Here is a 56,785-nt window from a genome sequence, read left to right as displayed (position 1 = left end):
CAAAGCTGCCACCAATTCAACTGTTGACCTGACGCTAACCGGAACAGCAGGAACCACCATCACAAATGGTTCGGTCAAAGACGCCAACGGCATTATCTGGAACCTGCCAGCCAGTGTGACAATCGAGCCAGGAGGTACCGTAATCGCAACAGCAATCTGTGCGAATTCTGGCGCTGTAGCGGCGGTGATTGGCTCTGTGAACCAAATTAATACACCGACGCGCGGCTGGACATCAGTCACTAACGCCAGCGCGGCCACTGTTGGTACCGCTGTCGAAAAGGATTCAGATTTGCGAATCCGTCAGGGGCAGAGCGTGGCGCTTCCATCACTGACGCCGTTCGAAGCAGTTGATGGGGCACTGGCAAACGTTGATGGCGTGACGCGGCACAAGCTTTATGAGAACGATACCGGCGCAGTTGATTTTAATGGACTTCCGGCACATTCCATCTCTGCGGTCGTCGACGGCGGTGATGCGACGATCATTGCACAAACAATACGCGGTAAGAAGGGGCAGGGCGTTTCTACCTACGGCACCACCTTAGTAACGGTGGCCGACACTTACGGTAATCCACACGTAATCAGCTTCTACCGTTCAACTGATGTGCCGATTTACGTCGCGATTTCGCTGAAGGTGTTCACCGGATATACCACGCAAATCGGAGAGCAAATCAAACAGGCGATCTCTGACTATATCAACGGGCTGCTTATCGGCGATGACGTCCTGCTAAGCAGGGTTTACTCCCCTGCAAACTTAGGGGTGGTGAGTGGTGGTAATGCCCGCTATTACGATATTGCTTCTCTGCAAATTGGTAAAAGTTCCGGGACTGTGGCGCCGGCCAATATTGTCATCGCCTTCAACGAATCAGCATCCTGCAGTACCGCCAACATAGCGCTGACGGTGACCTCATGAGCAAATACACCGAACTGATCACCAACTATCACGCAGGTAAACCGCGGTTCGTCGCTCATGTAGACCTTTCAACTCGCCCGCTTACCGATGCTTCAACTGCGATTCAGGGGCTGGTTACTGCCTTTGACATCGACAGCGCGGTTGGTGCGCAACTGGATATTCTCGGCGAGTGGATTGGGCGAACGCGCATCGTCAGCCAGCCTATCAGTGGCGTCTACTTTTCGTTTGATACGGATGGCCTCGGCTGGGATCAGGGCATATGGCAGGGGCCGTATGACCCTGATGCTGGTTATACCAGCCTTAGCGATGACACATACCGCATCGTGTTGAAGGCAAAAATAGCGATCAATAACTGGAACGGCCAAAACGACACGCTGCCGCCGATTCTGGAAACTGCACTGGAAGGCTCAGGCCTGAAAATGCAGATCGTCGACAATCAGGACATGACCATCTCTGTGTGGGTCTTTCCGGAAGAAGATATCAGCCAGGTTTCGCTCGAACTCATCGCTGCCATTCGGCAGGGATATCTAACCGTTAAAGCTGCCGGCGTCTGGGCTGGCGACATTCAGACACCTTCAATAGAAACACCATCTGTCGGAAACCGGTTTTTTGGTTTCGATATGGACAACGAATATATCGCCGGATTTGATGATGGCGCATGGGAGAAAACACTGTAATGGCTACTAATAACTTCAAGGCCTTTGGCATTGGTGCAGGGGCTAACGTGACCAGTCAGGCAGACTATGAAGCACTTGCTGCACTGCTGACCGGATTCCAAAGTGGAAAAGCATCGTCCGCACAGATCAATAAGGCACTTCGCCAGTCTTCAACTATGGCATATGTGCTGGCCCAATTTATCTCAGATTCTACATCTGTCGACGTTCTAGACAATGGAGTTCCTGCGACCATTCTGGCCAACCTAAAAGCTGCAATGACATCACTTACTCCGGGTCGATTGCTTAACATACAGGTGTTCACCTCCAGCGGGACCTATACCAAAACACCAGGTACCAAGAAGGCTCGAGTCAAATCACTTGGTGGTGGTGGTGCAGGTGGTGGAACGGAGGTGACAACTTCAGCCCAAATTGCAGCAGCGTGGGGTGGAAACTCTGGTGCTTATGCGGAAAGCTCTCTCATTGATGTTTCATCCGTAGCATCGGTAGCTGTGACTATTGGCGCGGCTGGCATACCTGCCACCGGTGCTGCTGGAGGCGCTGGAGGCCAAAGCTCCTTTGGTAGTTATTTAATTACCCCAGGTGGAGCTGGCGGATTGATTGGATCGGCAGGTTCCGGTGTAAGTGCAGGCGTTGATATGGACACTGGATCCAACCCTTCTGGTAGCGCTTTAGCCTTTGGAACCCCAGCATCAGTCGGGGTTGGACCATTATCGTTAAGTGCTACCGTTGGCCAGGCGACGATGAAGTCAGGAAGAGGGGCCGACAGTAAATTGGGGATTGGTGGCGGCGGCATCAGGGGCGCGAACACAGCAAAATCAGCCTTTGGTTATGGTGCGGGTGGAGGTGGCTCTGCAGTAGGCCCGTCAGCAGCGGCGACCACCGCGGGTGGCGTTGGAACAAGCGGGATTATCATTGTAGAGGAGTATGCATAATGAGTTCTTACGCTCTTATCAAGGACGGCCTGGTTGCAAATGTCGTGGTATGGGATGGTAATGATGGGGTTTTTGATGATTACACAACTCATGAACTAACAGGCGATGAAGTTGTTGGCCCTGGATTTTCTGCTGTCCAGGGCAGCGATAATGATTGGGTGTTTACTGCGCCGGTAATCGAGTTGTCACCAGAAGAGCAGACTGAAATTAATCTCGTAAATGCTCAATCAGGATACGAACAAGCATCATCAGAGATTCAATCTCTGAATGAACAGATTGAAGATGAAGATTATTCGATTCAGTCGGAAGATGAACTTAAATCATCGCTGGCATCATGGACAACATACCGTAAATCTTTAAGGGCTTACATCAATGCAGGTGATGGAAGTAAGACGCTACCATCACCTCCGGATGTAAAGGCATAAGCCCTACTCTCCAGTTAAATAGCCCCAATAATCATAAGGGGCTATCTTTCAGGTGAACAATGATGTGTATATTTTGCTTTTTCTGAAGGTGAAGCTGAAAATTAGTGATAGCAATGCCACTGTAAAAAATAGCAAGTATTCGCTTTGTATTTTATCTTTAAATATAAGATAAAACAGGAAGTGAACGAAGTACATGCTTGATGCTATAGTTTTAAAGTCTAAGGGTGTTTTGTAGTTAAATGATATGGAAGTTAAAAACAATGCAGAGGCGACTATCGGTGAAAAAAATAACATGTCATTGTTATACATTGCTAGCTTGTACCTTATCAGACTTTCAACGGCTAGCATGATCAGGGATGCCGCAAGGAGCAGCGAAAGTTTTCCATAACCCTGCGTAGTGAAAAGGTCGCGCCTGATAAAAGCACCTAACGCAATTAGCGGGAATCCAAATGTTATGAAGTTCCTGTAATATAGTATTGAATACTCACTCTGAGGCATGGTGTTTTGTATAACTACTCCGATGACATACAAAGTCAATGCCAATAAGTATACCCATTTATAATTCTTTAAATAAAAATAAAAAATCATCCCAAGAATCATTGCAGGCATGAACCACATGTGCCTCCACCCCTTTAGTAGCTGGTATATTGTGCTTGCTGCAGCTCCATATATTGAGTTGCTTGCATTGTAAATATCATTAACTATGAATGGGGAGTACAAAAGACACCAAGATAAGTACAGAATCAAAAGCCTTTTTGTTGCCTTGTATAACTCGGCCTTTCCATTTTTTGTTGAAATATAATACCCAGCTGCAATAAAGAAAAAGGGGACAGCTATTCTTGCTAGCCCCTGCGTCAGAAGATATTTAAACTCATCGCCAGGTGTTATTGTATGTATGGATATAACCAAAAAGGCCATTAACACTTTAACAGCATCTAGTGAATTGCTTCTTCCTTGATTAGACATGTGAAGCCCTAATTTGCAGTTGATGTGGTTATTATGCATAAATGGTTTTGATTCGAAAGGTTTTCATGGTTCAACATCAATACAACCCCAAAAAATCCCCTTCAACGCTAATCCCATGCATCAGGCATAAAAAAGCCCCGGCGACGGGGCAGAGGTATGCCGCGCCGATCTGAGCAGGCTACGGGGTGGGTTAGGTAAGGATAGTCGCAGGGAGCTGCAGGCACAAAAAACCCGGCGCGGTGGCCGGGTGGGGAATTTCCACATTACTCAGGTTAAAGGCTTGAAATATCAATATTGTAGATTGCCATCCATGCCTCAGCCGGGTAGGAGTTCAATGGGACGGATTGATAGTGCGGCGTCAGAATCTCAACAGAGAGTTGATGATAACTGCAATAGTTTGCCAGCATTTGCCAGCTATATTTTCCAGGAATTGCGCTTTTTACATGCGCTATGGTCGCGTGCCTGAAGCCTTCACCTTTACTGTGAACATATTTATTGTGCTGCATGACATGTTGACCATAGGCTCCGCGAACTGACTTGAACTGGCCATCTTTCTTTTCAAGCATCATCTGCGCGCGCTCTGTTGCTTCCGCTTGGTCGGCAAGCTGGCGTAGAGCCTCGGCATATGTTTGCGGAACCATGTTGTACCCGCCTGTTTTGCGGATCGATGGAAGCACCTCGGACGTAACCCACTTTTTGAAGTGTTTGGCTTCCGCCTTCTGTGATCCCATCACCGCATTATACAAACCAGACTCGTTTATAAGTGTTTGATTTGTATAGTTTCGTCCATTTTGCAGGGTGTGCTTTCTTTTTTCATCATCATCAAGCCTCTCTGTCATGTTGCTTGTTTCAGCGTAACCAAGAATGTCAGCCACATCCTTAGCGACGAACCAAACCTCTGATGCTTCGTCGGTGATCGTTCTGACTGCATTTCCGTTAAAATCAAACTCATTTAGCGCAATAGCTTTACTCATTTTTTCTCCTTTTCCCGAAGGCGCATTTCCCTGAAATGAATATTCGCTCAGCTCTTAGTCTGATGCGTTGGTTGAAATATCATCATACACATTAGGATTAATCTGATCTTCATAAAAATCTCCTTGCCCTGCTGAGGCTTTACAAAAACCTCAACCGCAGTGTCTTGATCATTTCTACCGATCGATATTACTGTACTTATATACAGTAACTATTGAGAGGATAAGAGCATGGGCCGTTACTCGGAAATTCAGGGCGCGTTCCGCGACAGCATCAAGCAGGAGCAGAGCGGGCGTCGCACCGTCACCACTTCGGACTTCATCGCCAATCTGGAGCAGATTAATTACATATGGACGCTGGACCAGGCTAACCGCTGGATAGAGCATCAGCAGTACTTCCGAGACATTACGCCTGACCACGGCAACAACCGCGTGTTCCAGCTGTTCAATCCGAACGGCCCTTACTGATGGGCTTCCCTTCACCGGCGAAGGATTACCTCGAGCACAACATCGACCTGAACGAGATTATGGTGTCGAGGCCGGCGGCTACCCTTTTCGTTCCAACGTGCGACGGCATGGTGCTGGTCGATAAGTCGCTGAAGCCAAATGTGGGAGATCTGATTTATTTCGAACTATATGGTACGTGCCAGCTTGGCCGGTTAGAGCGGAGTCACATCGCGTGCCCGGATGGCGAGACGCTGGAAGGCTAAGTGTTGAATGACGTGACTGTGATCGGCGTGCAGACGTGAGGAGTGATATCGGCGCGGGAGGATAACCGGCCGACGATTTAAGTGGGGCATACGTGGGGCAAAAAATTACCGCAAATCGATGTTACTACGTGCTGAGTAGCGAATCGACTTGCGGTAAGACTTTGACAAAAACCGTGATACCAGATTACTTCACACGACTACCGATTTGTTACCTTCTCTCGTCTGCAGAGCGAAGAGTGGCAGCGAACCGGCGATCTGCTGGGTTCAATTCTGCGCGACAGCACATCCACGCCGCGTCAGCGCTTGCATCAGCTGACCTGGGCGTTCCTCAACTCGGAGTGTGAAGAGGCGGCGATGCGCACCGCACTGAATGATGCCGCGCCGCTTTACCGGGATGCGCCGGAAGTGCAGGCCGCGCGCGCCAATGGCGAGAATGTGATGTGCGAATTTCTGCAACAGCTGCTGCCGCAGCGGGACGCGGCTGAGGTGGCGCGGGCGGCGGATTTAATCAACAGCACGCTGGGTGACGTCGGCAAGCATTTTTCCGAATCGCCGCGCAGCGCAGCAGAAATTCAGGCTTATGCGCGCGATATGGCAGACATGTTCTGTGCCTGGATCAGAGAAAAAGGGGCCGAATTGCAGTAAAAAATGGGCTGGAAATCTCTGAAAGCGGTTAACAAACTCATTATTCACATTCTCATTAATCCACACCGCGAGTAAGCTTGATAAAACCTTGGTTAAGCCGGATGGATTGACGGCACACAGAGACGGGAGAGCATGATGGCAGTAAAAATGATTGCGGTGGATATGGATGGGACATTTCTCGATGACAATAAGCAGTACAACGCGCAGCGTTTTGCGCGCCAGTACGCGCTGCTGAAGGAGAAAGGCATCCGTTTCGTGGTCGCCAGCGGCAATCAGTATTATCAGTTGCAGCACTATTTTCCCGCTATCAAAGATGAGATCGCCTTCGTGGCTGAAAACGGTGCCTGGGTGTCCGACAGCAACGAAGAAATTTTCTGCGGCGAGCTGGCGCCGGAACGTGTTCATCAGGTGCTGGATATTCTCGCCAAAGAACCGGAAATCAGCACCGTGGTGTGCGGTCGCAACGGCGCCTATGTGCACAAGTCAATGCCGGATGAGGTGGTCGCCATGCTGGCCAATCACTATCGCCGGCTGGAGAAGCGCGACAGCCTGTACGATATCGACGATACCATTTTCAAGTTTTCGCTGAATCTGGCACACGAAGGTGTCGAGGCGCTGCTGGCGCGTCTGCACAGCGAACTGAACGCGATTGAAAACATCATGCATCCGGTCTCAAGCGGATTTGGCTTTGTCGATTTAATCATTCCCGGCTGTCATAAGGCGCACGGCATCGCGCTGCTGCAGGAGAAGTGGGGCATTGATGATTGTGAAGTGCTGGCGATTGGCGACAGCGCCAACGACATCGAAATGCTGCGCCAGGCCTGTTACAGCTTTGCCATGGCCAACGCCGCTGCACCGGTGGCAGCCGTCGCGCGTTATCGGACGGAAAGTAATAACGACGAGGGCGCTCTCAACGTCATCGCCCGCCTGCTGGCACGCGAAACGCCGTTTGGTTAACGGTCACCGGATCGATCCACGAACCGCGGCGCTATTCAGTGTGGGATAAATCGCGCCGCGACGAACAGTATGCGACCCGCGCGTGGTTATTCACTGGCGGATGACGCTGCAGGGCGGGCGTTTTCCGCCGGCGTGCCGCCTGCCGCGCGAAGGTTAGCTTCCATCTCATCCAGTGCCGCCTGGTTTTCTAATCCCCACTGATACATCTGCTCAATCGGCCGGGCGAAGGTCATCCCCAGTGCGGTCAGCCGGTAATCCACTTTCGGTGGAATCACTTCGTAAACCTGACGCTCAATTAAGCCGCGCTGCTCCAGCTCTTTCAGTGTCTGAAACAGCATTTTTTTCGAAATCCCCTGCAGGCTACGCTGCAGTTCACCGGTTCGGGCGCGCTGTCCCGGCCAGTGATACAACGCGTGCAGCACCATCGTGCTCCATTTCACCGAAAACAGGTCCATCAGACGGCGCGGTGGCGAATCCGCATAGAAAAACAGTTTGCCATCAATCCAGACAGGCATCGCACTCTCCTTTATGGTCACCAAATGGTGACTACTATCAATTCTGCACCGCGTTGATTATAGTCTGCCGCCTTCATTCAGCCCACACCAGAATTTGAGGAAGGCACCATGAAAATTAACGCACTGGTGGCACAGGATGCAGCGCAACCGCTCGCTGCCGGCCAGATTACCTTGCGTCCGCTGCAGCAGCAGGACGTAAAAATTGAAATTCTTTACTGCGGCGTATGCCATTCCGATTTGCACATGGCACGCAATGAGTGGGCGGTCAGTCGTTATCCGCTGGTGCCGGGCCACGAGATCGTTGGACGCGTGCTGGAGACCGGAACTCAGGTTACGCGCTTCAAAGCCGGTGATGTGGTCGGTGTGGGCGTGATGGTGGATTCCTGCCGTGCCTGCCACTTCTGCCAGCAGCAGGAAGAGCAGTACTGCGAAGCGGGCTTCACCGCCACTTACAACGGCATCGATAAATACACCGGCGACAGCACCTGGGGCGGCTACGCGCAGAATGTGGTGGTCGATCAGCATTTTGTCGTGTCGATTCCGCACAATCTGGCGCTGGCGGGCGTGGCACCGCTGCTGTGTGCGGGCGTAACGGTGTGGTCACCGCTGCGCCATTTTGGCGTCAAAGCCGGCGATAACGTCGGGGTGGTGGGGCTGGGTGGTTTGGGCCACATGGCGGTAAAACTGGCCAGCGCATTGGGCGCCGAGGTAACCCTGTTTACTACCTCACCGGAAAAAGGCGCTGACGCACGTCGTCTTGGTGCGACGCGCGTGGTGGTGTCGCGTGATGTCGCGCAGATGGCGGCATGCCAGACCTCGCTTGATTTCATCATTGACTGCGTGGCGGCACCGCACGATCTCGATCCTTACCTCGCGACGCTGAAGACCAATGGCCGTCTGGTGCTGGTCGGCATTCCTGACCAACCGCATCAGTCGCCGAACGTCACGCCGCTGGTGTTTCGCCGTCTGAGCATCAGCGGTTCATCCATCGGTAGCATTAAAGAGACTCAGGAGATGCTGGATTTCTGCGGCGAGCATAACATCACGGCAGATATTGAGCTGATCGCCGGTGAAGAGATCGAAACGGCCTTCGCGTGTATGCTAAAGGGCGAGGTGAAGTACCGTTTCGTCATTGATATGCTGGCAACTCGCTGGTAATTGCCCACCATGGCTGGCGATTTCAGGCTGAAATCGCCGGCTTTGCTATGAATAGGCTACTCTGGCAGGACCGCTTTTATGACACAGCACATTTTCGCCCCGCAACAGTAAATAATTCCCGTTACGGTCCGATAACCCCTTCTGCAGACTCAACAAAAACAACAATGACAGGAGCGAGACATGGGACTGGTCTCCCGATTACGGAATGTGCGCATTACGCGCAAGCTGGCGGCGGGCTTCGGCATCGTCCTGCTGCTGGTGGCGCTGGCCACAGCGCTCAGCGTGCAACGATTCAACCAGATTCACGACATCTATCAGAAAACCAATCTGATTTATGACATCAACATTGAAGTCTTTCAGGCCAAAATCAATCGTCTTAAATATCTGTATGGCGAGGACAAAGCGGGCGACACCATGACGGATTACGTCACGCACGCTCAGCAACTGACGCAGCAGGCCCAGCAGTTGCCGTGGACGGCGGACGCCAGAGGGTTGCTCAACGATGTCGCCAGCCATCTTGCTCGTTTCCAGCACAGCATCACCGCCATGACACAGGCAACCCGACAGCTCAACGATCTGCGCAGCCAGCTGGACGCGCTGAGCCAGCAGGACATGACGTCGCGCTATACCGGGCTAATCCGGACACCCGTCAGCACACCCGAACTCACCAACCAGATATATCAGCTGCTGTTTGCCATCAGTAATGTGCGCGAAGAGGCCTGGGCGCTGCGCTTCAACGTCAGCGAGGCACTGCGCAATAAACTGGAACATGATTTTCAGCGCGCCGGGCAGGACCTGGACGCGCTACTGACTCAGCTGCCAGCGGAGCAGCAGGGCGGATTTAGTGCGCTATGGCAGGATACCGAACGTTTTAAAGATCTGAGCCTGCAGGCGGCAGCGATTTACGGCCAGCTGCGTGTCGCGGAAAACACCGTCAAAGTGGCGGGCGATAACAGCAGCGCGGCGATCAAACAGATCATCGCCTTGGTTAAGGCGCGTAACGATGAACTGGCTAACGGGTCAGCGGCGCTCTCGCTGCTGATTGGCAGCCTGGCGATAGTGCTGGGCGTGCTGGTGGCCTGGACCATCATCCGGCAGATTACGCGCCCGGTGTTTCACAACCTCGCGCTGGCGGAACGCATTGCCAGCGGCGACCTCAGCTCGCAGTTTGTCACTAATCGCCAGGATGAGCTCGGCCAGCTCACCTCTGCCATGGGACGCATGAATGCGCGATTGCGCGGTATGATTGGCGAGGTGCTGCACAGCGTCAGCAATGTGTCGCAGGCTGCCAGCACCATACATCAGGGCAACCTCGAGTTGTCGTCGCGCACCGCCCAGCAATCGGCTGCGGTGGTGGAAACCGCTGCCAGCATGGAGCAGCTGACCGCCACGGTGAAAAATAATGCCAGCAATGCGCGTCTCGCCAGCCAGATCGCGGCGGAAGCGACGCATAACGCCAGTCAGGGCGGTATTGCGGTGCACAACGTCGTCAGCACCATGGGCGAGATTTCTGATAGTTCTAAGAAAATTGCCGAGATTACTGCGGTGATCAACAGCATCGCCTTCCAGACCAACATCCTGGCGCTCAACGCGGCGGTTGAAGCCGCCCGCGCCGGCGAGCAGGGCCGAGGCTTTGCCGTGGTCGCCAGCGAAGTGCGTAATCTGGCCCAGCGCAGTGCCGGAGCCGCGAAAGATATTGAACGACTGATTGGCGAATCGGTGGGACGAATCAGCAACGGCCATCAGCAGGTGGCGCGCGCGGGTGAAACGATGGAGCAGATTGTCAGTAGCATCGCACGCGTAAATGAAATCATGGCGGAGATCTCGGCTGCTTCTGATGAGCAGAGCCGCGGCATTGAGCAAATCGCGCGCGCGGTAGGTGAGCTGGACGGTACTACCCAGCAAAATGCGTCGCTGGTCAGCGCGTCATCCCATTCCGCACAGGCGCTGGAAGAGCAGGCATTCATGCTGCAGCGGCTGGTCAGCCAGTTCCGTTTGCAAGGCGCTGTAAGCTAAAAACACGCACAGCGGCAGCGAACTTCACCCGCTGGCCGCTGCTGCTATTGGCGGCAAAGCGCTGTTATTTGCGTGTGCGCCAATGTGCAAGGTGAAAATTCTTAAAAAAAGTCGCCGCAGGGCGACTTTTTCCCGATACACTGCCATTTTTGTCGACCTGAATTTTCCCGTGAATGAATTACTACTCGCCTGATGAAAACCATTTGAAGCGCCGGTCAAAACGCTTCGTTCGTCGTATGTTCATCATGCGTCAGCTCGGCACGATCCTCTGTTTCTTTCCGATTCTCTCAGTGCTACTGGAAATGCAGCGCGGACTGGCATTCAGCGCGCTGCTGTTTGTGAACGCCTTTTTCTGGCCATGGCTGGCGTATCAGCGTGCGCTTCGTGCCGAAGACTCAACTGGTACCGAACGCCAGAATTTGACGCTGGATGCCGCTTTCGGCGGAATCTGGGTAGCGCTGATGGCGTTAAGCCCGATGCCCTCTTTTGTCATCATGGCGGTGCTGGCATCGGATCGCTATGCCGCTGGCGGCGGCGCGCAACTGATTGCCGCAATACAGGCATTTTTGTGCGGGTTTATTATGGTGTGGCTGCTGGATGGCACCAGCGTACATCTGGCGTTCAGCACGCAAACCGTCTGGCTGACGCTGCCGCTGGCCACCTGTTACATGCTGGTACTCAGCGTGGCTTCCTACAATCTCACCTGGCATTTACGCACCCGCAACCGTGAACTGGAGCGCATCGCGCTGATGGATCCCGGCCTGAAAATCCCTAATCGGCGCCTGTTTGAGCGGCGGCTGGAGAGTGAGTTTCTCAGCACGCGGCGCGGCGATAGCAGCGGCTATCTGCTGTTGCTGGATGTCGATCACTTCAAAGTGGTCAATGATAGCTGGGGTCATGAGGCGGGCGATTTTCTGCTGGCCGAGATCTCGGCGCTGCTGCGCAACTATGTCGGGCTGCAGGACATTCCGGCGCGTTTTGGCGGCGATGAGCTGGGTGTCATCGTGCATCAGGCCAGCGATGAATCGGTGGTGGAACTGGCCGAAAGGCTAAAAGAGAAGATTGCCCAGCTGCGCTTACCGGCCTCGGCAGAGTTTCGCTGCTCGGTCAGTATCGGTATTGCGCCTGCGGTTAGCGCCGAATCATTAAGCGACTGGCTGCGCCATGCGGATGAAGCGCTGTATGAAGTGAAGCGCGCCGGGCGCAACGGCGTGCGACTGTGGCAAACGCCGCTGGCCCGCGCATCATAATCAGAAAAACTCAGGATCGCAGTTTACCGGAAAATTCAGCGAGTTAGCGATGAAGCAGGCTTCGTGTGCCTTATGATGCAAGGCCCGCGCGCGATCGGCATCCGCTGGGTCGCGCAGTTTAATGCGCGGCTTCAGCGTGACATCGGTGAAGCGGCCACGCGCCCCCTCGACCATGTTCCCTTCGGCAGCATCTTCATACTCCTCCACCACAATGCCGGCATCGGCGCACAGGTGTAAATACCACAGCTTATGGCAGGCCGCCGCAGACGCCAGCAGCAATTCCTCAGGATTCCAGCGCGTTGTATCCCCACGAAATGCCGGATCGGCACTCAGCAAAATGGGCGGTTTACCGGGTGCCTGTAATTCACTGTCACGATCGTAAGCGGTATAAGAAGCTGTGCCATCGCCGCGATTGCCGCTCCAGCGAAGGTGAATCTGGTAATGGTGCTGCCGTGCTGCCATGGGAAATGTCCTGTTCAGTGAGATCACCTTAGCGGTTGTTATTCACAACGTTCGCTACGTTTTGGTGCAAATTAATAAGGTGCGCGTCGATGCGCATCTGAAACACCTTACAGTAAAACATCTACGTAATCAGCGTATCTCATTGACATACATAAAGTGTTCAGTGCTGAAACGGTGATGCGCAAGAATCACCGGCGTGGCGCTTTGATCAAATGAAACCTCATCGATCACCATCACCGCGTGCGGCAGAGCAAGTTCCAGCAGGCTGGCATCTTCTTCTGTAGCGAGCGTGGCGCTGATCTGCTCGCGTACCGCCGCAACACGCACATCGTACTGCTCAAACAGGTAGCGATACAGCAACTGCGGTAGCTGTTCCGCCGGCGGAAAGTCGGGCAGACGCGCGGCGGGCAGCACCAGCGTTTCATGCATGGCCGCAATGCCCTTCACCCGGCGCAGGCGTTTCAGGCGAATCACTGCGTCACCCGCTGCGATCTGCAGCTTATCGGCCTCGTCGGCGCTGGCGCGGCTGTGCTGATACTCCAGCAGTCGCGTTTCCGACTGCAGCAAACCGCCCGATTTGTCATGCAGACGAAAATAGTGAAAGAAATGGCTGAGGTTATGCAGCGGCGCCCAGCCGGTCACCACCGTGCCGGTTTTGCGCCGGCGCATCAGCATCCCTTCCGTCGTAAGCGCCGCCAGCGCTTTGCGCACCGTACCGACCGAGACACCGAACTTCGCCGCCAGACTGTTTTCACTGGGCAAAATGGTGCCTGCTGGCAGTTCGCCCTGCAGGATGGATTCACTGATATGGCGCTTCACTACTTCGTACAGCGGAGCGCCTTCGCCTTCGTTCAGGCGACTGAATTGAGGAACGTCGTGCGCGTCATAGTTTTTTTGCATGTTTCCGATTACCGATTGACCCCAGCTGTTCATTTGCATTATCTATAAACTATATAGAAATACAATAAGTGAACAGTTTATGCAGGAAAATTCATCACTACAGCGCGCTCTGACCCATATCGCCGACGATCAGGCGCAGATTCTTGACGATCTGCAACGCATGCTGGCGGTGGATACCTGCTTCCCGCCCGGACTGGGTTACGCAGCATTCGCCGACCTGCTGAGCACGATGCTGCAGCCGATGCATTTTGATTTGCAGCGCGTTTCGGTGCCCGACGCGCTGTGGCAGACGCCGGATGGCAGCGCGCAGGGCGAGCGGGTGAATCTGCTGGCCGCGCTGGATGCCGGCGCGGCTGAGAACTGCAACCTCTACTTCCACACCGATACGGTCCCGGCCGGCGATGGCTGGCGCTTTCCGCCGCTGGCACTCAGCGTGACGGACGACAAGCTGTTCGGACGCGGTGCGGCGGATATGAAAGGCACCATCGTGGCCGCGCTGGCTGCGGTGCGGGCCGCGCAGCGCTATCAGCTCAGGCTGCGCTATAACCCGGTATTTTTACTCTGTACCGACGAAGAGGGCGGTCTCTATCCCGGCATCCGCTATCTGGCCGAACAGCAGTTATTCCACGGCCACCTGCTGAGCTTTAACGGCGGCGCGGTGCCGCGCATCTGGGCCGGCTGTTTTGGCAGTATCGACATCAAAATTATCGTCAGCGGTCGCTCGGCGCACTCCGGCGATCCGCTGCAGGGTATTAACGCCATTGAGGCTGCGCTTCCGCTGATGAATGCGCTGTATCAGCTGAAAGGCGAGGTGGAACAGCGGGTTTCGGCAATGCCCGCGCCGCCGCACTATCAGGGCCAGCCGCTCACCGCTTTACTTACGCTGGCCGCCGCGCACGGCGGCAGTAAAGGCTCCACCATTCCGGAACGCTTCGAGCTGCTGGTTAATCGCCGTTATGCACCGGAAGAGCCGTTTGCCGACGTGTGGCAGGAGCTGACGCAGTGCGTGGATAAGGCGATGCAGGGCAGCGCCGCCAGCGACGTCACGCTGCAACTGATTGGCCATCTGGCGCCAGTCGCCGATCCCACCGGTCCGCACTGGCCGCGCTGGCAGGCGGCGCTCAGCCAGGGCTTCGGCTTCCCGCCAGCAGAATTCAAAGCCTGGGGATCCGCCACCAGCTCGGATATGGGCTGGGTACAGCAGGCCGGCATTCAGGAAATTCTGCTGGGCGGACTTGCCCGTCCCGATAACCGCATTCATGCCGCCGATGAATACACCACGATGGCAGATGTTATTGCACTTTCGCAGTCGATTCTGGCGTATCTCGCCAATGATTTTCAGCCAACCCAGGGTAATTAATAAACCAACGAGGAACAGAAGATGTGCGCCATGAAAGGGTTAAACCGCAGACAGTTTATCGCCAGTTCAACCGCCCTGACCGGAGCGGCGCTGCTGCCCTGGTCATTCAGTGCCTCGGCTGCCGCCGTTGCCAGCGCGACCCCGGGCGGCACGCCGCGTAAAGGTGGCGTATTGCGCATCAGCGTTGACCAGGCGGTCAGCGTGCTCAATCCCCATCAGGTGCGGGTTAATCCGGAATATCTGGTGGCAGAGTTGCTGTACAGCGGCTTAACCCGCCTGACGCAGGCGATGAAAGCGGAAGCCGATCTGGCGCAGTCCTGGCAGCCGAACGACGACTTAACCCAGTGGACCTTCACCCTGCGGCCCGATCTGCGCTTCAGCGACGGTTCGCCGCTCACCGCAGCGGATGTGGTCGCCAGCCTGCAGGCGCTGCTGGACCCGAAAAACGCCTCACCGGCGCTGCACAACATCGGCCCGATTAAAACGGTAAGCGCCAAAGACAACAACACCATCCTGATTGAGACCGAGGCGCCTTATGCCGATCTGCCGGTGATGCTGGCCTATCCGGATGCCAAAATCATCCCGGCGCATATCGCGCAGGGGCAGTACGACAAGCTGAGTAGCGCCTCGCTGGGGGCCGGGCCGTTCCAGCTGGTGTCTTACGATCCGGAACGCAAAATCGTGGTGAAACGCAACCCGCACTATTACGACGCCACGCGGCCATATCTGGATGGCGTGGAAGTAGTGGTGTATCCCGACGCTATCGCTGAAAGCTCCGCGCTGATTGCCGGCGATACCGATCTGATGCTGAGTGCGCAGTCGAGCGAGTTCGCCCGCTTAGCCAAATCGGCGGGCGTGCTGCCGCTGCGCGTGGCGTCCGGCCAGTTTCTTAACGTCAACATGGGCTGCGATCAAAAGCCGTTTAGTGATGTGCGCGTCCGCCAGGCGCTGGCGTTATGCGTGGACCGCCAGGCATCGGTGGATTTTGTCGCAGACGGGCTGGGATCGCCGGGTAACGACACGCCGATCAACGCCGCTTATCCGTATTACGCGCAGCTGACGCAAAAAGCGCTGGACTACAGCAAAGCCAAAGCACTGCTGGCGGAGGCCGGTTATCCGAATGGGCTGGATTTAACGCTCATCGCCTCGGACAAACCGTCAACCCGCACCCAGCTGGGAATTGCCCTGCGGGAGATGGCGAAACCGGGCGGTTTCCGTATCAATGTGCAGACCATGGCGCACAGCACCTATCTCGATCAGGTGTGGAAGAAGGGCAATTTCTACGTCGGCTTTTACAATATGCAGCCGACGCCAGATGCGGTGTTTTCTCTGCTCTATACCTCAACGGCGGCGTGGAACGAAACGCGCTGGAACAATGCGGCTTTCGACGGTGCGGTGATGGCGGCGCGTGAAACCAATGACGAAACGCTGCGCACCCAGCTGTACGGCAAAGCCCAGCAGCTGATGCACGACGAGGTGCCCTCGTTAATCCCGACCTTCTTTGATTTGCTGGCTGCCAGTCGTGAGCACGTGGCGGGCTATCATCTGCATCCGCGCGGTGCGGTGTTCCGCCTCGATCATGTCTGGCTGACCGCTAACGCGCCAAAGCGCAGCCTGTAAGGAGCGACCGTGACAGCAAGTTACCTGCTTAAACGCCTGCTGCTGATGATTTACACGCTGCTGGTGGTGTCGCTGCTGGTGTTCGGCATCACTCAACTGCTGCCCGCCGATGCCGCGGTCACGCTGCTGGGACAAAACGCCACGCCGGAAGCGCTGGCGGCGGTGCGGGCGCGGCTTGGGCTGGATGCGCCCGCCTGGCTGCAATACTGGCACTGGCTGACGCAGGCGTTGCAGGGCAACTTTGGCGTGTCGATGCGCAATGGCCTGGCGGTCGGGCCAACGCTGCTGACCGCGCTGTCGCGCTCGCTGCTGCTGGCGCTGTGCGCCCTGTTACTGATGCTGGTGATCGCCATTCCGCTCGGCATCTGGGCGGCCGTGCGGCGCGGTAAGACCGCCGATGTGCTGGTCAGCGTGATCTCGTATATGGGCATCTCGTTTCCGGAATTCGTCACCGCCACGCTGGTGCTGCTGCTGTTTGCCGATGTCTGGCAGATTCTGCCCGCCACCGGCTACGTGCCGCTCAGCGAAAATTTTATCAGCGGTATTCAGCACCTGATTCTGCCGTCGATCACCGTTGCGCTGATTCTGGTGGCACACGTTTCGCGCATGGTGCGCTCGGAAATGGTTGACGTGCTGCACACCGACTACGTTCGCGCCGCGTGGCTGAAAGGCCTGTCGCGCCGGCGCATCCTGTGGCGCCATGCGCTGCGCAATGGCCTGTTGCCCACCATCACCATTGTGGCGCTCGACGTCGGCTATCTGCTGGGCGGGATTGTGGTGGTGGAGGAGATTTTTGCCATTCCCGGTATTGGCCGGGAGCTGATTGTCGCGGTACAGGCGCGCGATCTGCCCACTATTCAGGCCGGCGTGATGATCCTCGCGGCAACCTATGCCGTGGTGAATTTCCTTGCGGATTTGGCCTACGTCATGCTCGATAAGCGGATTTCCTATGCCTGAAATACTGAAACGATTACTGCGCTCGCCGCAGGGTGCGGCGGGTGTGCTGATTCTGCTGCTGGCGCTGCTGATGGTAGCGGGCGGCGCGCACGTGGCACCGTTTGATCCGGAGTCGATTTCGATTCTGACGCGTTATCGCCCGCCCAGCGCGGAACACTGGTTCGGCACCGATCAGCTGGGGCGCGACATTTTCAGCCGGGTGCTGGTCGGCGCGCGGTCCACCATTTTGCTGTCGCTGCTGGCGACCGCGCTCGCGATGGTTATTGGCTCAGTACTGGGCACCGCCAGCGCCTACCTTGGTGGCAAAGTGGATGAATTCCTGATGCGCACCATGGATGCGGTGATGGCGATTCCCAGCCTGCTGTTTGCACTGCTGATTGTCAGCACCCTGGGGCAGAGCAGCATGAACGCCGTGCTGGCCATCACCATCGCCTTCGTGCCGGGCATGGTGCGCATTGCGCGCAGCGTGGCGCTGGCGGCGCGTCAGCAGGACTACATCAGCGCCGCCATCGCGCGCGGCGAAGCGGGTTACTACATCATTCTGCGCGAAATGCTGCCGAACATTCTCGCGCCGATCATCGTGGAAGCCACTATTCGCGTGGCATTCGCCATCATGCTGTTTGCCACGCTGAGCTTTCTCGGCCTCGGCGCGCAGCCGCCCGAGCCGGAGTGGGGGCTGATGGTGTCCGAAGCGCGCAGCTATTTCTTTAAAGCACCGTGGATGATGATGATCCCCGGTCTGGCTATCGCGCTGGTGGCGATTGGCTTCAACCTGCTGGGCGATGGCCTGCGTGATGTGTTAAATCCAGGGAGCCACAAATGAAGAGTCCGCACAACCCGGTGCTGTCGGTGGACAATTACAGCCTCGATTATGCGTTAGCGCGCGGCCATTCGCTGCCGGTACTACGCGATATCACCCTGCAGGTGATGCCGGGCGAAGTGCTGGGGCTGGTAGGGGAATCCGGCTCCGGCAAGACCACCCTCGGCTGGGCGATCATGCGCTGGCTGGCCAGTAACGCACGCGAGCAGGCGGGTGATATCCGGCTGAACGGCGAAAGCCTGCTGCAGTTGCCAGCGCACCAACTGATGGCGCTGCGCGGTAAAAAGCTTGGCATGATTTTTCAGGATCCCAGCGCGTCGCTGAACCCGACGCTGACGCTGGGTGAACAGGTCACCGAAGTGCTGCGCCGTCATCGTGGGCTGTCAGCGCGCGAAGCGCAGCAGCTGGGGGAATCGCTGCTGCGCGATGTCGAGCTAAAGCACCCGGCACGCATGATGCAGCGCTATCCGCATCAGGTTTCCGGCGGTGAGAAGCAGCGCATCCTGATCGCTACCGCCTTCGCCTGCCAGCCGGACTGCCTGATTTTTGATGAGCCGACCACGGCGCTGGACGTCATCAGCTCGGCGCAAATCCTCGATCTTTACGAGCGACTGCGCGCCGAGACCGGCGTCGCGTCGCTGTATATCTCACACGATCTGGCGCTGGTGGCGAAAGTGGCCGACCGCGTGTGCGTGCTGGAGCAGGGCCGCATCGTCGAGCAGGCCGCGACGCGCACGCTGTTCAGCGCACCCGCGCATGCGTATACGCGCAAACTGATTGCCGCGGTGCCGGACCCGCAGCATCGGCTGGTCGCGGATACGGCCGGCGGTCAGCCGCTGCTCAGCCTGCAGGCGCTGACGATTGATTATGGCCAGCACGGCGTGCTCGATCGGCTGCTGAAACGGGAGGCGAACACGACGCGGGCCGCCAATGCGGTTTCGCTGACGGTGCATCAGGGCGAAATTCTCGGCGTGGTCGGCGAGTCCGGTTCGGGTAAATCTTCACTCGGTAAGGCGATAACCGGCCTGGTGCCGTTCACTGGCAGCATCGACTTCTGCGGCTCGACGTTATTTGGCCGCGCGCAGATGGACCCGGCGTATCGCCGTCGCGTGCAGATGATTTTTCAGCATCCGGACGCGTCACTCAACCCGCGCATGACCGTCGGCGAGATCATTGCGCGTCCGCTGCGGCTGTATGGACTGCCACCGGGAGAAAGCGAGGCGCAGGCTGTGGCGCGTCTGCTGCAGGAAGTGCGGCTGCCCGCGGAATTTGCCAGCCGCTATCCACACGCGCTGTCGGGTGGGCAAAAGCAGCGCGTAGCGATTGCGCGCGCCTTCGCTAACCCGCCGGACCTGGTGATTTGCGATGAAATCACGGCGGCGCTGGATGTGTCGGTGCAGGCCACCATTATTGAGCTGCTGCTGGAGCTGCGCCGTCGCTACGGCACGGCGTATCTGTTCATCACCCACGATCTCAATCTCATCCGCCAGATCGCTCATCGCGTGGCGGTGATGTATCGCGGCGATGTGGTGGAAGTGCTGCCCGGCGAGAATATGCGGGCGCAGGCACAGCATCCTTACACCCGTGCACTGCTTGATGCCGTGCACATCCCTGATCTGACCCAATCCGTGGCATAACGAGAAGCGCATGAACCCTGAAGAGTTAATTCATCACATCGATCGTGAATACTGCCTCGCTTTCCTGGCAAAAATGGTGCAGCACAAAAGTTACAGTGCCACCGAGGGCGAGCGCGAATTAGCCCGCTATATGGCAGAACAGATGGCGCAGCTGGGGCTGGAGACGGAACTGCAGCCGGTGGCCGGCGATCGGCTGAACGCCATCGGGCGGCTGGCCGGCAGCGGAGGCGGCCACAGCCTGTTGTTCAACGGTCATCTTGATACTAACCCGGTCACCGAAGGCTGGACCGTCGATCCCTGGGCGGGAAAAATCGACGATCAGTTTATTTACGGTATCGGCGTTTCTAACATGAAAGCGGGCGATGCCGCCTATTTCTGCGCGCTGAAGACGTTGATTGATGCCGGCGTGAAGCTCAGGGGCGACGTGATCCTCACATACGTGGTCGGCGAGTTACAGGGCGGCATCGGTACGCTGGCGGCGATTGAGCAGGGCGTACGCGCCGACTATTTCATCAATGCCGAACCCACGGATTTACAGGCACTGACCATGCATGCCGGCTCGCTGATGTTCACCATTGAACTGACCGGCGATACGCGCCATCTGTCAAAGCGTGAGGAGGCGGTCGACGCGATTGCGGCGGCGGTCGAACTGATTCCGCAGATCAATAACATCACCTTCAGCGGAGCGAAAGGCGCAGAACACCGCAAAATTAACCGTGGCCATATTGGCACCGTACACGGTGCGCTGGGGCGTGATTTGCAGGAGTGGCGGCCGCCGCAGGTCGCAGATTTTGTCCGCCTGAAAGGTTCCGCCCGCTTTGCGCCGGGGCAAACGGTGGACGGCGTGCTGGCCGATCTACAGGCCCTGCTGGATGCACTGTGCCAGCGTTATCCGGGTCTGCAGGCGCAGCTGTTCGATGACGGCCTGCGCGATAAACCCACCATGCTGCCGTTTGAGGTGTCGCCGGAATCGCCAATCGTTAAAGCGGTCAATCGCGGCTGGCAGACTGTGCGCGGCACGCCGCAGCCCACCGGGGTGATCACGCCGCCCGCCTTCTACGGTACCGATGCGGCGCACCTGTATCAGCATGCGGGCATGGAGGGCATCGTGTGCGGTCCCGGCGGCAAGTACAACACCATGCCGGACGAGCGCGTCGAGATCAGTGAGTTTCTCGATATGGTGCGCATCTATTTGCTGGCCATCCTCGACATCTGCCAGCCGGTTGAACCGGCGTCATGATCGCCGACGCGCTGTCACGGCTGCGCAGCGCCATGCGCGCCGCCGACATCGAGGTGATGCTGATCGATCATGGCGAACTGCTGGCATGGTTAACAGGTTATACCGTGTCGGAAACGCGTTATCGTGCCTGTCTGGTGCCGTTGCAGGACGAACCGTGGATGGTGCTGCGCCAGCTGGATGCCGCGCCGTGCCGCGCGCAGTCACCGCAGCTGGCGATTGACGCGTACCGTGATGAAGACGATCCGTGGCTGGCGGTGGCGCAAAGCCTGACGCGGCGCGGCTATCAGCGGGCGCAGCTGGGCGCGGATTATGCATCCTACGGCATGACGGTACACAGCTGGCAGCAGCTGGCGCGCCATCTGCCCGGGGTGCGCTGGTGTGATGTCAGCGGCCTCAGCGACCGGCTGCGCAGCGTTAAATTTCAGGCTGAAATCGCCAGCTTACGCCAGGCCGCCGGCATTGCCGATGCCACGCTGGCCCAGCTGAGTGCGCAGGTGCAGGGCGGCTGGCGCGTGCGTGATGTCGCCGCGCTGGCGGCGGCACAATTTCTGCGGCTCGGTGCTGACAGCGGTGAAACCGGACCGATTGTTATCGCCAGCGGCGACAGCGGATTTTTGCATGCCAGCGGCCATGAGCAGCATCTGCAACCGGGCGATGTAATGCACGTTGAGCTGATCCCTAAAGTGCGGCACTACAGCGCGCGCCTGATGCGTCCGCTGATTGTCGGTGAAATCTCTGCGGCGCGCGCGGCGCTGGCACAACAGCTGATCGCCATTCAGGATCGCCAGCTACGGGCGATGAAGCCGGGCGTAGCGGCCTGCACGGTGGATGCCGTCGCGCGTGAGGCGGTGCTCAGCGCCGGGCTGCGTGAGAATTACAGCAACATCACCGGTTATGCGCTGGGTCTGTATACGCGCACCCCGCGTCCAAGCGATTTCAGTTGCTGTTTTCATCCTCAGGCGCCGTGGTTACTGGAGGAAAACATGGTATTTCACATGTATATTTCAGCGCAGGGCCTCGCCTTCAGTGAAACCGTGCGCGTCACGGCACAGGGCGCAGAGCGACTCACCACGCTGCCACGCCAGCCATTTACGCTGCCGGCTAACAATTAACAGGATGATGTACAGTGCAGGACGTTGAATTAATTGATTTGGCTGCCACCTTGCCGGGCCTGATGTTTGATCTGAAATACGCCACCGCCGATAACATCGCCGGGTATGCCATTTATCGCGACGCGCAGGCGCTGCTGCATCCGGATGCCGCCGCCGCGCTGCGCCGCAGCTGCGATATCGCCCGGCTGGCGGGATTTCGCCTGCTGGTGCTGGACGCGTATCGTCCGCAGCAGGCGCAGTGGCACTTGTGGGATGCCTGTCCGGACGCGGATTATGTGGTGCCACCGGCGCGGGGCTCGAATCACAGCCGCGGCGTGGCGATCGATGTGACGCTGGTGGATGAGGCGGACAACATTCTGGAAATGGGGACCGGGTTTGACGACATGTCTGCTGAGTCGCACCCGTTCCATCCCAACGTGCCGCAGCAGGCGCAGCGCCATCGCCTGTTGCTGAACGCCATCATGCTCGGCGGCGGTTTTGTCGGGATGCCCACCGAATGGTGGCACTTTGAACTGCCGGATGCGCAAAACTATCCGCTGCTCAGCGATCGCTTTGCCTGCGTCAGCCGGGCTGATCGCGCTCCTGTGAGTGATATTGCACGTTAATAATCGCGTTGCTGAAGCGGGGGGTTCTGCGCCTTCCCGCCTTGACACGCCCTCCGTTCCGACCCCAGAATGCAGCTTGTTCCAAGGGGTGCCCTGTTAGAGGGCTGAGATTCTACCCGCGCGGCTGTCACGGCCGGCAACGTAGTGACCCTCTGAACCTGATCCGGCTAATACCGGCGTAGGGATGTGGAACCAGGGTCACTGCACGCCCTCATTCCCTCTTTGCGCCTTTCTGCGAATCCTGCGCATTTCTCAGGTCCTGGCTGGCCGTTATGCCGCAGTCCAAAGAGGGCACCTTCATGACCGAAGCGTCAATCATTGCCGCGCTGCTGGCGTTTATGCAGCGCCAGGAAACCACGGAAGCGGATTTCAACCAGCTGGCGCTGCAGCTGTTCGCGTGGCAATTCGAACACAATCTTCCTTACGCCCGTTTCGCCCGCCAGCGTGGCCGCACGCCGCTGACGGTAAAACAGTGGCGGCAGATTCCGGCGGTGCCGATTACGGCGTTTAAAGATCTGACGCTGAGCTGCCGTCCGGTGGCGGAGATTCCCCACATCTTTATGACCAGCGGCACCACGGGTACTGGCCGGGGGCGCAGCTATCACCCGACGCTGGCAGTTTACGATCGCTCAATGCTGATCAATTTCCGCCAGCGCTTTATGGCCGGTTATCCGCGCCTGCCGATGGCGATCCTGTTTCCGCACAGCAGCGAGCTGCCCAACTCTTCGCTGGCCCATTATCTGACGCTGGCGATGCAAGAATGTGGCACACCAGACAGCGAAGTGATGGTGGATGCGCAGGGGCTGAAACTGCCGCGTCTGATCGCCGCGCTGGAGCAGGCGCAGGCCAGCGGCCAACCCTATGCCCTGCTGGGTGCCAGCTACAGTTTTGTCCATCTGCTGGACGAACTGGCGCGTCAGCAGCGGCGTTTCAGGCTGCCGCCGGGCAGCCGCATCCTCGACACCGGGGGCTTTAAAGGCCAGTCGCGTGAAGTGGCGGCGGAGGCGTTTTATAGCGCGCTGCAGCAGACGCTCGGCGTGCCACGTTCGCACTGCATCAATATGTACGGCATGACTGAACTCAGCACCCAGTTTTACGATGCCGGCAATGAAATCTGCCCGCCGGTGAAATCCGGACCGCACTGGATCCGCACGCGCGTGGTCAATCCGCTGACCGGTGCGGACGTGCCGGAAGGTGAGACAGGCGTACTGGTGCATCACGATCTCGCCCATTTCAATTCTGTTTCCGCGATTCTGACCGAAGATGCCGGCGTGATGGTGCCCGGCGGGTTTCAGCTGCTGGGGCGCGTCGCGGGCGCCGATGCCAAAGGCTGCTCGCTGGCGATGGAATCGTTTCTCGCTGCCGCGCAGGCGCGGGCATGAAACTGTATGCCGGCCATCTGCCGGGCATCCGCCACAGCGAGGTGGCGTGGCACAGCCTGCACTTTGGCCAGCAGGGCAGCGCGCTGGAAGTGTGCGTGCCGGTGCTGTCCGAGGCGCAGATTGCCACGCTGGCGGCCAGCGTACGCGATAACGCGCGCCGCTACCTGCACACCCTGAGCGTAGCGCGCATCACCGCGTTGATTGATGAAGCCATCGCGCGCCTGCTTGACCGTTCGCACCCGGTGCGCCAGCAGGCGGAGCGGTTGCTGCCGCTGGTTACCGGCTATGACGCCGACATGCTGCGGCTCGGTTTAACCGGCTATCTCAAAACCTTTCGTGAACCGCAGCTGCGGCGTTTTCTGGTGGAGGATTTCGGCAACGTGCAGATGCTGAACGATTTTCAGCCGCGGCCAAAAGGCGGCTTGGCCCGCGCGTTTGGTCCGCAGCTGTTGCTGCAGGTCTGGGCCGGCAATGTGCCGGGTTTGCCGCTGTGGAGCCTGATTGCCGGCCTCTTGGTGAAGGCGGGAAGCGTGGGCAAAGTGGCGAGCGCTGAGCCGCTGATGGCGGGCTGGTTCGCCCAGCTGCTGGCGGAGATCGATCCGCAGCTGGGCGACTGTCTGGCCGTTGTATGGTGGCAGGGCGGTGATGAACGCACTGAGCAGCAGTGGTTCCGCGAGGCAGACGTAGTGATGGCTTATGGCGGAGAAGCCGCGCTGACGGCGATGCAGCGGCGTCTGCCGCCAGCCACGCGCTTTCTGCCGCACGGCCATAAAATCAGTTTTGGCATGGTGGCGCGCTCGGCGCTGGACGTGCGGCGCGGTCCGGCGCTGGCGCGTCAGGTGGCTTACGATGTGATGCGCTATGACCAGGCCGGTTGTTACTCGCCGCAGGCGCTGTTTATTGAGCGCGGCGGCCGGGTGTCGCCGCAGGAGTTTGCTGCTTACCTCGCTCATGAACTTGCCGCGCTGGCTCAGCGTTATCCGCGTGCTGCGCTGACGCTAAGTGAAAGCCAGGCAGTGGCCGCATGGCGCAACGCGGAGGAAATATCTGCGCTGAGCGGTGACCGCACGCTGTACGGCGATGAGCACGATGCCTGGGCGGTGGTGTACGTCGATAAGCAGGAGCCGTTACAACCGGGCGCGCTCGGACGCACGCTGAAGGTGATTGCCGTGGATACGCTGGAGGAGACGGTGAGCTGGGTGGCCGCGCAGCGCGCGTATCTGCAAAGCGTTGGCCTCGCGGCCGCGCCCGAGGTGCTGTTTCGGCTGGCGGCGCAGCTCGGGGCGGCGGGCGTCACGCGCATCACGGCGCTGGGTAACATGACTTCGCCGGAGGCAGGCTGGCATCACGATGGCCGTTTTAGCCTGCTGGATCTGGTCACCCTGTGCGAAATCGAACAGGCGGCGGAAACCGCCGCTGAACACTATGCGCCCTATCTTGACTGAGCGGGCGTGGAGAAACGCAATGAAATTCAGCAATCACACCGTGCTGGTGACCGGCGCCAGCCGCGGTATTGGCGCCGCCATTGCCCAGGCCTTTGCCGCCGAAGGCGCGTTTGTCGTGGTCAACTATTTACGTAATCACGACGCCGCTTCGCAGGTAGTCGCGGCCTGTGAAGCACAGGGCGGGGGTGCACTGGCGATTGCCGCCGATGTGACCTGCGCCGCACAGGTAGCCGATATGATGCAGCAGATCGACGCCGCTACCGGGCGACTGGATGTGGTGGTGAACAATGCCTTCGCACCTTATCGCTTCGATCCGGACCAGCGCCCGCGCTTCTGGGAAACGTCCTGGTCCGCTTACCAGACGCAGTTTGATGGCGCAGTGAACGCCTGCTACAACGTGTGTCAGGCGGCCTTGCCGCTGATGCGCCGCCGGGCGCGCGGCAGTATCATCAATCTGGCAAGTGATTTGATCGCCCGGCCGGCGGTGGCTTATCACGACTATATCACCGCAAAAGCCGCGCTGACGGGCTTTAGCCGGACGCTGGCGGCCGAACTGGGGGCGCTGGGCATTCGGGTGAACTGCGTAGCGCCGGGACTGGTGTATCCCACCGATGCCAGTCAGCATACGCCAGAAGCGGTCCGCCACGCGCTGACGGCGCAAACGCCGCTCGGACGACTGGCGCGCGCCGCGGATGTCGCCGGGCCAGTGCTGTTTCTGGCATCAGCGTGGAGCGAGTTTGTCACCGGCCAGACGCTGTATGTCGATGGCGGTTTGGTGATGCAGGACCATTAAGCCAGGTCGCCAGTCGCCGCACTGGCGACCTGCCACCGCCCTCCCGGTACCTCTATCCGTTATTCCGCCATGCCCACCGTCATGCAGCTATCTGCGCATTGCAGGCAAATTTCAGCACAGGTCTGACAGTGCGGATGCTGGTGCTTCTGGCACTCCCAACCGGCCAGCTGACAGGCCATCGACGTGATGGTACAGAGCTGCTCGCTCAGTTCACTCTGAGCAGCCAGCAGTTGGGCGGTTACGCGACACAGCGCCGCGCACTGCTGATTGAGCGTAATGCAGGGACTCATCTCACTGGCATCAGCATCCATCAGACAGGCTGCTGCACATTGGTCGCAGGCGGTCGCGCAGCGATAGCACAGCGCGATACAGTCATTGAGGTCAGCGTTCATGCGTTTCCCTTAGCGTCAGGTTAATAGCGACGCAATAGTGAGCGTGAATGGAGAATTTAGCTAAAAGCGGGGTGATATCAAGCGGATAGCGGGTAATTAATCCATGTAAGGTGCATTGCGTATGCAATAATTCCTTAAATATTGCGGAGTTAGCCAATTGTAAGCTTGTGTATATATATCAGCCCGGGTAATTAACGCAGATTAAATAAAAGTGTACAACTCTGCGTGGCTTGTACAAATATAGGGTGCCTGAAGCTGATAGTTAGATAATCAATGATTTAATTTTGGGATAAATAAACTGAAAAGCGGTCGCTGATAAGCGAAGCGGTAAATAACGCAGGATCGCTGAAGATTTGATCGATTAATTGTTTTCGGATGGGAAAATTACTCTCCTGACAAGGTTAGACGTGCGTTTAAGCGAAGCGTAAACGCGATGTCAGGAGAGCACAGTGCAAAAAGTTATCGAGGTTAAATCAATACAAAGATGGGGAGTAGTTATTTACGACGACTGATCTTTCCTCCCTTCCTGCCGGCTTCAATGGCGCGCTGTGGGTCATTTTTGAAGTTACCACCACTGACCTGACCGCCTTTGCGGCCTGCTTCAGCCGCGCGCTCCTTATCGGCGGCGAAGTTGCCTGAACCCCCACGACGTTGCGTCACTTTTTCTTCCTCTTCAGGTTTCTTCTTTGGATCCTTCATTTTTTCCTCTCTGTTCATACCCGCATGAAGCAAAAATAAATGTAGCGATGTTTTTACCATAATCAAGCCAGGAATAATCTTAACTTTTAATTTACAGCACGTTGGTTGTTTAACGATGAGTCAATTTCAGCTGATTTATTCCGGCAAATCATTTGGGGGGAATTGTTAACATTTTACTTTCATAAAGGGAAGCGTTCTTTTAGCGGCGCTAATGTGAATTGATGACGTTATGACAATTAACCGCTGTCGCATTTCTTAAAAACCTTTCTTGCACAGCCCGGCTTGCTTGCTACGTTTAATTAAGTTGTTCGCCTGGACTTAATTAGCGCTTCGCTTATTTTTCAGATAACCAGCCTGAAAGCGATGAGGTCAAAGCGTGCTGCCCGATCAGGGATCCGTCTCTGACGCCGTTGAGGTAGATCGCCCGTGTCATTCACTTTGGAGCAAACCATGACGAAGGAATCTGTGTATCTGGACTGGCTGCGCGATGCGCATGCTATGGAAAAACACGCGGAAAGCTTGTTGAAAGCGGCGGTGTTACGCCTGACGGAGCATCCCGCGTTGCAGACGCGCCTTGAGCAGTATCTTGAGCAAAGTCGTGAACAGCAGCAGCAGGTGAAAACGCTGCTGCGCCAGTATGACAGCAGCTGGTCGGTGCTGAAGGAGTCGTTAGGCCGGATGTCGGCGGTCGGTCAGGCCGCCAGCGACATGCTGCAGGATGAAGAGGGCATCCGTGTGGCCGTCAGCAGCTACGTGTTCTGTAACTATAAAATCGCCACCTACTCAACGTTGCTGGTGGCCGCAGAGCAGGCGGAAGAGGGGGAGGATGTCAGGCTCGTGCGGCGCATCCTGCAGCAGGAAAGCCAGATGGCCAGCAGGCTGCTGCAGCTGTTGCCACAGGCGGCAGAAGAAGCCATTGTGCTGCGCACGGAACCTGAGCTTTCCGGCACGGATTAAGTCATTTTGCCGCGCGCCCTAGAGATCAATCACCAGTTCCGCCGATTTGCTGCGCGAGCAGCACAAGGCGATGTACTGCTCCGGGGCGCTTTTTTCGTTGTCAGACTGCACGGTATCGCGATGATCGATCTCTCCGGCGGTGACCCGCGTCAGGCAGGCGCCGCACATGCCCATCTCGCAGGAGAGCGGAACGTCGACGCCATGCTCCAGCAGTACCGTGGCAATGGTTTTGTCAGGTGGAATGGTGCATTGCTGCCCACTGCGTGCCAGCGTCACGGTAAAGCCCTCTTCCGCGCCAGCCGTGCGGGCGGCAGGTTTGAACGCTTCAGCGTGAATATTGGTGCTGTCCCAGCCGCGCGCCAGCGCCTGCTGCTGCATGTGCGTCATAAACCCTTCCGGCCCGCACAGGTACAGATGCGTGTCGGCGGCAGCATCAAGCAGTTCCGCCGGTGGATAATCACGGGCGCTGCGGCCTTCGCTGCTGTACCAGATTTCACAAAATCCATGCTGAAAACGCTGCGCCAGTTCGGCGGCAAAAGCTTCATCACCGCGCTGGCGGACAAAGTAATGCAGCACAAAAGGCACGGCGGCGGCCTCCAGCGCCAGCGCCATGGCGTATAGCGGCGTAATGCCAATTCCGGCCGCCAGCAAAATGACTTTAGCGGCCGGTTGCAGAGGAAACAGGTTGCGCGGTGGCGAAATCGCAATCGTCTGGCCGGGGCGCAGCGTGTCGTGCACGTAGCGCGAGCCCCCGCGTGATTGCCCGTCGCGGGCAATACAGATTTGATAGCCGCGCACGTCATCGCAGCGTCCGGTCAGTGAGTACTGACGTATCAGACCATCACGCAGGTGGACATCAATGTGCGCACCCGGTTGCCAGTCCGGCAGCGGCTGGCCATTTTCCGCCACCAGCGTGACGCTGAGATTGTGACGGCCCTGACGATACAGGCCATCCACCACCACATTCAGCAGATCACTCATCGTTGCCTCCTTACACCAGGAAAAATTCGCCGAAGCCCATGCGCTTCAGGCCGCGACGATAAGCAATGGAGCTGCGATCGGCCGGAATATGCGCTTCCAGAGCCAGGTCGAGCGGCAAACGCTCCGGCTGCTGGGTTTCCACCATCAGGCGGTCTTCTTCGAATACGCGCTGATTGAAGGCGTGCACCTCTTCGACCGGGATGTGCAGGTCAAAATTACGCGCGATGGGCGCAAACATGCGCGTTTTGCGCGCCGACACCGGCGACGCGGCGTTCATGATCACCAGGCGCGATTCGCCGGGGAAATGAATGGTCAGCGTAGCGGTAAACGGCAGATGCATCTCGAAATGACGCAGCCAGCTAAATCCTTCCGGCGCCTGCTGCGGACTGTCAGCGGCAAAGTTACTCACTGAACTCCAGTAATCCACGGCAAAACCGGTCTCGGTTTCGACCGGGTTATAGGCAGGCACCAGCTGGTTGTTGGGATCGGCGAAGGTTTCGGTGTGCACCCAGGCGAAGTGCGCCACATCCAGAAAACCTTCCACCTGGCGTCCGGCAAAGCCGTTGACGTCAAAACCGGGGCAGTTGATCTGTTGAAAACCGGCATCATCCCAGTGCGGCATGGTGGGCAGCGGCGCGGGCTGGTCAGCATCCGGTGCGAGGCACACCCAAATCAGACCAAAGCGCTCTTCCACCGCATAGCTGATCAGATTGAGTTTGGCCGGAATCGGCTGATCGGGGCTGGACGGGATGCGATTGCAGCGTCCACCGGCACCGAAGCGCAAGCCGTGATAAGGGCAGACGATACCCTCTTCATCATGAAAACCCAGCGTCAGCGGGACGCCACGATGCGGGCAAACGTCGCGTGCCGCTACCACCTGACCCTGCAGACGATACAGCACCAGCTGCTCGTCAAGCAGCACCGCTTTGGTCGGTGCGCCGGCGATATCACAGGAACGGGCAACCGGATGCCACTGTCGCGCCAGACGCAGCCAGTCATCAGGTTCAAACGTGCAGTGTGCGGGAGGCGTAATGTTATTCATGCTGTTGTCCTGTCAGGTGCTCACACAAGGCGAAATAGAAGGCTTCATTTTTGTCAGGACATTGTTAATATGCTTGCCTGTGCAAATCCATCAGCAAGAATGCAGCCAGGTGTTGCAAAAAACCGTACAGGTGAGCAATGAGCCCGTTTTCCCGCTTTGCCGTCTATTTTGCCGAAGTGGCGCGCAGCGGCAGTTTGCGCAAAGCCGCTGAGCAACTGCACGTTTCCGCTTCTGCCATTAACCGGCAGATTCTGCAGGCGGAAGAGAGTTTTGGTACGCCGCTGTTTGAGCGTTTGCCGGAAGGGCTGCGCATGACCACCGCCGGAGAATTGCTGTATGACGATGTGATGCGCTGGCAGCGTGAGTTTCGCGTCACGCGGCAGCGTTTCGATGATATACAGGGACTCAAGCGCGGTAACGTCACGGCCGGGCTGGTGCAGTCGCTGACCAAAGGCAGCGTGGCAGACGCCATTGCCGATATCGCACGCCAGCATCAGTGGCTGCGGCTGGAGCTGACGGTGGACAACAGCCACCGCATCAGCCAGATGATTCGCCAGTCGGAAATCGATTTTGGCCTGATTCTCGATCCCGCCGGGCAGAGCGGACTTGAAGTGCTGGCGTTTGCCGAACTGGAGATGGGCGTGGTGATGGCCGCCGACCATCCGCTTAGCACGAGGCCGCTGCTGTCGCTCAGCGAACTCAGTCATGAGCGGCACATTGTGCCTGGCGCCGCGCTGGTGGTCCACGAACGTGTCGATGCGCTGTACCGCAAGCAGGGCCTGGCGCCGGAAAACATTATCGCCTGTAACGACATCCGCCTGATTCGCAGCCTGATCGCGCAGGGCACCGGCATCAGCGTGCTGAGCCTGCTGGACGTGATGACCGAGGTGCAGGAGAACCAGCTCTGCTTCGTACCGCTCAGGCACAGCGTGATGCGACCGCTGACCCTGGCGCTGTGTACTGCGCCGTCGCGCCAGCTATCGCGGGCGGCGCAGATGGTGATTCAGCGTATGACTGAGGTGATCGAGGCGATGGCCAGTGTCAGGCCCGCTGGCGGGCCGTAATCACGTTCAGTGCCCTGTTTCGGCATGCGGCGCGCGGGTTTTGCTGGCACCGGCACCGCCCGATGGACGGGCGATAATAATACCGAGAATACCGCCGGCAATTAGCGCCATCGCCACAATCAGCAATCCTGAGTGATAACTTTGCGTCGCATCTTTCATTTTTCCCAGCAGCGGCGGTAAACCCAGTCCGACAAAGTTTGCCACCGTATTGATAAAGGCAATCGATGCCGCAGCGGCTACGCCAGCTAATTTTTCTGTGGTCACTGCCCAGAATATTGGCGTCAGGGCAAAGTTAAGCCCGACGGTGAAGACCAGCAAAATATAAGCCAGCAGCAGGCTGCCCGAATAAATCGCGCCGGTTAATGCCAGGCCCGATAAAATTAATGGCAAGCCCATATGCCAGGCACGTTCACCGCTGCGATCGGAATGGCGTCCGTTTAAATACATAAATACGCAGGCCATCACAAAGGGCAGGGCGGATAACAGGCTGATAATAAAATTGCTCTGCTCTGCGGCCATGCTTTTAATAATCAACGGCATAAACAACGTAATACCGATCGAGCCAAACGCCTGTAAGAACCACACCAGACTGAGCAATAACACCGTGCGATCTTTTAATGCCTGCAGCCAGGAGTGGTTCTTATTCAGGGTAACACCCAGATTGTCCTGTTCGAGGCGCTGACGCAGCCAGTGTTTTTGCGGTGTAGTTAACCAGACAGCATCGTCGGGCTTATCGGGTAAGCGCCACAGCACCAGACAACCAAGCACCACTGCAGGAATGCCTTCCAGCGCAAAAAGCCAGCGCCAGCCTGCGATATCGGCAATGCCATGCATATTGAGAATGGCACCGGAAATGGGCAGACCAATAATCGACGCGCCTACCGATCCCATATAAAAGAAAGACATTGCCCGTGCGCGGTTACTTTTAGGGAACCAGCAGGAAATATAATAGATAATACCCGGCGCAAAACCGGCTTCGGCCATACCGAGTAAGAAACGCATCACATATAACTGATTGGCGCTATGAACCAGCGCCATGCCGGTACTGACAATGCCCCAGGTAATCATAATGCGCGCTATCCAGCGCCGGGCGCCGACTTTGGTCATAATGACATTGCTGGGAATTTCGAAAAGAATGTAGGAAATATAGAACATGCCGACACCGAGGCCGTACATGCTGGTGGTAAGCCCGAGGTCGGCATTCATTTGCAGCGCAGCGATAGAGATATTGGTTTTATCGAGATTAGCGACAAAATAACAGATCACGATAAACGGGATGATGCGCTTATTTAATTGACTCAACGTAGAACCAGAAACATCGGAACTTATCATATCCACCTCGTCACGCAGCATTACGCCACTCCGCGCCGGCAGACGGGCGCAAGGGCAGCGATGTCATGAATGATCTGTTTCGCTTGCTAAGCAATAAATGAAGTGCAGCCGAAAAATAAAAATCATTTTATTTCGGCCACGCGGCAGCATTAACTATGCCGATAGTGATGTTGCACATGAGCGATATAAATCGTCATGAGTTAGCAGTGTAGTACAATCTATTTTGATTGTACTACAATAGAGATCACAGATTGGACGATTGGCAGGCGTTAAACGATCGCGGCGTAATCACCGGTACCCTCCGGCCAGGGTGTGAGCAGGTCGAAGCCGGTATCCGTGACGGCTACAGTGTGCTCCCACTGCGCGGACAGGGAGCGATCTTTGGTCACCACCGTCCAGCCATCAGACAGCACGCTGGTGCCCGCTTTGCCGGCGTTAATCATGGGCTCAATGGTAAAAATCATGCCAGCCTGCAGTGCCAGCCCCTGGCCGGGCGTACCGTAATGCAGAATTTGCGGATCGCCGTGGTAGATCTCGCCGACGCCGTGACCGCAATACTCGCGTACCACGGAAAAACCGGCCTTTTCAGCGACCTGCTGAATAGCCGCACCGATATCGCCCAGCGTTGCACCGGGTTTCACCATCCGAATGCCTGCCACCATTGATTCATACGTCACGTCAACCAGGCGCTTAGCGCGTACCGACGGCTGACCAACGAAATACATGCGGCTGGTGTCGCCGTACCAGCCGTCTTTGATGACCGCCACGTCGATATTGACGATGTCACCGTCTTTGAGCTTTTTCTCGCCCGGAATACCGTGGCACACCACGTGATTGACCGAGGTGCAAACGGTACGGGTGTAACCCTGATAGCCAATGTTAGCCGGAATGACCTTTAGCTCATTGACAATATAGTCATGACAGCGGCGATCCAGTTCATCGGTGGTAACGCCGGGTTTCACCCAGGGCGCGATCATCTTCAGGACTTTGGCGGCGGCGTGACCGGCGGCGCGCGCCCGTTCAATCTCTTCAGCGGTATGCAGTTTGATACTCATTGCGCGATTCCCTGCGGAATAAAGGAAGGTTGGTCAAGCAGCTGCGCCAGTTCAGCGCCGCCATCACGTTCGACCCGCATCAGCAGACGCGTCAGTTCCTGATGGCTGAGCTGCGGATAAAGTTCGGCCAGCATGCCGATTTTCATCCAGTGCTCCGCCTGCGCGTTGATCGAACGACTGAGCGCCGTGCTGGCGATGCGCAGGTTCTCATGCATTAAATCCGAAATTTTGACGATACCCATAGCTGGCCTTTATATGAAACGTATATGCTATGTATATAGCATATCCACAACGGCATGATTTGCAAGTTCAGATTTTCGCCTGTTCGTAAATTTGCGGAATTTGTCAGAAAATCAAATACATTGTTTAGACCACTACGTTCTCGTCTCCACGCGGACCGGGATACTTTTTGGTCATAGAAAGATTTTTATGACCGGGCAGCCGCTGCGATTCTCGTGAAGAGAAATGAGGTGATACGAAAACGGCACGGCTTTTGCTTGACTCACTTTTTGGCATCAAAGGGTGGGGGAGCAATGGATGACGCACTGAGTTGGTTACAGGCCTCAAGGCAAAGCGATATTGCCAGCCTGCAACGCCTTCGCCAGACCGGCAAACTCATTACCACCGTCAGCGAGCTGGTGCATCAGCTTCAGCGCGAGCGGGGGGCGAGCAATCTGTGGATATGTTCAGAAGGCAGGCTTTACGGCGAGCAACGGCTCGCCAGTGAGCAGGATGTGACGCGCTGCCAACGGGATTTTTGCCAGGCCTTACCCAGGGTTGAAGCCCAGCCGGGATACAGCCGCTTCTGCAACCTGATCGCCGCCGCGCTGCAGGCCCTGGCCGGATTACCGGCGTTGCGCCAGCAGATTACGCAACAGCAGATCGCGCACGCGCAGGCCGTTGCGGCGTTCAGTACCATTATCCGTAGCTTACTGAACCTGGTTTTTGAGGCCGCCGACACCGCCAGCCATCCTGACATTACCCGCGCGCTCATTGCGCTGTTCAGCTTTATGCAGGGCAAAGAGCTGACGGGACAGGAACGCGCCCTGGGAGCGGCCGGCTTTGCTGCCGGACAATTCAGCGCGGAGCAGCGCAGCGCCATGGTGGCCTTAATTGAAGCACAGGAACAAAGCTTTTCGACCTTCCAGCAGTTTGCCGATGAGGCGGTTTTACACCACTGGCAGCCGCTGGCGCAGGCCAGTCGTGAAATTGAACGACTGCGACGCATTGCCTGTACCGACGGTCGGCGGGACGACAGTGGCGCGCTGCACTGGTTTTCGCTGCTGTCACAGCGCATCGACCAAATGAAATTGCTGGAGGATCGGCTGTCAGCCACGCTGATGTTGCGCTGCCGCGAGGCGATCGCACTGGCACAGCATCAGGCAGCTGAACCTCTGCATGTGGCGCAGTCGGGCTGCGATTTTACATTATATGTCTCCGGGGTGGACTGGCTGCCCACCGAGTCCGGTGCGCTGAACAGCGACGGGCTGGCACCCCAGCTGGGTCGTTCACTGCTGTCGTTGATCACGGAGCAGTCTCAGCGTTTACAGCATCAGGCCAATGAGCTGGCCACCCTGCGCGCCACGCTGGAAGAGCGCAAACTGCTCGACCAGGCCAAAACCTGGCTGATGCAGCAGCATGGGCTGAGTGAAGAGCACGCCTGGCAACGGCTGCGTAAAAGCGCGATGGATCAGAATAAACGGCTACCGGAAATCGCCCAGGCGATCGTCACGGTGGCAGCCACAATGAAGAGATAACTCTAAAGCGTTAGCTGCACAATGCTTGTGCGTATTCTGCGTCAAAAACGTGCAAAATCGGTTAAAAAACCAGCCCGGGGAAAGCCCTGATCGCCACGCGCAGGGCCGTTTCAAAGCTGGCATGCAGTTTGCTTTACCCTATTAAGTGTATGCATTAGCTTTGCCAACGGCGGTAAAGCGAGTGCTTTTGGATAAAGGCGTCCATCTCCCTGTGAAAGCAGTGGAGAGGACGCCTTTTTTTATTTCCTGAGGGTGGCAAAAAATGAGCAAATCGCCAGTTTCACTGTCTCGACGTCAACTGCTGTTATCCAGCGCCGCCGCTGGCGGGCTGTGGCTGTTGCCGGGATTGCGCAACGCCGTATGGGCGGCGGGTTCCGATGCGCCAGAAAAAGCCACCGTGCGGGTGGGATTTATTCCACTGACCGACTGTGCGCCGGTCGTCATGGCCTCGGTGAAAGGCTTCGACAAAAAATATGGTCTGACGCTACAGCCCAGTAAAGAAGCCAGTTGGGCAGCCGTCCGCGACAAACTGATCTCCGGTGAGCTCGATGCAGCACACGTCCTGTACAGCATGATCTATGGCCTGCAACTGGGCGTTGCCGGTCCTCAGCATGCGATGGCGAACCTGATGACGCTCAATAACAATGGCCAGGCAATCTCCCTGTCGAACCAGCTTAAAGCGCAAAAAGTCACCGATGCCGCCAGCCTGAAAAAGACCATCGACAGCCAGGCCAAAGGCAGTCTCACTTTTGCGCATACCTTTCCGACCAGTACCCACGCGATGTGGCTGTACTACTGGCTGGCGAATGCCGGTATCAATCCCTTTGATGACGTGCGCACTGTCGTCGTGCCGCCGCCGCAGATGGTGATGAATATGAAGATTGGCAATATGAGCGGCTTCTGTGTGGGCGAGCCGTGGAATCAGCGCGCCATCAGTGAGGATATTGGTTTTACCGTCGCTACCAGCCAGCAGATTTGGCCCGATCACCCCGAAAAAATTCTCGGCACTCGCGCCGCGTGGGTGAAAGAAAACCCCAATACGGCGCGCGCGCTGACGGCGGCTGTCCTGGAGGCGGCACGCTGGATCGATGCCTCCGATGATAACCGCCGCGAAACGGCGCAGGTGCTGGCCGGGCGCGCCTGGATCAACACCAAACCTGAGATTCTGCAAGGCCGCATGCTCGGCCAGTACGAAAACGGGCTGGGACAGAAATGGCAGGACCCGCATGCGATGCGCTTCTTCCATGACGGCAGCGTTAGTTTCCCGTATCTGTCCGATGGCATGTGGTTCCTCACCCAGCTTAAGCGCTGGGGAATGCTGACCGAGGATCCGGACTATCTGGCCGTCGCAAAGCAGATCAACCGAATTGATATCTACAAACAGGCAGCGAGCGCTGTCGGCAACATTACGTTGCCCGGCAATGAGATGCGCAGCAGCACCCTGATGGACGGCAAAGTATGGGATGGCACGAATCCTGCCGTTTACGCCGCCAGCTTTGCCATTAACCACAAAGAGAGGTCGTGATGAAAAGCCAGACTCGCTCCCTGACGCAGCCTGAGACGCTGCCCACCCGGGCCACGGTGGTGCCCCTTCAGGTCACGCCAAAAAAGATGCGCTCTCCTGCGCGCCTGCGTCCGTTTTTGCAGCGTGCCATTCCCGCGCTGTGTGGTGTGATGCTTCTGCTTCTAATCTGGCAGATCGCGGCCCTTTCCAGCAAAGGCTTTCCCGGCCCGTACGCTACCTGGGAAGCGGCGAAAATCCTGTTCGCCGATCCGTTCTATAACAACGGCCCTAACGATCAGGGCATCGGCTGGAATGTGCTGGCCTCGCTGCAGCGCGTCGCTATCGGCTTTGGCCTGGCCGCGCTGGTGGGGATTCCCGCAGGCTTTCTGCTGGGGCGTTTTGCCTTTGTGGCACGCATGTTCAATCCGGTTATCGCGCTACTGCGTCCGGTCAGCCCGCTGGCCTGGCTGCCTATCGGCCTGCTGCTGTTCCAGCGCGCCGAACCGGCCTCCAGCTGGACCATTTTTATCTGTTCTATCTGGCCGATGATTATTAATACCGCCGAAGGTGTACAGCGCATTCCACAGGATTACCTCAATGTGGCGCGCGTGCTGCAACTGTCGGAATGGACCATCCTGCGCCGCATCCTGTTTCCCGCCGTTCTGCCTGCGGTGCTGACCGGGGTCCGCCTGTCGATTGGTATCGCCTGGCTGGTGATCGTGGCTGCCGAAATGCTGACGGGAGGCCTGGGGATCGGCTTCTGGATCTGGAACGAGTGGAACAACCTCAATGTTGAAAACATCCTGATTGCCATTTTGCTGATTGGCGTCGTCGGCCTGCTACTGGAGCAGGGACTGATGCTGCTGGCGCGTCGCTTTAGCTGGGATAAATAAGGGGAACACTATGCAACCTATCATTCGTGTACAGCAGGTCAGCCAGCGTTTTACCACTTCCGGCGGCGATTTTCTGGCGCTCGATAATGTCAGCTTTGATATTCATCAGGGGGAAACCCTGAGCCTGATCGGCCACTCCGGCTGTGGTAAATCCACGCTGCTCAACCTGATCGCCGGTTTAACCCGACCTACCAGCGGCGTCCTGTTATGCGATAACCGCGAAGTCACCGGCCCCGGCCCTGAGCGCGCCGTTGTGTTTCAAAACCACTCGCTGTTGCCCTGGCTGACGGCGTATCAGAACGTTGAGCTGGCGGTAGAGCAGGTGTTTAAAGGCAAGATGAACAAGGCGGAAATGCGTGACTGGATCGAGCACAACCTGAACCAGGTGCAAATGAGTCATGCCATGCATAAACGCCCCGGCGAGATCTCCGGCGGCATGAAGCAGCGTGTCGGTATCGCCCGCGCGCTGGCAATGAAACCTCGCGTGCTGCTGCTCGACGAACCCTTCGGTGCGCTGGATGCCTTAACGCGCGCGCATCTGCAGGACAGCGTCATGCGCATCCAGCAGGCGCTGAACACCACCATCGTCCTGATTACCCATGATGTGGATGAAGCCGTGTTGCTGTCCGATCGGGTACTGATGATGACCAACGGTCCGGCGGCGCAGGTGGGCGATATCCTGACGATCGACCTGGTCCGGCCGCGTTCACGCGTGGCGCTGGCGGATGACGTGCGTTATCACCAGCTGCGCCAGAAAGTGCTGCATTTTCTCTACGAAAAACAGACTTCGGCGGCATAAGGACGACACCATGAGACAACGGCTGCTGGTTGCGGGTAACGGGATGGCGGGTATGCACATGGTAGAAACTCTGTTGCAGCTGGCGCCGATGCGTTACGACATCACTGTGATTGGCCGTGAGCCGCACGGCAACTATAACCGTGTGCTGTTGTCGCCGCTGCTGGCCGGAGAAACCACCGTTGAGCAAACGCTGATCCACGACCCTGACTGGTATCACCGTCACGGCATAACATTGCGGGTGGGAGAGACGGTGGAACAGGTGAATATTGCTGAGCGGACCTTACGCACCGACCAGCGCCTGCTGCACTGGGACCGCCTGGTACTGGCGACCGGATCGCAGCCCTGCAGGCCGTCTGTTCCAGGCAGCGACCTGCCGCATGTCAGCACGTTTCGCACGCTGCAGGATGTGAACACTTTGCTGGCCGGGCACGGTCCGGTAGTGGTGGTCGGTGGGGGCTATCTGGGTATTGAAGCCGCCGCCGGACTTCAGGCGCAGGGACGTCAGGTCACGCTGATTCATCGTCAGTCACGTTTGCTGGACAGACAGCTGGATATCAGGGCAGGGGAATTACTGCTGGCTCAGCTCCGGGCGCGCGGCATTCGCTGTGAACTGAATGCCAGCCTTGCGGCGATCCGCACGGATAGCGTGATCCTCCACGATGGCCGTGTGCTGGCGGCGCAGCAGGTGGTGATGGCCATTGGTGTCCAGCCGGCGATCGCCCTGGCGCAGGCCGCCGGTATTCCCTGTCAGCGCGGCATTCTGGTGGATCGCCAGTTGCGCACTGCGCACGCCGGAATTTATGCCGTAGGCGAATGTTGTGAAATCAGCGGCGAGACCTTCGGTCTGGTCGCGCCCTGTCTGGCCCAGGCAAAGATTCTGGCGGCGCAACTGGCCGATCGGCCTCAGGGAGATTTCTACAGTGCGGCCACGGGCACCCGTCTCAAAGTCAGCGGCATTTCCCTGTTTAGCGCTGGTGACGTTCGCGAAGCCCCGTCTGTCACCAGTTTTGACCCGATCGCCGGGCACTATCGCCGCCTGTTCCTCAAAGACGGCCGACTGAACGGCGTGCTGCTGTATGGCGACTGCCAGCAAAGTGGCGCGCTGCTGAACCAACTCCATAATGCCGGACCGGTTTCTGTGAATACGCTGTTCGGCCTTGATGAACCTGAAACGCAGCCGCTGGCTGCAGGAAACCCTGTGATGAGCCAAACGAAACCTGTATTAGCCGTGGTGGGTCACGGCATGGTCAGCCACCATTTTCTGGAGCAGCTGGTCGCCCGTAACCTGCATCAGCATTATCACATTGTGGTCTACGGCGAAGAGCGCTATCAGGCTTACGATCGGGTTCACCTTTCTGAGTATTTCATCGGTAAAACGGCAACAGAGTTGTCGCTGGTGAGCGAGGATTTTTTTGCCCGGAACGCAATTGAACTGCGCAGCGGTTGCCGGGTAGAGGCGATCGATCGCCAGCAGCGCAGCCTGCGTGACAGCGCGGGACGTGAGCTGGCCTGGGATAAGCTGGTGTTGGCCACCGGCTCCCGCGCCTTTGTACCACCGGTACCCGGCCATGACGCCGTGCGCTGCTTTGTCTACCGCACGCTGGACGATCTGGATGCCATCGCAGCCTGTGCCCGCCAGAGTCAGCGCGGCGTGGTGATCGGCGGCGGGCTGCTGGGGCTGGAAGCCGCCAATGCGCTGAAGCAGCTGGGGCTGGAGACGCACGTGGTTGAGTTTGCGCCGCGCCTGATGGCCGTGCAACTGGATGACGGCGGGGCGCTGATGCTGCGGCAAAAGATCGACTCGCTGGGCGTGACGGTGCATACCTCGAAGCAGACCGAACAGATTGCCACCCAGCCTGACGGCAGTCTGGTGCTGCACTTTGCCGATGGCGGCGAGCTGGCCACCGATCTGGTGCTGTTCTCTGCCGGTATCCGCCCGCGTGATGAGCTGGCCCGGAGCGCCGACATCAGCGTGGGGCCGCGCGGCGGCATTACCATCAATGATCAATGCCAGACGAGTGACAGCGACATTTATGCTATCGGCGAATGCGCGTTGTGGAACGGGCAGATTTTTGGCCTGGTAGCGCCTGGCTACCAGATGGCGCGTGTGCTGGCCGGGCATCTGGCGGCCGAACCGGCGCAATTCACCGGTGCCGACATGAGCACTAAACTGAAGCTGCTGGGCGTAGAAGTCGCCTCCTTTGGCGATGCGCACGGCAAAACGCCGGGCAGCCTGAGCTACCACTGGGCCAACGGGCCAAAAGGCATTTACAAGAAGATCGTGGTTAGCGCCGACAATGCACGACTGCTGGGCGGCGTGCTGGTGGGAGACAGCAGCGACTATGCCACGCTCCTGCAAATGATGTTAAACGCCATGCCGCTGCCGACGGCAGCGGAAGCGCTGATTTTGCCTGCGTTGAATGGCGCGCCGGCCAAAGGGTTGGGCGTCGCTGCGCTGCCGGACAGTGCCCAGGTGTGTTCCTGCCATAACGTCAGTAAAGGCGATATCTGCCATGCGGTGCAGAGTGGCTGTGGCGATATGGCCAGTATAAAAAGCTGCACTAAAGCCGCAACAGGCTGTGGCGGCTGCGCCGCGCTGGTAAAACAGGTGATGGAGCTTCAGCTGGAAAACCTGGGCGTCGCTGTTAAAAAAGACATCTGTGAGCACTTCGCCTATTCCCGTCAGGAGCTGTATCACCTGATCCGTATTAATGGCATCAAAACCTTTGACGATCTGCTGGCCAGCCACGGACGGGGTTGTGGTTGCGAGGTATGCAAACCGCTGGTGGGGTCGCTACTGGCCTCGTGCTGGAACGATTACCTGCTGAAACCGGCACATTTACCGTTACAGGACACGAATGACCGTTACTTTGCCAATATCCAGAAAGATGGCACCTATTCGGTCGTACCGCGCGTGCCGGGGGGCGAGATCACGCCACAGGGCCTGATTGCCATCGGCGAAGTGGCCGTGCGTTACGATCTCTATACCAAAATTACCGGCGGCCAGCGTATCGATCTGTTTGGTGCGCGGCTGGACCAGCTGCCTGCTATCTGGGAAACCCTGCTGGAAGCCGGTTTTGAAACCGGTCATGCCTACGGAAAATCCCTGCGTACGGTGAAATCCTGCGTCGGCTCGACCTGGTGCCGTTATGGCGTGCAGGATTCTACCGCCTTCGCCATCGCGCTGGAGAACCGGTATAAGGGTCTGCGCGCACCGCATAAGATCAAGATGGCGGTGTCCGGCTGCACCCGCGAATGTGCGGAAGCACAAAGTAAAGATATCGGGGTCATCGCCACGGAAAACGGCTGGAACCTGTACGTCTGCGGCAATGGCGGCATGAAGCCGCGCCATGCGGAACTGTTTGCCAGCGATCTGGACGATGACACGCTAATCCAGTACGTCGACCGGATTCTGATGTTCTACGTGCGCACGGCGGATCGCCTGCAGCGTACCAGCGTCTGGATGGATAACATGGAGGGCGGGCTGGACTACCTGCGTGAGGTGGTGATTCATGACAGCCTGGGGATCGCCGCCACGCTGGAACAGGAAATGCAACAGGTGGTGGACACCTGGCAATGCGAATGGCAGACCACGCTGGCCGATCCCTCGCGACGTGCGCTGTTTACCGCCACAGTGAACAGCGATCAGCCGGATGAAACGCTGCACTATGCACGCGTGCGCGGACAGCGCCAGCCACACAAGGCTAGTGGTATTCCCCTGATGCATCTGCCCGCCGAACCCTGGAGCGAAATCTGCCCACTGGAGGCCATTCCGCCAGAGGCCGGCATCGGAGCCCGTCTTGGCAGCGTCCGTATTGCCTTATTCCGCATGGGTGATGACTGTTATGCGCTGGAGGATCGTGAGCCGGGCAGCGAAGCCAGCGTACTGTCACGCGGTATCCTTGGTGATGTTGCGGGGGAGCCGGTGGTGATCTCGCCGCTTTACAAACAGCGTGTACGCCTGCGTGACGGACAGAGCCTTGATAATCCCCAGCATCAGCTGCGTTGCTGGCCGGTTAAACTGGAGGACGGCCAGGTCTGGGTCGCAAACCGTCCGCTTAACCTGATGGCGCAGGCATCATGAAAACTACCTGCGCTTATTGCGGGGTGGGCTGCGGCGTCGAGGTCACGCAGCCGCAGAGCGCGTCGCCTCAGGTCAGTGGCGATACCCGTCATCCGGCGAATGCCGGGCGGCTATGCGTAAAGGGCGCGGCACTGGGCGAAACCCTGACACAGGCCGGACGGTTGCTGCATCCTCAGCTTCATCACCAGCGGGTCAGCATGGAGACGGCACTGGATGCCGCGGCTGATGGTTTGCGCAGGATTATCGATGCGCATGGCCCGGAGGCGGTGGCTTTCTACGGTTCCGGCCAGTTGCTCACGGAAGATTACTATGTGGCGAACAAGCTGATGAAAGGCTTTCTCGGCGTCGCCAACATCGATACCAATTCGCGCCTGTGTATGGCCTCCGCGGTGACAGGCTATAAACGGGCATTTGGGGCGGATGCCGTACCGTGCTGTTACGAGGATCTGGATGAGGCCGAGGTAGTCATTCTTGTCGGCTCGAACGCCGCCTGGGCCCATCCGGTGCTGTTTCAGCGCCTGAAACAGGCAAAAGTGCAGCGCCCTGAGATGCAGGTTGTGGTTATCGATCCGCGCCGCACGGCCAGTTGTGAATTCGCCGATCTGCATTTACCGCTCCGGCCGGGCAGCGATCCGGCCCTGTTCTCGGGCCTGCTGCACTGGCTGGAACAGCATGACGGCATTGACGTCACGATGCTGCCGCATCTGGACGGTGTAGACACAACCTTACGGGCCGCGCGGCAGTGGGATGGTGCGGCGGTGGCAGCCCATTGTGATATCAGCCATGAAGTGATCGCCGCGTTCTACGGGTTGTTTACCCGGCATGAGCGCGTACTGACCTTATGGTGCATGGGCATTAACCAGTCACAAAGCGGCAGTGACAACAACAATGCTATTCTCAATGCGCACCTGCTGAGCGGCAAGATTGGCCGACCCGGCTGCGGCCCGTTTTCGCTGACCGGACAGCCGAATGCGATGGGCGGGCGGGAAGTAGGGGGGCTGGCCAACCAACTGGCGGCGCATATGAGTTTCACCGCAGAAGATTGCGACCGTTTACAGCGTTTCTGGCGCAGTCCGCGTATGGCGCGTGAGCCCGGCCTGACGGCGGTTGATCTGTTTGACGCCATTGACCGTGGAGCAATCAAAGCTGTGTGGATTATGGGCACCAATCCGGCGGTTTCGATGCCAGAAGGCAATCGCATTGCCCGGGCGCTGGCTGCCTGTCCGCTGGTAATTGTGTCAGACGTGCTGGCGCAAACGGATACCACCGCCTTTGCGCATATTTTGCTACCCGCGCAGGGCTGGGGGGAAAAGAACGGCACCGTGACCAATTCTGAACGCCGGATTTCCCGTCAGCGCGCGTTTATGCCTCCGGCCGGAGAAGCTAAACCGGACTGGTGGTTACTCGCGCAGGTCGCCCAGCGTCTGGGCTTTCATGAAGGCTTTACCTGGACGCATCCGGCAGCCATCTTCCGCGAGCATGCGGCGTTGTCGGGGTTTGAGAACAACGGCCAGCGCGCCTTTGATATCAGCGGTCTGGCCGGTATGAGCGACGCACAGTGGGATGCGATGAAGCCGGTACAGTGGCCAATCAACGCTCGTTATCCCGAGGGCTGCGCCCGGCTGTTTAGCGACCGGCACTTTTACCATCCTGATGGTAAAGCCCGCCTGTTGCCACCGGCCACGCCGCAGCCAGTGGTGTGCGAAACGGCTTACCCGTTATTAATGAACAGCGGACGGATCCGCGATCAGTGGCACACCATGACGCGTACCGGCCTGGTTCCCCGGCTCATGCAGCATTGTGATGAGCCATTTGCAGCCCTGCATCCGCAGGACGCACAACGCTATGGCCTGTGCGCGGGCGCACTGGCACGGGTGCAGTCCGACGCGGGCTGGGTGACGGTGCGTGTGACGCTGGACAGCGGTCTGCGGCGCGGTGAGATCTTTGTCCCTATGCACTGGAACCGACAGTTCAGCCTGCAGGGCACGGTTGGCGGACTGGTGGCTTCAACCCGCTGTCCAGTCTCGGCACAGCCTGCATTTAAACAAACCGCTGTGCGTATCCACCCGCTCAACGCCAGCTGGCAGGGCTGGCTCTGGCAGCGCGACGCAAGCCCGCCTGATGCGCTGCGCTACTGGGCGCGAACACCCTATGAGGGCGTGCAACGCTTTAGCGTGGCTGGAGACGGTTCACCAGAACAGTGGCTCATGGCAACGATCCCGCTGGCCGGGCTGCAACTGCAAACCGCTCATGCGGCGGAACCGCATTACCGCCTGCTGGCCTGGCGTAACGGTGAGCTGCACCTGGTCTTTTATGCAGGCGCGTCTTTACCCGAGATCAATCATGACTGGGTTGCGCAGGCTTTTCGCCAGGCACCTGTGAATGCGGCGGACCGGCATGCTCTGCTGGCGGGACAATCGGCACAACGTGCCGTGGCTGGCCGGACGATCTGTAGCTGCTTTGGCGTTGGGGAAAACACCATCTTACAGGCGATTAAACAGGGCTGTCACAGCACTCAGGCACTGGGTAACGCACTCAACTGTGGTACCAACTGCGGCTCCTGCCTGCCGGAGCTAAAACACCTTTTGCTTTCCGTTGCTGTACCGGAGGAAGAATGATGATTGCGATCAACCCTTTAGATAAACTGCTGGCGCCGGACAACGCGTCCAGCCCTGGCAAAGTCTGGCTGGTAGGGGCCGGACCGGGGGATGTGGATCTACTGACAGTCAAGGCGCTGCGCCTGCTGCAACGTGCGGATGTCGTGGTCTATGATCGCCTGGTCAGCGAAGCGGTGATGGCGGAAGTCGCCAGCAGTGCACTCTGTATCGACGTGGGTAAACAGCCGGGTCATCACGGCCTGAAGCAGACTCAGATTAATCAACTGCTGGTGGACCTGGCTGCCAGCGGGCGCAATGTCGTGCGTTTAAAAGGCGGCGATCCCTTTATCTTTGGCCGTGGCGGTGAAGAGATGGTCAGCCTGCAGCAGGCGAATATTGTCTGCGAAGTGGTGCCCGGTATTACCGCCGCAGTGGGCTGTGCGGCTGCCAGCGGCATTCCGCTGACGCACCGTGACTGTGCCCAGTCATTGCGCTTTATCACCGGACACGGGCGCAGCGGCGAACCGCAGCTGGATGCGGCGGCGCTGACCGCGACCAATCAGACGCTGGTGTTTTACATGGGATTAAGCTGGAGCAGCGTGATTAGCGCCCGGTTACGGGAATATGGCCGCAGCGAGGCGACGCCGGTGGCGATCATTGAAAACGGTACGCGTCAGAACCAGCGGGTGCTGATCACCACGCTGGCCGGGTTGCCTGAAACTGTTGAACAGCAAAAACCGGTGTCGCCGTCGTTACTGATTGTGGGCGATGTGGTGCGCTATTACCGGGCTGATCGAGTCGCAGCGCATGGGGAGGAGTTGGCGTTAAGTGATAGTGCAGTGCAGTGATGCTTAACGTGCCGAAGGAAGGGACACGGTTTTTACGGCTGGGGGATGAGACGGTCGCAAAAGCATTATCGGCGAATATGTTAGTGAGAGCCCCTATCTTAAGCGCCTTTCACATGAAACTGATGCCTGACAGTTACCTCACTCAGACATTTTTCTTAAGATTTTACCCTGAATAAACGCTATCGCTGCATTACACAATCGGCAATCTGTCGGACACTGAGATACGTTTGCATGGTATCCAGAACGCTTCATCACAACCTGACATTGACCACTGCCAGTCGCGCCATACTTTTTTCTTCTCAGTCCAGGTAAACTTTATTCTGGCTGGTATAGGCTGGCCGAAATCTGTCCGAATAGAGGCCGAAAAAATTCTAACTGTCTGATTATAAAGAGATGCTTTGATTAGTATTGCTACCATTCATAAGCTGGTGGTTAGCGCATATCTCTTTGAATTTACTAGATTAAATGTGCGTTTTTTAACAAATATGATATGTATATAGCATATCCACAACGGCATGATTTGCAAGGTCAGATTTTCAGCTGTGCGTAAATTTGCGGAATTTGTCCGTAATTGCCTATGCCTCATACCAGTACGTACTCATCGCCACGGGGGTCGGGATACTTCTGTCACATTGAGAGGTTCTTATGACCCAGTAACCACTGTGCAAATTCCTCACCATTATGCGCTTCATATAACCTTACCGATAAACTGCTGATCTCATGGAAAGCTGGCGGGTTGTCCGCCTCATCCAGACCGCAGCGGGTTCGCGCCTGCGTCAATGCCTGCGTCAGATTTTCCGGGCGCGGCGGCAGGTCTGGTTACGGTGGAGGTTAGCATCATAAGTTTCAGGCCTTTTGATCATATTTTACTTTTTCCATCAGCAAATTACCCCCGACAACACTATGCGAATGAACGTTTGGATTCCTGGCGTGTTTATGGGAATTGAGATAAATCGCTTCCGGATGAAGCCGGCACTCTTTGCCGTGTAGCTCCGGGCATGGGTAGATTCGCCCTTCGCGTGCCCAGCGGCGCATAGCGGACAGGGAAGGCGGCTGAGAATAGGTTTCGCTCGCCCACTCGGTCAGGGTGAGCAGCTTAGCCATGATTAACTTCCAGATTTCGGTCCATTAAAAAACCCCGCAAAAACGGGGTTTCATTGTTTATCTCTGTCACGTTTATCCTGCTCAGGCTTCCATTCAAGCCCGCACATATCGCAGGAAAACTTCCCGTCAGGGCGCTTTCGTGGTCCCACAGCGGCTTAAAATGCGCCCTGACGCAGCGGTTTCACCGCGGGCGTTAATGAATGGCGCCTTATCTCATCACTCCGGACCTTAGCCCCCAATAGACCGGATCTAACACCAGATTCCAGGTGAAATGGAGCGGCAGCAGCCTGAAGAAATGCATAATTACTTCCGTGAACGCCTGGCGTAAAGTTAATGCGTGTTTTTCGTTTCATGGCAACGCCCCCTGATGAAGATAGCGTTGCATCGACCCGTTGAACTCACAGCGCAGAGCGGCCTGAGATTATATCGATTGCTCTGCTGACATGCGGACGTCAGCAGATAGCGGCGGGGACATAAATTGCCAGCTTGAGTGCAGGGGAGTCATTTGACGTAAACGTTGAATAGCTGAATGTCCGCGTTATCCCGTCTTTCCCAGTGAGTTTTTTCTCTCCGGACACCGGCGCCGTTATCACATGCTCGCTCCACCATGTATCAAACTCCGGGCATTCACGGCTTAAGCGTTCTACCAGCGCAGTGAAGGTCTCATCGTCTGCATTTCGTGAATAACTGGAATGAAACAGGCCGAGCATTCTCTGTGCCTCTGCAGGCCAGGTGTCGCCAAAAAGGTATCTGGCCTGCTCTGTAGTGAACATGAAAACCATGATATTTCGCTCATCTGCAGCCAACAGGCTGAAATCCGTGATGACCTGTTCTGCTGCAGAATTCCACACCAATACATCCCATCTGTCATTGGTGACGTAGGCAGGCTCATTCAGCGCCCTGACCAGATGCGATAAGCTAGCCGGGACTTCCTGTTCGATATCTGCACTTTTTTTCCGGCCTGTCAGTGTTTTCAGGTGCAGAAATTCTGCCTCGTTCAGCTGCAGAGCTTTACCCAGGGCGTTAACTATCCGTTCGGAAAGCGTGCTGACCCGTCCCTGTTCGATTTTGGTATACCATTCCGTACTTATTCCCAGCATCGCTGCAACTTCCTCGCGCCTTAGTCCGGGCGTTCGCCGTCTTTCAGGCCCGGCAGAGGGGGGACGCTCAGGCTTCACCCTTGCACGTCGTGAACGTAAAAACTGGCTGAGCTCAGTATTCTTAACCATTTTTTGAACCTGGTAGTAAATTATACCTGTATAAAACTAGTGTATTTTACGCCGTTTTGGGTCGCCCTATGATGGTTTCATATTGTTCTATGCCCTCAGGAGAATATGACCATGAAAGCTGCTGTGCTTACTGCCTTTGGCCACCCGCTAGACGTTAAGAATGTGCCTGCACCGGTGATGGGAACCGGGGAAGTCATTGTCGATGTGGTTGCGGCGCCCGTTCTTTCCTACACGAATGAAGTACTGAGTGGGGAAAGAAAATATCTTTTACCTGTGCCGGTCATCCCGGGCTGTGGTGCCATCGGAAAGGTTCGCCAGACCGGCCCTGACTCAGCCTGGCTGAAACCAGGAGACTGGGTATTCTGCGATCCGACGGTGCGTTCCCGTGACAACGCGCTGTCGCCAGAAATTGTCCTTCAGGGATGGAGTGCCCGTGGTGAAGGAGGACAAAAAATCCAGCAATATCATCTGAATGGCAGTCTTGCTGAACAAATACGCATTCCGACTGAAAACGCAGTGCCCATTGGCGACATATCGCCTGCAGATGCGGGGCGATGGTGTGCCATCAATACGCTGCTTATAGCCTATGGCGGATTGTTATCTATGGATTTGAAAGCGGGAGAGCGCCTGCTGGTCAGTGGCGCAACCGGTAATTTCGGCAGCTCCGCTGTGCTTGCTGCCCTGGCCATGGGAGCCCATAAAGTCATCGCACCGGGCCGTAGTGAACGGGTGCTGAACGATTTGAAAAAACGTTTTGGATCGCGTGTGGAAACAGTAAAGCTCACAGGTACAGCAGAGATCGATATTGCTGCCATGAAGCACATGGCCGGGGGATCCATTGATGCGGTCCTTGATTTCCTTCCGCCGTCTGCGCAGGCCTCTGTCGCCCGGAATGCGATTATGTCAGTCAGACCTTATGGTCGTGCAGTCCTTATGGGCGGTGTTGGCATGCTGGGTGGGGACGATCTTTCACTACCTTATCCCTGGATAATGCGTAACCTCATTACCTTAAAAGGGCAGTGGATGTATGAACCTTCGGCAGTCCCTACGCTCTGCGGACTTATACGCGCGGGACTGCTTGATCTCAGCCACTATGACGTAACCGAGTTTCCGCTTGAGAGAGTGAATGATTCAGTCGCGCATGCTGCGAAAAACAGCGGGCCGTTTAAACTCACCGTCGTGCGTCCCTGACCAAAGGCGCCGCGATGGACCGGATTGCTCTCTTACGATGGCCCTGCGTATGGGTTCAATCACAAAATTCTGGCACAAAAAAGCCCGCTGCGCGGGCTTGATAAGAACCGATTAATGCGGAATCTCAGAGACCTCTTTGACATCCGCTTTGTTGATCTGCTGTTTGACACCATTGGCATCAACGTAGCCCAGCAGTCCGCTTTCCGCTTCCTGCGGTTTACCATCGCTGACAATGGTACGGCCATCATTGGTATGAATGGCGTAGCTGGTACGGGTACAGCCGGTCAGGGCGCTCAGTGCCACAATGGCTGCCAGTGGTAACAAAATCACTTTTTTCATGTCGCTCTCCCTATCGAGTAGATCAGTTGTTCAGTTCACTCATATTGGTGATCTGGTCACGGTTAATCTGTTCTGTTTTACCGGTTTGCGCATCTTTATAAGAGACCAGGCCAGTATCACTATCCACCTGTGGCTTACCATCGGTGACGATAGTGCGTCCGTCGGTGGTTTTAATCGCCTGATTTGATGAACAGCCGGCGATGGCAAAAATCGATGTCAATAACACAGCCGCTACGGTCAGTTTCTTCATAGTAATTTCCCTGATTGGTCTGAAGTCCAGTTATAAGCGTAGAACAAAATCCGGATTCTGGTCTGACCTGACTCGCTTTCTTTGCACAATTAATGCGGTTTAGCGTGCAATTGATGAGGAGGAAATTACCAGGCGCGGCTAATGTGTTTCGCCGCGTATATTGGGAAGGCAGGATAGCGTTGCGATATTACTCAGCGGCCAGGCGACCAAGCAGCAGAGAAAAAATAGCCTCATAATGCGTTTTCAATATCACATCGTCGCACTGGTCGAGACGTGCTATTAGCGCGACAAACAGGGTTTTTCGGTTCAGCAACTTGCCGCTGCACAAAATTTCCTGCACCAGCGTGCCAAGTAACTCATGCTGCTTTGCCTGCAGCGATCCACCAGTCCATGGTAATGCATCTTCAGAATTATTATGAAAAGGATCGTATCGCATCATCATTACCCTGATAGCAGTGCGTTAATTCAGCTTTTTGGCCAGCAGCCTGATCGCATTATCGCAGGCCTGCTGGATGGCCGGATTCTCCGAGCGCAAGCCCGTGCGATACAGCGCGCCAATTATTTGCTGAACAGATAAGGTTTCACCCGGTTGTACAATCTGTGTGACGACTTTGCCCAATAAAAGATAGATCTCATCGGCATCTTCTAATTCATCGTGCTTCACTCAACCCCCGGAACAAATAAACATAAATCTAAGTAATATGTTACTGACTGATAAATATTATTAAGCGCGCGATTCCAGGGTTTAAAACGTTATCGCGGCGAATATTAATTAGGAAACGCCTATTTCCTAATAGGCCAGACGAATCAGTCCAGAATGCTGAGCACCATATTAATGGTTTCTTTGCCATTAGTCACATCCTGAATTTTGCCTACCACGCGCATACCAAATGCCACGCAAAGCAGCAGTCCAGCGGCGGTGTCGGCATCCAGTCGTGGCGAAATCGATCCGTCCTCTTGTCCCTGTTCAACCAGCGAAGTCAGGAAGTTGCGGTTGCGTAATACCGCTTCACGCACCAGCTGGGATAACTCTTCGTCCAGCGTTTGCAGTTCCACGGTACTGCCAACCACCAGGCAGCCACGTCTGCCCTCGATCTCGCTGGCTGAGTCGAGATAAAACTGCAGCAGCTCAGCAATGCGCGCCCGGCCGGTCGGGTACTGTTGCAAACGGGTGCGCAGGTCCACATTGCGCAGCAGGATGTAGCGCTCAAACACCCGCAGAAACAGGGAACGTTTATCCTGAAACGCTTTATAAATACTGCCCGCCGTCAGGTTCATCGCTTCACCTAAATCGGCAATCGAGGCCGCATGAAAACCCTTCTGGCGGAACACGATCATGGCGCTGTCGAGCGCTTCGTCGATATCAAAATTGCGCGGTCTGCCGCGCTCTCTGGCAGCCGGCGCCGGATTGGGTTTACTGGACATAATGCGGGCTATTTAGAATGAATCGTTTCCAAATTATCCGGCTTATCGGTGACAGGGTCAAATCCTGCCCAAACGGCTGGCCCGGCGTGCGCTGATCGACAGCGAACCGCGTTAATGTTCAGCCCTGATAGTTGAGAATTTTTGACTGCCGGAGGATGATAAACCTTTTGCCGGGCCGGGACCTTTTCATGCTGATCTCCACTGAGGATACGCGCACTTTCAACACCGACATCCGCCTGGCGGCGACGCTGGCCGCCGTGGCGGGCGCACTGAACACTGCAGCGTTCGAAACGGTTGGTTTCTTCTCCGCCAACATGACCGGAAACGTCTCGTCACTGTCCGATCATCTGGCGAAAGCCAATCTGCATATCGGGCTGTTCTTCCTGCTGATTGTGCTGTTATTCATCGCCGGTTCGTCGGTCTCCACGCTGATCATCAATTCCGGCCGCAGGCGGCAGATACGCGGCATCTACGCCATCAATATTCTGCTGGAGGGCATTGCATTGCTGGTGCTGGGGATTGTCGAAAGCGGCTTTCATTTCAGCGAGGGCGGCGTGTTGCTGATTCTCAGCCTGAGCTTTCTGATGGGCCTGCAAAATGCGGTGGTAACGCGCATCTCCAATGCCCGCGTGCGCACGACGCACGTTTCCGGCACGTCAACCGATATTGGCATTGAGCTGGCGATGCTGTTCGACGTGCTGCGTCGCAAAGAGTCACCGAAAGACGCGCCGCTGTACATTGAACGGCTAAAACTGCATTGCTACACCGTGCTGGCATTTCTCGCTGGCGGCGTGCTGGGCATTCTGCTGCTGCAGTGGCTAAGCTACGCGCTGCTGATCGTCATTGGGTTACTGCTCAGCGCGCTGGCGCTGTCGGCGCTGAAACGTGCTGGCAGCAACCCGCTTCACGCCCGCTAAGGAAGGGAATCATGATCTCGCTCGACGACCGCCTGCAAGCCATCTGGCAGCTGCTTAGCACAGCCACCACATCGCGTTCGGCTTTCACCCTGATGCAGCTGGCAACGGTGACCGCTGACGGCCAGCCCAGCCTGCGCACCGTGGTGATACGGCAGTTTTTGCCCGCGCTGCCGGCCCTGCGTTTTACCGCCGATCGGCGCAGCGCCAAAATGCAGGATATTGCAGCCCAGCCGCAGGTGGCGTTACTGGCTTATGATGCCGCCAGGCGCGTTCAGCTCAGGCTGGCAGGCACGGCTCAGCGCGTTGACGATGCACAACAGCGTGCCGCAGCCTGGCATGCATTGCGCCCACATTCGCACGCGTTGTTTCAGTCACCGGTCAGGCCGGGCAGCGTGATTGCCCATCCTGATGACGCACTGCCTGCCAGCGCGCAAAAGGCGGGCACCGGACCCGACGAGCACTTTGCGCTGGTGCAGATCACCTTGCTCAGCGTGGAGTGGCTGGATGTCAGCCGCGAGCCCCATCAGCGCGCGCGATTCGAGGCCACTGCGGATGGCTGGCAGGGCAGCTGGCGCGTGCCCTGAGATTTATTGTTCAGCCGGTGTTTTTGCCTGACGCGGGCGGCCAGCCGCACCGGCGCACAACAGCGCCAGCAGTACCATGATCAGTACCGGCAGCATCGCCATGCGCAATCCGGCATGTTCGCCGATAAAGCCCAGTCCGGGCGGGCCGACCAGAAACGCCAGATAGCCCAGCGTGGCGGCAATCGTGACGCGCACCGCGCTGTTATGGCCATCGCCCGCCGCCGAGACCGTTAGCGGGAAGCCGAGCGACGCGCCGACGCCCCAGAACAGCACGGCCGCCGCCGCCAGCCATGGGTTATCGGAGAAAATCACCAGCGTCAGCCCCAGCGCGGCGGAGAATGCGCTGGCGCGCAGTACCCAGACACGGCCCAGACGATCAACCACCAGCCCACCGAGAAAGCGCCCCAGCGTCATGCCAGCGGTGAAGCCCGCGTAGACCAGCGTGCTTTGGGTATGATTGAGGTTATGGCCGTCGATCATCAGTAACGGCAGCCAGTCGTTAGCCGAGCCTTCCGCCAGCGCCATCGCCAGAATCACCACGCCGAGCACCAGCAGCTGGCGGTCACGCAGTTCACGTCCAACCTGGGCCAGAAAGCCGCCGTGATGCGGCTGTTCGCTGCGTTCGCTGTCGCTGGTGGCGGGCAGATGGCGCAGCGCCAGGGCGGCAATCAGCAGGTTAACCAGCAGCACCACGCTAAAGTGCCAGTGGGTGCTGATATCGGCTGCGGTCATGGCCAGCCCCGCCAGTGCGCCGATCAGCGTGCCGAAACTGAAGAAGCCGTGAATGATTGTCATGATTGACTTGCCGATGCGCCGCTCAAACGCTGCCCCTTCGACATTAACCACCACATCCATCAGCGCGGTTCCGCCGCCCAGCAACACCAGACTGGTAAACACCAGCCCGCTACTGGCGAGCGTTAACGCAACGGTCATCAGCACCAGGCCACCGAGCAGGATCAGGTAACCCGTGCGCATCACCCGGCTGGTGCCAAAGTGCGCGACCAGCTTACCGGCAAGCAGCACGCCCAGCATGGAGCCACAGGAGAAGCCAAACAGAATCAGGCCCATCATTTCCGTCGAGGCGTGCAGCACATCGCGCATAAAGGGCGTGCGGCTAACCCAGGAAGCCCAGGTAAAGCCAGGAATAAACATCAGGCCAAAGATGGCCCATTTACCGCGTGTCTGTTGCTGAGGGTGCATAAGGTTCCTTTAGGGAGCGGCGGGCATGCGGAGGTGAAACGCTTTCGTTGCTGATGACCGTTAGTATGGTTCACAGAATAGCAGTTTTGCTGGCGCTCGTTGAGGCAATGTCGCTCGCGCCAGCGCGCCGGGAAGAATTCGTCAGTGGGAGAAAGCCCCTCCGCGCGACGACGCGGAGGGCAACGGGATTAGAAACTCTGCCAGTCGGCATCGCTGGCCAGTGCCAGGCGTCCCGGCTGTGGCGCTTTATGGCTCGCCGGCGTGGGCTTGATGACCGGCGTTGCGCCGGATTCCGCCAGCACGAAGCGGGTCACCAGCTGGTTGAGCGTCTGGGCCTGCTCCTGCAGCGATTGCGACGCGGCTGAGGCCTGCTCCACCAGCGCGGCGTTCTGCTGCGTCACATCATCCATCTGATTCACCGCCTGCTGTACCTGGCTAATGCCCTGACTCTGCTCAACCGCGGCTGCGGCGATTTCGCTCATCAGTTCGCTGACCTGATGGATAGCGTCATTCATCACCTGCATGTTGCTGCTGACGTCGCTGGCCTGGGCGGCCCCGGCTTCGGTCAGTCGATGCGACTCTTCAATCAGTCCTTTGATTTCGCGTGCGGCCGAGGTTGATCGCTGCGACAGGCTGCGTACTTCACCCGCCACCACCGCAAAGCCCTTGCCGTGCTCACCGGCGCGTGCGGCTTCGACTGCCGCGTTGAGCGCCAGGATATTGGTCTGGAAAGCGATGCCTTCGATCATTGAGACGATGTCCGTGACCTTGCGCGAGCTGCCACGAATGTCATCCATGGTCGAGAGCATGGTGCTGAGCGAGGTACCACTTTTTTCCGACAGCGAACTGGCGTTAGCCGCCAGCTGGCTGGCCTGACGCGTGTTATCGGCTGTCTGACGTACGGTTTCACTCAGTTCAGTCATGCTGGCCGCGGTCTGCTCCAGCGAGGCGGCCTGCTGTTCGGTACGCGCAGAGAGATCTTCATTGCCGGCGGCGATTTGCACCGATGCGCTGCTCACCGAATGCGACGCGCTGCGCACGGCACTCAGCGAACCGGCCACGCTGCGCATCAGCTGATTAAAGGAGCGCGCCATATTGCCCACCTCATCGCGACGGCTTTCGTCTGCGCTGAGCGTCAGGTCGAGATTTTCGCTGGCGTGCATCATGACTTTGCCGACATCGGACAGACTGCGACGAATGCGCAGCACGGTGAACAGGGCGAACAGGCCAAAAATAATCACTGTGGCTATCACGCCGGTAATGGTGGTCCACAGCACTTCATGGAAGGTGCTGAGGTTGGTGGCGCGTAACTCATCGCCGATAGAAATATTCAGCATCAGCTGCTGCTGGTAATTGGTGACCAGCTGGCGAATGGCGGCACCAATGCCGTTCTGCCCCTCGATCAGATCAAGGCTGATGGCGTTCTGATGCGCGCGCGAGGCAGTGAGAAACGCCGGCAGCCGCTCGCTAACGCGCTGTATATTGGCAAAAGCCAGCTCGGTCAGGCGTTTATCTTCCTCGCTGGAAATGTTGTGAGTCAGGTAGTAATCGGTGAGCGATTTCAGGCCGCCGATCTGTTTATCAATGTCCGCTTCAACCGCAGGCATGTTGCTGTCCTGCAGCTGAGTCTGATGTTTGTAGAGCGTCAGCGCCAGCTGATTGCTGCGATCAATCAGCGTATTGAGGTCTTTAATCGACGGAATGGCGTTGGTCTGCACGTACTCAAAGCGCTCCTGAAAGCCGGACAGCAGTGAGATGGCGAGCACCGCCTGCAGGATAATGGCGCCAAACAGCATGGAAAAGGTCAGTAGCAATCGTTGGGAGATGTTCATCTTATTATCCTTAATCTAAACGCGTCCCGGCGCATGACGCGGCGGGTACAAGGGCAGATTAAAGAACATCGGCAGATTGTGGTTTTTAGTTAATGAAATTTTAGCGGCGGGTAGCGGCAGAGGCTGGCGGGTTAACAGTGGAGCCGGTCGCCGTGAACGGCGACCCTACAGTGCATGTCCCGTTATTTCCGTAGGGTGCGCATTCATGCGCACCTGGAAACGGGGAGTGCATGTCCCGTTGTTTC

54 protein-coding genes and 1 riboswitch (1 of these 55 cut by a window edge) are annotated in these 56,785 nt (G+C 57.3%); of the genes, 33 read left to right on the top strand and 21 right to left on the bottom strand.

The annotated features are described in order from the left end of the window. The 4 genes in view from OXR61_RS09045 to OXR61_RS09030 are tightly spaced (each overlapping or abutting the next) and all read left to right on the top strand, a layout consistent with a single transcriptional unit that may run on beyond the window. A protein-coding gene (locus OXR61_RS09045) for a baseplate J/gp47 family protein (RefSeq protein WP_267411826.1) crosses the window boundary here: on the top strand, nt 1-910 show its 3' portion. It extends 290 nt beyond the left edge of the window; only the last 910 of its 1,200 coding nucleotides appear in the window; its start codon lies off the left edge, out of view; it ends in the stop codon at nt 908-910. Beyond that, entirely contained in the window at nt 907-1,587 is a 681-nt protein-coding gene (locus tag OXR61_RS09040) for a DUF2612 domain-containing protein (RefSeq protein WP_267411825.1), read from the top strand. Before OXR61_RS09045 ends, OXR61_RS09040 begins: the two co-directional genes overlap by 4 nt. After that, nucleotides 1,587-2,519, top strand: a complete 933-nt coding sequence (locus tag OXR61_RS09035; protein WP_267411824.1) for a hypothetical protein — start codon at nt 1,587-1,589, stop codon at nt 2,517-2,519. Before OXR61_RS09040 ends, OXR61_RS09035 begins: the two co-directional genes overlap by 1 nt. Further along, nucleotides 2,519-2,944 carry a hypothetical protein gene (locus tag OXR61_RS09030; protein ID WP_267411823.1) on the top strand — a complete coding sequence of 142 codons (426 nt, stop codon included), beginning with the start codon at nt 2,519-2,521 and terminating at the stop codon, nt 2,942-2,944. Before OXR61_RS09035 ends, OXR61_RS09030 begins: the two co-directional genes overlap by 1 nt. A gap of 48 nt (nt 2,945-2,992) precedes the next feature. Here the strand turns inward: OXR61_RS09030 and OXR61_RS09025 are convergent, their stop codons facing one another. Both OXR61_RS09025 and OXR61_RS09020 read right to left on the bottom strand, forming a co-directional pair. Continuing rightward, nucleotides 2,993-3,910: an acyltransferase family protein gene (locus OXR61_RS09025; RefSeq protein WP_267411821.1), complete on the bottom strand. Its 918-nt coding sequence runs from the start codon at nt 3,908-3,910 to the stop codon at nt 2,993-2,995. Between the two features lie 272 nt (nt 3,911-4,182). Beyond that, on the bottom strand, nt 4,183-4,884 hold the full coding sequence (locus OXR61_RS09020) for a BRO family protein (protein WP_267411820.1): 702 nt from the start codon (nt 4,882-4,884) through the stop codon (nt 4,183-4,185). A gap of 228 nt (nt 4,885-5,112) precedes the next feature. Here OXR61_RS09020 and OXR61_RS09015 point away from each other — a divergent pair, with 228 nt between their 5' ends. From OXR61_RS09015 to OXR61_RS09005, 3 genes are all read left to right on the top strand, one after another. After that, on the top strand, nt 5,113-5,349 hold the full coding sequence (locus OXR61_RS09015; RefSeq protein ID WP_267411819.1) for a DNA polymerase V: 237 nt from the start codon (nt 5,113-5,115) through the stop codon (nt 5,347-5,349). 545 nt (nt 5,350-5,894) lie between these two features. Continuing rightward, a complete protein-coding gene (locus OXR61_RS09010; protein WP_262264236.1) occupies nt 5,895-6,236 on the top strand; it encodes a TetR family transcriptional regulator in 342 nt (113 codons plus the stop codon). 135 nt (nt 6,237-6,371) lie between these two features. Then, nucleotides 6,372-7,193 (top strand): Cof-type HAD-IIB family hydrolase, encoded by an 822-nt coding sequence (locus OXR61_RS09005; RefSeq protein WP_021508741.1) that lies wholly within the window; start codon nt 6,372-6,374, stop codon nt 7,191-7,193. 86 nt (nt 7,194-7,279) lie between these two features. Here the strand turns inward: OXR61_RS09005 and OXR61_RS09000 are convergent, their stop codons facing one another. Next, nucleotides 7,280-7,708 (bottom strand): helix-turn-helix domain-containing protein, encoded by a 429-nt coding sequence (locus OXR61_RS09000; RefSeq protein WP_021508740.1) that lies wholly within the window; start codon nt 7,706-7,708, stop codon nt 7,280-7,282. Nucleotides 7,709-7,816: 108 nt separating this feature from the next. On the opposite strand from OXR61_RS09000, the gene OXR61_RS08995 reads away from it, so the two are divergent. The 3 genes from OXR61_RS08995 to OXR61_RS08985 all read left to right on the top strand — a co-directional run bounded on the left by OXR61_RS08995 (nt 7,817) and on the right by OXR61_RS08985 (nt 12,132). Beyond that, nucleotides 7,817-8,866, top strand: coding sequence for an NAD(P)-dependent alcohol dehydrogenase (locus tag OXR61_RS08995; protein ID WP_021508739.1), 1,050 nt, complete (start codon nt 7,817-7,819; stop codon nt 8,864-8,866). Nucleotides 8,867-9,046: 180 nt separating this feature from the next. Beyond that, complete coding sequence (locus OXR61_RS08990; RefSeq protein ID WP_031279934.1) at nt 9,047-10,882, top strand: methyl-accepting chemotaxis protein; 1,836 nt, start codon at nt 9,047-9,049, stop codon at nt 10,880-10,882. Between the two features lie 173 nt (nt 10,883-11,055). Further along, the gene (locus OXR61_RS08985; protein WP_021508737.1) at nt 11,056-12,132 is read left to right on the top strand and encodes a diguanylate cyclase; all 1,077 of its coding nucleotides are present in this window, start codon (nt 11,056-11,058) and stop codon (nt 12,130-12,132) included. Here the strand turns inward: OXR61_RS08985 and OXR61_RS08980 are convergent, their stop codons facing one another. Both OXR61_RS08980 and OXR61_RS08975 read right to left on the bottom strand, forming a co-directional pair. Next, nucleotides 12,133-12,594 carry an OsmC family protein gene (locus OXR61_RS08980; RefSeq protein ID WP_021508736.1) on the bottom strand — a complete coding sequence of 154 codons (462 nt, stop codon included), beginning with the start codon at nt 12,592-12,594 and terminating at the stop codon, nt 12,133-12,135. 129 nt (nt 12,595-12,723) lie between these two features. Then, the gene (locus OXR61_RS08975) at nt 12,724-13,494 is read right to left on the bottom strand and encodes a GntR family transcriptional regulator (RefSeq protein ID WP_021508734.1); all 771 of its coding nucleotides are present in this window, start codon (nt 13,492-13,494) and stop codon (nt 12,724-12,726) included. Between the two features lie 79 nt (nt 13,495-13,573). Here OXR61_RS08975 and OXR61_RS08970 point away from each other — a divergent pair, with 79 nt between their 5' ends. From OXR61_RS08970 to OXR61_RS08920, 11 genes are all read left to right on the top strand, one after another. Continuing rightward, nucleotides 13,574-14,854, top strand: coding sequence for a M20/M25/M40 family metallo-hydrolase (locus tag OXR61_RS08970; protein ID WP_021508733.1), 1,281 nt, complete (start codon nt 13,574-13,576; stop codon nt 14,852-14,854). A gap of 21 nt (nt 14,855-14,875) precedes the next feature. Beyond that, nucleotides 14,876-16,474 (top strand): ABC transporter substrate-binding protein, encoded by a 1,599-nt coding sequence (locus OXR61_RS08965; protein ID WP_021508732.1) that lies wholly within the window; start codon nt 14,876-14,878, stop codon nt 16,472-16,474. 9 nt (nt 16,475-16,483) lie between these two features. Beyond that, a complete protein-coding gene (locus OXR61_RS08960) occupies nt 16,484-17,431 on the top strand; it encodes an ABC transporter permease (protein ID WP_021508731.1) in 948 nt (315 codons plus the stop codon). After that, complete coding sequence (locus OXR61_RS08955) at nt 17,424-18,254, top strand: ABC transporter permease (protein ID WP_021508730.1); 831 nt, start codon at nt 17,424-17,426, stop codon at nt 18,252-18,254. Before OXR61_RS08960 ends, OXR61_RS08955 begins: the two co-directional genes overlap by 8 nt. Continuing rightward, nucleotides 18,251-19,888, top strand: a complete 1,638-nt coding sequence (locus tag OXR61_RS08950; RefSeq protein WP_021508729.1) for an ABC transporter ATP-binding protein — start codon at nt 18,251-18,253, stop codon at nt 19,886-19,888. The genes OXR61_RS08955 and OXR61_RS08950 overlap by 4 nt, the downstream gene beginning before the upstream one ends. A 10-nt stretch (nt 19,889-19,898) precedes the next feature. Beyond that, the gene (locus OXR61_RS08945; protein WP_267411811.1) at nt 19,899-21,128 is read left to right on the top strand and encodes a M20/M25/M40 family metallo-hydrolase; all 1,230 of its coding nucleotides are present in this window, start codon (nt 19,899-19,901) and stop codon (nt 21,126-21,128) included. Further along, the gene (locus OXR61_RS08940; RefSeq protein ID WP_021508727.1) at nt 21,125-22,240 is read left to right on the top strand and encodes a Xaa-Pro peptidase family protein; all 1,116 of its coding nucleotides are present in this window, start codon (nt 21,125-21,127) and stop codon (nt 22,238-22,240) included. The genes OXR61_RS08945 and OXR61_RS08940 overlap by 4 nt, the downstream gene beginning before the upstream one ends. A 14-nt stretch (nt 22,241-22,254) precedes the next feature. After that, complete coding sequence (gene ddpX / locus OXR61_RS08935; RefSeq protein ID WP_021508726.1) at nt 22,255-22,845, top strand: D-alanyl-D-alanine dipeptidase; 591 nt, start codon at nt 22,255-22,257, stop codon at nt 22,843-22,845. Between the two features lie 74 nt (nt 22,846-22,919). After that, nucleotides 22,920-23,049, top strand: a riboswitch (TPP riboswitch). A 68-nt stretch (nt 23,050-23,117) separates the two neighbouring features. Continuing rightward, nucleotides 23,118-24,227 carry a long-chain-fatty-acid--CoA ligase gene (locus OXR61_RS08930; protein WP_021508725.1) on the top strand — a complete coding sequence of 370 codons (1,110 nt, stop codon included), beginning with the start codon at nt 23,118-23,120 and terminating at the stop codon, nt 24,225-24,227. Then, nucleotides 24,224-25,672, top strand: a complete 1,449-nt coding sequence (locus OXR61_RS08925; RefSeq protein ID WP_021508724.1) for an acyl-CoA reductase — start codon at nt 24,224-24,226, stop codon at nt 25,670-25,672. Before OXR61_RS08930 ends, OXR61_RS08925 begins: the two co-directional genes overlap by 4 nt. 19 nt (nt 25,673-25,691) lie before the next feature. After that, the gene (locus OXR61_RS08920) at nt 25,692-26,465 is read left to right on the top strand and encodes an SDR family oxidoreductase (RefSeq protein WP_021508723.1); all 774 of its coding nucleotides are present in this window, start codon (nt 25,692-25,694) and stop codon (nt 26,463-26,465) included. A 59-nt stretch (nt 26,466-26,524) separates the two neighbouring features. Here the strand turns inward: OXR61_RS08920 and OXR61_RS08915 are convergent, their stop codons facing one another. After that, nucleotides 26,525-26,857, bottom strand: a complete 333-nt coding sequence (locus tag OXR61_RS08915; RefSeq protein WP_021508722.1) for a four-helix bundle copper-binding protein — start codon at nt 26,855-26,857, stop codon at nt 26,525-26,527. Nucleotides 26,858-27,352: 495 nt separating this feature from the next. Next, the gene (locus tag OXR61_RS08910; protein WP_010615780.1) at nt 27,353-27,517 is read right to left on the bottom strand and encodes a general stress protein; all 165 of its coding nucleotides are present in this window, start codon (nt 27,515-27,517) and stop codon (nt 27,353-27,355) included. Between the two features lie 489 nt (nt 27,518-28,006). Here OXR61_RS08910 and OXR61_RS08905 point away from each other — a divergent pair, with 489 nt between their 5' ends. Beyond that, nucleotides 28,007-28,513 carry a DUF892 family protein gene (locus tag OXR61_RS08905; protein ID WP_031279933.1) on the top strand — a complete coding sequence of 169 codons (507 nt, stop codon included), beginning with the start codon at nt 28,007-28,009 and terminating at the stop codon, nt 28,511-28,513. A gap of 18 nt (nt 28,514-28,531) precedes the next feature. Here OXR61_RS08905 and OXR61_RS08900 read toward each other — a convergent pair whose 3' ends face one another. Then, nucleotides 28,532-29,494, bottom strand: a complete 963-nt coding sequence (locus tag OXR61_RS08900; protein ID WP_021508719.1) for a PDR/VanB family oxidoreductase — start codon at nt 29,492-29,494, stop codon at nt 28,532-28,534. A 10-nt stretch (nt 29,495-29,504) separates the two neighbouring features. Continuing rightward, nucleotides 29,505-30,536, bottom strand: a complete 1,032-nt coding sequence (hpxD, locus tag OXR61_RS08895; protein WP_021508718.1) for a molybdenum cofactor-independent xanthine hydroxylase subunit HpxD — start codon at nt 30,534-30,536, stop codon at nt 29,505-29,507. A gap of 137 nt (nt 30,537-30,673) precedes the next feature. On the opposite strand from hpxD, the gene OXR61_RS08890 reads away from it, so the two are divergent. Further along, nucleotides 30,674-31,600 carry a LysR family transcriptional regulator gene (locus tag OXR61_RS08890; RefSeq protein WP_021508717.1) on the top strand — a complete coding sequence of 309 codons (927 nt, stop codon included), beginning with the start codon at nt 30,674-30,676 and terminating at the stop codon, nt 31,598-31,600. Nucleotides 31,601-31,606: 6 nt separating this feature from the next. On the opposite strand, the gene OXR61_RS08885 is transcribed toward OXR61_RS08890, so the two are convergent. The 3 genes from OXR61_RS08885 to OXR61_RS08875 form a co-directional block, all read right to left on the bottom strand. Continuing rightward, nucleotides 31,607-32,929 carry an MFS transporter gene (locus OXR61_RS08885; protein ID WP_040679836.1) on the bottom strand — a complete coding sequence of 441 codons (1,323 nt, stop codon included), beginning with the start codon at nt 32,927-32,929 and terminating at the stop codon, nt 31,607-31,609. A 272-nt stretch (nt 32,930-33,201) separates the two neighbouring features. After that, nucleotides 33,202-33,987 (bottom strand): type I methionyl aminopeptidase, encoded by a 786-nt coding sequence (gene map, locus OXR61_RS08880; RefSeq protein ID WP_021508715.1) that lies wholly within the window; start codon nt 33,985-33,987, stop codon nt 33,202-33,204. After that, nucleotides 33,984-34,229: a ParD-like family protein gene (locus OXR61_RS08875; RefSeq protein WP_010615787.1), complete on the bottom strand. Its 246-nt coding sequence runs from the start codon at nt 34,227-34,229 to the stop codon at nt 33,984-33,986. Before OXR61_RS08875 ends, map begins: the two co-directional genes overlap by 4 nt. A 291-nt stretch (nt 34,230-34,520) precedes the next feature. Here OXR61_RS08875 and OXR61_RS08870 point away from each other — a divergent pair, with 291 nt between their 5' ends. The 7 genes from OXR61_RS08870 to cobA all read left to right on the top strand — a co-directional run bounded on the left by OXR61_RS08870 (nt 34,521) and on the right by cobA (nt 46,469). Further along, entirely contained in the window at nt 34,521-35,744 is a 1,224-nt protein-coding gene (locus OXR61_RS08870; RefSeq protein ID WP_021508714.1) for a nitrate regulatory protein, read from the top strand. 262 nt (nt 35,745-36,006) lie between these two features. Next, complete coding sequence (locus OXR61_RS08865) at nt 36,007-37,269, top strand: CmpA/NrtA family ABC transporter substrate-binding protein (RefSeq protein WP_021508713.1); 1,263 nt, start codon at nt 36,007-36,009, stop codon at nt 37,267-37,269. After that, nucleotides 37,269-38,141 carry a nitrate ABC transporter permease gene (ntrB, locus tag OXR61_RS08860; protein WP_021508712.1) on the top strand — a complete coding sequence of 291 codons (873 nt, stop codon included), beginning with the start codon at nt 37,269-37,271 and terminating at the stop codon, nt 38,139-38,141. Before OXR61_RS08865 ends, ntrB begins: the two co-directional genes overlap by 1 nt. Nucleotides 38,142-38,151: 10 nt before the next feature. Continuing rightward, nucleotides 38,152-38,940 carry an ABC transporter ATP-binding protein gene (locus OXR61_RS08855; RefSeq protein WP_021508711.1) on the top strand — a complete coding sequence of 263 codons (789 nt, stop codon included), beginning with the start codon at nt 38,152-38,154 and terminating at the stop codon, nt 38,938-38,940. Between the two features lie 10 nt (nt 38,941-38,950). Continuing rightward, nucleotides 38,951-43,024 (top strand): nitrite reductase large subunit NirB, encoded by a 4,074-nt coding sequence (gene nirB / locus OXR61_RS08850; protein WP_021508710.1) that lies wholly within the window; start codon nt 38,951-38,953, stop codon nt 43,022-43,024. Then, on the top strand, nt 43,021-45,642 hold the full coding sequence (locus tag OXR61_RS08845) for a nitrate reductase (RefSeq protein WP_021508709.1): 2,622 nt from the start codon (nt 43,021-43,023) through the stop codon (nt 45,640-45,642). Before nirB ends, OXR61_RS08845 begins: the two co-directional genes overlap by 4 nt. Then, nucleotides 45,639-46,469, top strand: coding sequence for a uroporphyrinogen-III C-methyltransferase (gene cobA / locus OXR61_RS08840; RefSeq protein WP_021508708.1), 831 nt, complete (start codon nt 45,639-45,641; stop codon nt 46,467-46,469). The genes OXR61_RS08845 and cobA overlap by 4 nt, the downstream gene beginning before the upstream one ends. Before the next feature lie 846 nt (nt 46,470-47,315). Here cobA and OXR61_RS08835 read toward each other — a convergent pair. After that, nucleotides 47,316-47,573: an excisionase gene (locus OXR61_RS08835; RefSeq protein ID WP_058785627.1), complete on the bottom strand. Its 258-nt coding sequence runs from the start codon at nt 47,571-47,573 to the stop codon at nt 47,316-47,318. 452 nt (nt 47,574-48,025) lie between these two features. Then, a complete protein-coding gene (locus OXR61_RS08830; protein WP_031279929.1) occupies nt 48,026-48,802 on the bottom strand; it encodes a helix-turn-helix transcriptional regulator in 777 nt (258 codons plus the stop codon). 111 nt (nt 48,803-48,913) lie between these two features. Between OXR61_RS08830 and OXR61_RS08825 the strand changes: the two genes are divergently transcribed. Then, entirely contained in the window at nt 48,914-49,993 is a 1,080-nt protein-coding gene (locus OXR61_RS08825) for a zinc-binding dehydrogenase (RefSeq protein ID WP_031279928.1), read from the top strand. Between the two features lie 111 nt (nt 49,994-50,104). On the opposite strand, the gene OXR61_RS08820 is transcribed toward OXR61_RS08825, so the two are convergent. From OXR61_RS08820 to OXR61_RS08800, 5 genes are all read right to left on the bottom strand, one after another. After that, the gene (locus OXR61_RS08820) at nt 50,105-50,332 is read right to left on the bottom strand and encodes a YgdI/YgdR family lipoprotein (protein ID WP_021508704.1); all 228 of its coding nucleotides are present in this window, start codon (nt 50,330-50,332) and stop codon (nt 50,105-50,107) included. Between the two features lie 22 nt (nt 50,333-50,354). Next, a complete protein-coding gene (locus tag OXR61_RS08815; protein WP_021508703.1) occupies nt 50,355-50,582 on the bottom strand; it encodes a YgdI/YgdR family lipoprotein in 228 nt (75 codons plus the stop codon). A 187-nt stretch (nt 50,583-50,769) separates the two neighbouring features. Next, complete coding sequence (locus OXR61_RS08810) at nt 50,770-51,024, bottom strand: biofilm development regulator YmgB/AriR family protein (protein ID WP_125310694.1); 255 nt, start codon at nt 51,022-51,024, stop codon at nt 50,770-50,772. Nucleotides 51,025-51,042: 18 nt separating this feature from the next. Next, nucleotides 51,043-51,246 carry a hypothetical protein gene (locus OXR61_RS08805; protein WP_021508701.1) on the bottom strand — a complete coding sequence of 68 codons (204 nt, stop codon included), beginning with the start codon at nt 51,244-51,246 and terminating at the stop codon, nt 51,043-51,045. Nucleotides 51,247-51,389: 143 nt separating this feature from the next. After that, nucleotides 51,390-52,007, bottom strand: coding sequence for a TetR/AcrR family transcriptional regulator (locus OXR61_RS08800; RefSeq protein WP_021508700.1), 618 nt, complete (start codon nt 52,005-52,007; stop codon nt 51,390-51,392). Nucleotides 52,008-52,195: 188 nt separating this feature from the next. On the opposite strand from OXR61_RS08800, the gene OXR61_RS08795 reads away from it, so the two are divergent. Both OXR61_RS08795 and OXR61_RS08790 read left to right on the top strand, forming a co-directional pair. After that, complete coding sequence (locus OXR61_RS08795; protein WP_010615793.1) at nt 52,196-52,924, top strand: YoaK family protein; 729 nt, start codon at nt 52,196-52,198, stop codon at nt 52,922-52,924. A gap of 11 nt (nt 52,925-52,935) precedes the next feature. Continuing rightward, nucleotides 52,936-53,508 carry a pyridoxamine 5'-phosphate oxidase family protein gene (locus tag OXR61_RS08790; protein ID WP_021508699.1) on the top strand — a complete coding sequence of 191 codons (573 nt, stop codon included), beginning with the start codon at nt 52,936-52,938 and terminating at the stop codon, nt 53,506-53,508. 3 nt (nt 53,509-53,511) lie between these two features. Here the strand turns inward: OXR61_RS08790 and OXR61_RS08785 are convergent, their stop codons facing one another. Together OXR61_RS08785 and OXR61_RS08780 are read right to left on the bottom strand one after the other, a co-directional pair. Further along, the gene (locus tag OXR61_RS08785; RefSeq protein WP_021508698.1) at nt 53,512-54,708 is read right to left on the bottom strand and encodes an MFS transporter; all 1,197 of its coding nucleotides are present in this window, start codon (nt 54,706-54,708) and stop codon (nt 53,512-53,514) included. A 188-nt stretch (nt 54,709-54,896) separates the two neighbouring features. Continuing rightward, the gene (locus tag OXR61_RS08780; RefSeq protein ID WP_021508697.1) at nt 54,897-56,540 is read right to left on the bottom strand and encodes a methyl-accepting chemotaxis protein; all 1,644 of its coding nucleotides are present in this window, start codon (nt 56,538-56,540) and stop codon (nt 54,897-54,899) included. Nucleotides 56,541-56,785 lie beyond the last annotated feature (245 nt).

This window comes from Pantoea sp. GM_Pan_4, from assembly GCF_026541005.1.
GTDB classification, from domain to species: Bacteria; Pseudomonadota; Gammaproteobacteria; order Enterobacterales; family Enterobacteriaceae; genus Pantoea; species Pantoea dispersa.
This window is presented reverse-complemented; position numbering and strand designations above follow the sequence as displayed.

Coding starts and splice junctions, on each gene's coding strand:
- OXR61_RS08930 (WP_021508725.1), top strand. CDS start 23,118: ATGCCGCAGTCCAAAGAGGGCACCTTCATGACCGAAGCGTCAATCATT.
- OXR61_RS08845 (WP_021508709.1), top strand. CDS start 43,021: ATGAAAACTACCTGCGCTTATTGCGGGGTGGGCTGCGGCGTCGAGGTC.
- OXR61_RS08800 (WP_021508700.1), bottom strand. CDS start 52,007: ATGTCCAGTAAACCCAATCCGGCGCCGGCTGCCAGAGAGCGCGGCAGA.
- OXR61_RS08945 (WP_267411811.1), top strand. CDS start 19,899: ATGAACCCTGAAGAGTTAATTCATCACATCGATCGTGAATACTGCCTC.
- OXR61_RS09020 (WP_267411820.1), bottom strand. CDS start 4,884: ATGAGTAAAGCTATTGCGCTAAATGAGTTTGATTTTAACGGAAATGCA.
- ntrB (WP_021508712.1), top strand. CDS start 37,269: ATGAAAAGCCAGACTCGCTCCCTGACGCAGCCTGAGACGCTGCCCACC.
- hpxD (WP_021508718.1), bottom strand. CDS start 30,536: ATGAATAACATTACGCCTCCCGCACACTGCACGTTTGAACCTGATGAC.
- OXR61_RS08985 (WP_021508737.1), top strand. CDS start 11,056: ATGAATTACTACTCGCCTGATGAAAACCATTTGAAGCGCCGGTCAAAA.
- OXR61_RS08900 (WP_021508719.1), bottom strand. CDS start 29,494: ATGAGTGATCTGCTGAATGTGGTGGTGGATGGCCTGTATCGTCAGGGC.
- OXR61_RS08820 (WP_021508704.1), bottom strand. CDS start 50,332: ATGAAAAAAGTGATTTTGTTACCACTGGCAGCCATTGTGGCACTGAGC.
- OXR61_RS08890 (WP_021508717.1), top strand. CDS start 30,674: ATGAGCCCGTTTTCCCGCTTTGCCGTCTATTTTGCCGAAGTGGCGCGC.
- OXR61_RS08905 (WP_031279933.1), top strand. CDS start 28,007: ATGACGAAGGAATCTGTGTATCTGGACTGGCTGCGCGATGCGCATGCT.
- OXR61_RS08925 (WP_021508724.1), top strand. CDS start 24,224: ATGAAACTGTATGCCGGCCATCTGCCGGGCATCCGCCACAGCGAGGTG.
- OXR61_RS08825 (WP_031279928.1), top strand. CDS start 48,914: ATGAAAGCTGCTGTGCTTACTGCCTTTGGCCACCCGCTAGACGTTAAG.
- OXR61_RS08865 (WP_021508713.1), top strand. CDS start 36,007: ATGAGCAAATCGCCAGTTTCACTGTCTCGACGTCAACTGCTGTTATCC.
- OXR61_RS08780 (WP_021508697.1), bottom strand. CDS start 56,540: ATGAACATCTCCCAACGATTGCTACTGACCTTTTCCATGCTGTTTGGC.
- OXR61_RS08970 (WP_021508733.1), top strand. CDS start 13,574: ATGCAGGAAAATTCATCACTACAGCGCGCTCTGACCCATATCGCCGAC.
- OXR61_RS09000 (WP_021508740.1), bottom strand. CDS start 7,708: ATGCCTGTCTGGATTGATGGCAAACTGTTTTTCTATGCGGATTCGCCA.
- OXR61_RS08990 (WP_031279934.1), top strand. CDS start 9,047: ATGGGACTGGTCTCCCGATTACGGAATGTGCGCATTACGCGCAAGCTG.
- cobA (WP_021508708.1), top strand. CDS start 45,639: ATGATGATTGCGATCAACCCTTTAGATAAACTGCTGGCGCCGGACAAC.
- OXR61_RS08790 (WP_021508699.1), top strand. CDS start 52,936: ATGATCTCGCTCGACGACCGCCTGCAAGCCATCTGGCAGCTGCTTAGC.
- OXR61_RS08815 (WP_021508703.1), bottom strand. CDS start 50,582: ATGAAGAAACTGACCGTAGCGGCTGTGTTATTGACATCGATTTTTGCC.
- OXR61_RS08965 (WP_021508732.1), top strand. CDS start 14,876: ATGTGCGCCATGAAAGGGTTAAACCGCAGACAGTTTATCGCCAGTTCA.
- OXR61_RS09005 (WP_021508741.1), top strand. CDS start 6,372: ATGGCAGTAAAAATGATTGCGGTGGATATGGATGGGACATTTCTCGAT.
- OXR61_RS08795 (WP_010615793.1), top strand. CDS start 52,196: ATGCTGATCTCCACTGAGGATACGCGCACTTTCAACACCGACATCCGC.
- OXR61_RS08870 (WP_021508714.1), top strand. CDS start 34,521: ATGGATGACGCACTGAGTTGGTTACAGGCCTCAAGGCAAAGCGATATT.
- OXR61_RS09025 (WP_267411821.1), bottom strand. CDS start 3,910: ATGTCTAATCAAGGAAGAAGCAATTCACTAGATGCTGTTAAAGTGTTA.
- OXR61_RS08920 (WP_021508723.1), top strand. CDS start 25,692: ATGAAATTCAGCAATCACACCGTGCTGGTGACCGGCGCCAGCCGCGGT.
- OXR61_RS08940 (WP_021508727.1), top strand. CDS start 21,125: ATGATCGCCGACGCGCTGTCACGGCTGCGCAGCGCCATGCGCGCCGCC.
- map (WP_021508715.1), bottom strand. CDS start 33,987: ATGAGTATCAAACTGCATACCGCTGAAGAGATTGAACGGGCGCGCGCC.
- OXR61_RS08875 (WP_010615787.1), bottom strand. CDS start 34,229: ATGGGTATCGTCAAAATTTCGGATTTAATGCATGAGAACCTGCGCATC.
- OXR61_RS08995 (WP_021508739.1), top strand. CDS start 7,817: ATGAAAATTAACGCACTGGTGGCACAGGATGCAGCGCAACCGCTCGCT.
- OXR61_RS09030 (WP_267411823.1), top strand. CDS start 2,519: ATGAGTTCTTACGCTCTTATCAAGGACGGCCTGGTTGCAAATGTCGTG.
- OXR61_RS08835 (WP_058785627.1), bottom strand. CDS start 47,573: ATGGCTAAGCTGCTCACCCTGACCGAGTGGGCGAGCGAAACCTATTCT.
- OXR61_RS08855 (WP_021508711.1), top strand. CDS start 38,152: ATGCAACCTATCATTCGTGTACAGCAGGTCAGCCAGCGTTTTACCACT.
- OXR61_RS09015 (WP_267411819.1), top strand. CDS start 5,113: ATGGGCCGTTACTCGGAAATTCAGGGCGCGTTCCGCGACAGCATCAAG.
- OXR61_RS08955 (WP_021508730.1), top strand. CDS start 17,424: ATGCCTGAAATACTGAAACGATTACTGCGCTCGCCGCAGGGTGCGGCG.
- OXR61_RS09040 (WP_267411825.1), top strand. CDS start 907: ATGAGCAAATACACCGAACTGATCACCAACTATCACGCAGGTAAACCG.
- OXR61_RS08950 (WP_021508729.1), top strand. CDS start 18,251: ATGAAGAGTCCGCACAACCCGGTGCTGTCGGTGGACAATTACAGCCTC.
- OXR61_RS08915 (WP_021508722.1), bottom strand. CDS start 26,857: ATGAACGCTGACCTCAATGACTGTATCGCGCTGTGCTATCGCTGCGCG.
- OXR61_RS08980 (WP_021508736.1), bottom strand. CDS start 12,594: ATGGCAGCACGGCAGCACCATTACCAGATTCACCTTCGCTGGAGCGGC.
- nirB (WP_021508710.1), top strand. CDS start 38,951: ATGAGACAACGGCTGCTGGTTGCGGGTAACGGGATGGCGGGTATGCAC.
- OXR61_RS08975 (WP_021508734.1), bottom strand. CDS start 13,494: ATGCAAAAAAACTATGACGCGCACGACGTTCCTCAATTCAGTCGCCTG.
- OXR61_RS08830 (WP_031279929.1), bottom strand. CDS start 48,802: ATGGTTAAGAATACTGAGCTCAGCCAGTTTTTACGTTCACGACGTGCA.
- OXR61_RS08785 (WP_021508698.1), bottom strand. CDS start 54,708: ATGCACCCTCAGCAACAGACACGCGGTAAATGGGCCATCTTTGGCCTG.
- OXR61_RS08810 (WP_125310694.1), bottom strand. CDS start 51,024: ATGATGATGCGATACGATCCTTTTCATAATAATTCTGAAGATGCATTA.
- OXR61_RS09035 (WP_267411824.1), top strand. CDS start 1,587: ATGGCTACTAATAACTTCAAGGCCTTTGGCATTGGTGCAGGGGCTAAC.